Source organism: Flavobacterium sp. FG19 (assembly GCF_057809475.1).
Genome location: NZ_JBMDKA010000037.1, coordinates 1 through 53113 on the forward strand (window position 1 = coordinate 1; position 53113 = coordinate 53113).

General features: G+C 37.4%; 52 protein-coding genes and 1 riboswitch. Of the genes, 30 read left to right on the plus strand and 22 right to left on the minus strand.

The window, feature by feature from the left end; genetic code table 11:
* The coding region (locus tag ACODST_RS24870) for a Crp/Fnr family transcriptional regulator (protein ID WP_488934844.1) at nucleotides 1-640 on the minus strand (640 nt) is incomplete at its 3' end.
* Between the two features lie 473 nt (nucleotides 641-1113).
* Between ACODST_RS24870 and ACODST_RS24875 the strand changes: the two genes are divergently transcribed.
* From ACODST_RS24875 to ACODST_RS24935, 13 genes are all read left to right on the plus strand, one after another.
* Nucleotides 1114-1425, plus strand: coding sequence for a rhodanese-like domain-containing protein (locus ACODST_RS24875; protein WP_071634709.1), 312 nt, complete (start codon nucleotides 1114-1116; stop codon nucleotides 1423-1425).
* Between the two features lie 74 nt (nucleotides 1426-1499).
* Entirely contained in the window at nucleotides 1500-3080 is a 1581-nt protein-coding gene (locus tag ACODST_RS24880; RefSeq protein WP_488934795.1) for an NADP-dependent glyceraldehyde-3-phosphate dehydrogenase, read from the plus strand.
* Between the two features lie 222 nt (nucleotides 3081-3302).
* Complete coding sequence (locus ACODST_RS24885; RefSeq protein WP_488934796.1) at nucleotides 3303-5174, plus strand: M1 family metallopeptidase; 1872 nt, start codon at nucleotides 3303-3305, stop codon at nucleotides 5172-5174.
* Between the two features lie 20 nt (nucleotides 5175-5194).
* The gene (locus tag ACODST_RS24890) at nucleotides 5195-5587 is read left to right on the plus strand and encodes an ACT domain-containing protein (RefSeq protein ID WP_488934797.1); all 393 of its coding nucleotides are present in this window, start codon (nucleotides 5195-5197) and stop codon (nucleotides 5585-5587) included.
* A gap of 102 nt (nucleotides 5588-5689) precedes the next feature.
* On the plus strand, nucleotides 5690-6094 hold the full coding sequence (locus tag ACODST_RS24895; RefSeq protein WP_488934798.1) for a GNAT family N-acetyltransferase: 405 nt from the start codon (nucleotides 5690-5692) through the stop codon (nucleotides 6092-6094).
* Between the two features lie 190 nt (nucleotides 6095-6284).
* Nucleotides 6285-6659, plus strand: a complete 375-nt coding sequence (locus ACODST_RS24900; protein ID WP_488934799.1) for a hypothetical protein — start codon at nucleotides 6285-6287, stop codon at nucleotides 6657-6659.
* A 174-nt stretch (nucleotides 6660-6833) separates the two neighbouring features.
* Nucleotides 6834-7916 (plus strand): efflux RND transporter periplasmic adaptor subunit, encoded by a 1083-nt coding sequence (locus tag ACODST_RS24905; RefSeq protein ID WP_488934800.1) that lies wholly within the window; start codon nucleotides 6834-6836, stop codon nucleotides 7914-7916.
* 112 nt (nucleotides 7917-8028) lie between these two features.
* Nucleotides 8029-11196: an efflux RND transporter permease subunit gene (locus ACODST_RS24910; protein WP_488934801.1), complete on the plus strand. Its 3168-nt coding sequence runs from the start codon at nucleotides 8029-8031 to the stop codon at nucleotides 11194-11196.
* A complete protein-coding gene (locus ACODST_RS24915; protein WP_488934802.1) occupies nucleotides 11189-12628 on the plus strand; it encodes a TolC family protein in 1440 nt (479 codons plus the stop codon). The genes ACODST_RS24910 and ACODST_RS24915 overlap by 8 nt, the downstream gene beginning before the upstream one ends.
* A 140-nt stretch (nucleotides 12629-12768) precedes the next feature.
* Nucleotides 12769-13134, plus strand: coding sequence for a hypothetical protein (locus ACODST_RS24920; RefSeq protein WP_488934803.1), 366 nt, complete (start codon nucleotides 12769-12771; stop codon nucleotides 13132-13134).
* Nucleotides 13135-13292: 158 nt separating this feature from the next.
* The gene (locus tag ACODST_RS24925; RefSeq protein WP_488934804.1) at nucleotides 13293-13457 is read left to right on the plus strand and encodes a hypothetical protein; all 165 of its coding nucleotides are present in this window, start codon (nucleotides 13293-13295) and stop codon (nucleotides 13455-13457) included.
* On the plus strand, nucleotides 13457-13702 hold the full coding sequence (locus ACODST_RS24930) for a hypothetical protein (protein ID WP_488934805.1): 246 nt from the start codon (nucleotides 13457-13459) through the stop codon (nucleotides 13700-13702). The genes ACODST_RS24925 and ACODST_RS24930 overlap by 1 nt, the downstream gene beginning before the upstream one ends.
* On the plus strand, nucleotides 13695-14024 hold the full coding sequence (locus ACODST_RS24935; protein ID WP_488934806.1) for a GNAT family N-acetyltransferase: 330 nt from the start codon (nucleotides 13695-13697) through the stop codon (nucleotides 14022-14024). Before ACODST_RS24930 ends, ACODST_RS24935 begins: the two co-directional genes overlap by 8 nt.
* Before the next feature lie 82 nt (nucleotides 14025-14106).
* Here ACODST_RS24935 and ACODST_RS24940 read toward each other — a convergent pair whose 3' ends face one another.
* Entirely contained in the window at nucleotides 14107-14856 is a 750-nt protein-coding gene (locus tag ACODST_RS24940; RefSeq protein WP_488934807.1) for a DeoR/GlpR family DNA-binding transcription regulator, read from the minus strand.
* An 88-nt stretch (nucleotides 14857-14944) separates the two neighbouring features.
* Between ACODST_RS24940 and ACODST_RS24945 the strand changes: the two genes are divergently transcribed.
* Nucleotides 14945-15478 carry a 5' nucleotidase, NT5C type gene (locus ACODST_RS24945; RefSeq protein ID WP_488934808.1) on the plus strand — a complete coding sequence of 178 codons (534 nt, stop codon included), beginning with the start codon at nucleotides 14945-14947 and terminating at the stop codon, nucleotides 15476-15478.
* A gap of 89 nt (nucleotides 15479-15567) precedes the next feature.
* Here ACODST_RS24945 and ACODST_RS24950 read toward each other — a convergent pair whose 3' ends face one another.
* The 14 genes from ACODST_RS24950 to ACODST_RS25015 all read right to left on the minus strand — a co-directional run bounded on the left by ACODST_RS24950 (nucleotide 15568) and on the right by ACODST_RS25015 (nucleotide 24694).
* Nucleotides 15568-16920, minus strand: a complete 1353-nt coding sequence (locus tag ACODST_RS24950; protein ID WP_488934809.1) for a GH1 family beta-glucosidase — start codon at nucleotides 16918-16920, stop codon at nucleotides 15568-15570.
* Between the two features lie 209 nt (nucleotides 16921-17129).
* Nucleotides 17130-17339, minus strand: a complete 210-nt coding sequence (locus ACODST_RS24955; RefSeq protein WP_488934810.1) for a hypothetical protein — start codon at nucleotides 17337-17339, stop codon at nucleotides 17130-17132.
* Between the two features lie 11 nt (nucleotides 17340-17350).
* Nucleotides 17351-17770, minus strand: a complete 420-nt coding sequence (locus ACODST_RS24960) for a hypothetical protein (RefSeq protein ID WP_488934811.1) — start codon at nucleotides 17768-17770, stop codon at nucleotides 17351-17353.
* Between the two features lie 89 nt (nucleotides 17771-17859).
* The gene (gene yidD, locus ACODST_RS24965) at nucleotides 17860-18141 is read right to left on the minus strand and encodes a membrane protein insertion efficiency factor YidD (protein WP_488934812.1); all 282 of its coding nucleotides are present in this window, start codon (nucleotides 18139-18141) and stop codon (nucleotides 17860-17862) included.
* Nucleotides 18138-18371, minus strand: coding sequence for a hypothetical protein (locus ACODST_RS24970; protein WP_488934813.1), 234 nt, complete (start codon nucleotides 18369-18371; stop codon nucleotides 18138-18140). The genes yidD and ACODST_RS24970 overlap by 4 nt, the downstream gene beginning before the upstream one ends.
* Nucleotides 18372-18536: 165 nt before the next feature.
* Nucleotides 18537-19436: a hypothetical protein gene (locus ACODST_RS24975; protein WP_488934814.1), complete on the minus strand. Its 900-nt coding sequence runs from the start codon at nucleotides 19434-19436 to the stop codon at nucleotides 18537-18539.
* Between the two features lie 4 nt (nucleotides 19437-19440).
* A complete protein-coding gene (locus tag ACODST_RS24980; protein WP_488934815.1) occupies nucleotides 19441-20709 on the minus strand; it encodes an ABC transporter permease in 1269 nt (422 codons plus the stop codon).
* Between the two features lie 3 nt (nucleotides 20710-20712).
* A complete protein-coding gene (locus ACODST_RS24985) occupies nucleotides 20713-21108 on the minus strand; it encodes a hypothetical protein (RefSeq protein ID WP_488934816.1) in 396 nt (131 codons plus the stop codon).
* Nucleotides 21109-21119: 11 nt separating this feature from the next.
* Nucleotides 21120-21443: an excalibur calcium-binding domain-containing protein gene (locus ACODST_RS24990; protein ID WP_488934817.1), complete on the minus strand. Its 324-nt coding sequence runs from the start codon at nucleotides 21441-21443 to the stop codon at nucleotides 21120-21122.
* Between the two features lie 5 nt (nucleotides 21444-21448).
* Nucleotides 21449-21676, minus strand: coding sequence for a DUF4236 domain-containing protein (locus ACODST_RS24995; RefSeq protein WP_488934818.1), 228 nt, complete (start codon nucleotides 21674-21676; stop codon nucleotides 21449-21451).
* Between the two features lie 88 nt (nucleotides 21677-21764).
* Nucleotides 21765-21923 carry a hypothetical protein gene (locus ACODST_RS25000; protein WP_488934819.1) on the minus strand — a complete coding sequence of 53 codons (159 nt, stop codon included), beginning with the start codon at nucleotides 21921-21923 and terminating at the stop codon, nucleotides 21765-21767.
* A 142-nt stretch (nucleotides 21924-22065) separates the two neighbouring features.
* Nucleotides 22066-22734, minus strand: coding sequence for a response regulator (locus ACODST_RS25005; protein WP_488934820.1), 669 nt, complete (start codon nucleotides 22732-22734; stop codon nucleotides 22066-22068).
* 6 nt (nucleotides 22735-22740) lie between these two features.
* A complete protein-coding gene (locus ACODST_RS25010) occupies nucleotides 22741-24444 on the minus strand; it encodes a tetratricopeptide repeat-containing sensor histidine kinase (protein ID WP_488934821.1) in 1704 nt (567 codons plus the stop codon).
* 55 nt (nucleotides 24445-24499) lie between these two features.
* A complete protein-coding gene (locus ACODST_RS25015; RefSeq protein WP_488934822.1) occupies nucleotides 24500-24694 on the minus strand; it encodes a hypothetical protein in 195 nt (64 codons plus the stop codon).
* A gap of 343 nt (nucleotides 24695-25037) precedes the next feature.
* On the opposite strand from ACODST_RS25015, the gene ACODST_RS25020 reads away from it, so the two are divergent.
* Both ACODST_RS25020 and ACODST_RS25025 read left to right on the plus strand, forming a co-directional pair.
* Nucleotides 25038-25922, plus strand: coding sequence for a hypothetical protein (locus ACODST_RS25020; protein ID WP_488934823.1), 885 nt, complete (start codon nucleotides 25038-25040; stop codon nucleotides 25920-25922).
* Between the two features lie 106 nt (nucleotides 25923-26028).
* On the plus strand, nucleotides 26029-26451 hold the full coding sequence (locus tag ACODST_RS25025) for a lipocalin family protein (RefSeq protein WP_488934824.1): 423 nt from the start codon (nucleotides 26029-26031) through the stop codon (nucleotides 26449-26451).
* A gap of 99 nt (nucleotides 26452-26550) precedes the next feature.
* Here the strand turns inward: ACODST_RS25025 and ACODST_RS25030 are convergent, their stop codons facing one another.
* A complete protein-coding gene (locus tag ACODST_RS25030; protein ID WP_488934825.1) occupies nucleotides 26551-30573 on the minus strand; it encodes a PAS domain S-box protein in 4023 nt (1340 codons plus the stop codon).
* A 10-nt stretch (nucleotides 30574-30583) separates the two neighbouring features.
* Nucleotides 30584-31033: a response regulator gene (locus ACODST_RS25035; protein ID WP_488934826.1), complete on the minus strand. Its 450-nt coding sequence runs from the start codon at nucleotides 31031-31033 to the stop codon at nucleotides 30584-30586.
* 543 nt (nucleotides 31034-31576) lie between these two features.
* Here ACODST_RS25035 and ACODST_RS25040 point away from each other — a divergent pair.
* Entirely contained in the window at nucleotides 31577-33016 is a 1440-nt protein-coding gene (locus ACODST_RS25040) for a glycosyltransferase family 2 protein (RefSeq protein WP_488934827.1), read from the plus strand.
* Between the two features lie 53 nt (nucleotides 33017-33069).
* Here the strand turns inward: ACODST_RS25040 and ACODST_RS25045 are convergent, their stop codons facing one another.
* From ACODST_RS25045 to ACODST_RS25055, 3 genes are all read right to left on the minus strand, one after another.
* Complete coding sequence (locus tag ACODST_RS25045) at nucleotides 33070-33459, minus strand: DUF5367 family protein (protein ID WP_488934828.1); 390 nt, start codon at nucleotides 33457-33459, stop codon at nucleotides 33070-33072.
* A 5-nt stretch (nucleotides 33460-33464) separates the two neighbouring features.
* On the minus strand, nucleotides 33465-34295 hold the full coding sequence (locus ACODST_RS25050) for an NAD(P)H-binding protein (protein WP_488934829.1): 831 nt from the start codon (nucleotides 34293-34295) through the stop codon (nucleotides 33465-33467).
* A gap of 72 nt (nucleotides 34296-34367) precedes the next feature.
* On the minus strand, nucleotides 34368-35246 hold the full coding sequence (locus ACODST_RS25055; RefSeq protein WP_488934830.1) for a helix-turn-helix domain-containing protein: 879 nt from the start codon (nucleotides 35244-35246) through the stop codon (nucleotides 34368-34370).
* A gap of 173 nt (nucleotides 35247-35419) precedes the next feature.
* Nucleotides 35420-35626: riboswitch (cobalamin riboswitch) on the plus strand.
* 116 nt (nucleotides 35627-35742) lie between these two features.
* On the opposite strand from ACODST_RS25055, the gene ACODST_RS25060 reads away from it, so the two are divergent.
* The 8 genes from ACODST_RS25060 (at nucleotide 35743) to ACODST_RS25095 (ending at nucleotide 46862) form a co-directional block, all read left to right on the plus strand.
* Nucleotides 35743-37788, plus strand: coding sequence for a TonB-dependent receptor (locus ACODST_RS25060; protein ID WP_488934845.1), 2046 nt, complete (start codon nucleotides 35743-35745; stop codon nucleotides 37786-37788).
* Entirely contained in the window at nucleotides 37785-38930 is a 1146-nt protein-coding gene (locus tag ACODST_RS25065; RefSeq protein ID WP_488934831.1) for a YncE family protein, read from the plus strand. Before ACODST_RS25060 ends, ACODST_RS25065 begins: the two co-directional genes overlap by 4 nt.
* An 11-nt stretch (nucleotides 38931-38941) precedes the next feature.
* Nucleotides 38942-40225, plus strand: a complete 1284-nt coding sequence (locus tag ACODST_RS25070; RefSeq protein WP_488934832.1) for a PKD domain-containing protein — start codon at nucleotides 38942-38944, stop codon at nucleotides 40223-40225.
* A gap of 43 nt (nucleotides 40226-40268) precedes the next feature.
* Entirely contained in the window at nucleotides 40269-41510 is a 1242-nt protein-coding gene (locus tag ACODST_RS25075; protein ID WP_488934833.1) for a hypothetical protein, read from the plus strand.
* Between the two features lie 4 nt (nucleotides 41511-41514).
* The gene (locus tag ACODST_RS25080; protein ID WP_488934834.1) at nucleotides 41515-42741 is read left to right on the plus strand and encodes a hypothetical protein; all 1227 of its coding nucleotides are present in this window, start codon (nucleotides 41515-41517) and stop codon (nucleotides 42739-42741) included.
* 56 nt (nucleotides 42742-42797) lie between these two features.
* Complete coding sequence (locus tag ACODST_RS25085) at nucleotides 42798-43742, plus strand: DUF4465 domain-containing protein (RefSeq protein WP_488934835.1); 945 nt, start codon at nucleotides 42798-42800, stop codon at nucleotides 43740-43742.
* Between the two features lie 557 nt (nucleotides 43743-44299).
* Nucleotides 44300-46165 carry a T9SS type A sorting domain-containing protein gene (locus ACODST_RS25090; RefSeq protein WP_488934836.1) on the plus strand — a complete coding sequence of 622 codons (1866 nt, stop codon included), beginning with the start codon at nucleotides 44300-44302 and terminating at the stop codon, nucleotides 46163-46165.
* A 61-nt stretch (nucleotides 46166-46226) separates the two neighbouring features.
* Nucleotides 46227-46862 (plus strand): sugar-binding protein, encoded by a 636-nt coding sequence (locus ACODST_RS25095; RefSeq protein ID WP_488934837.1) that lies wholly within the window; start codon nucleotides 46227-46229, stop codon nucleotides 46860-46862.
* On the opposite strand, the gene ACODST_RS25100 is transcribed toward ACODST_RS25095, so the two are convergent.
* Entirely contained in the window at nucleotides 46863-47903 is a 1041-nt protein-coding gene (locus ACODST_RS25100; protein ID WP_488934838.1) for a LacI family DNA-binding transcriptional regulator, read from the minus strand.
* A 321-nt stretch (nucleotides 47904-48224) separates the two neighbouring features.
* Between ACODST_RS25100 and ACODST_RS25105 the strand changes: the two genes are divergently transcribed.
* The 5 genes from ACODST_RS25105 to ACODST_RS25125 all read left to right on the plus strand — a co-directional run.
* Nucleotides 48225-49133: a sugar phosphate nucleotidyltransferase gene (locus ACODST_RS25105; protein ID WP_488934839.1), complete on the plus strand. Its 909-nt coding sequence runs from the start codon at nucleotides 48225-48227 to the stop codon at nucleotides 49131-49133.
* Between the two features lies 1 nt (nucleotide 49134).
* Nucleotides 49135-50238: a phosphotransferase enzyme family protein gene (locus ACODST_RS25110; RefSeq protein WP_488934840.1), complete on the plus strand. Its 1104-nt coding sequence runs from the start codon at nucleotides 49135-49137 to the stop codon at nucleotides 50236-50238.
* A gap of 5 nt (nucleotides 50239-50243) precedes the next feature.
* Nucleotides 50244-51170 carry an NAD-dependent epimerase/dehydratase family protein gene (locus ACODST_RS25115; protein ID WP_488934841.1) on the plus strand — a complete coding sequence of 309 codons (927 nt, stop codon included), beginning with the start codon at nucleotides 50244-50246 and terminating at the stop codon, nucleotides 51168-51170.
* Nucleotides 51171-51202: 32 nt separating this feature from the next.
* Nucleotides 51203-52576 carry a sugar MFS transporter gene (locus ACODST_RS25120; protein WP_488934842.1) on the plus strand — a complete coding sequence of 458 codons (1374 nt, stop codon included), beginning with the start codon at nucleotides 51203-51205 and terminating at the stop codon, nucleotides 52574-52576.
* Nucleotides 52577-52737: 161 nt separating this feature from the next.
* The coding region (locus tag ACODST_RS25125) for a 6-phosphogluconolactonase (RefSeq protein ID WP_488934843.1) at nucleotides 52738-53113 on the plus strand (376 nt) is incomplete at its 3' end.

The following is a 53113-nucleotide window of genomic DNA, read 5'->3' on the forward strand; positions in this document are numbered from 1 at the left end:
AATTATTGAAATTGGTGTTTAACAATTCAATCTGGTTTCGGTTGAGTTTTACCAGTCCGCGCTGTTCCATTTTTTTTAGTAAACGCGAAACTACTTCTCTCGATGTATTTAATTCAGTGGCAATTTCCTGATGCGAAAGGTTTACCTCAGAACAGCCGCAGGCATCAGAATGTCTTTTTAGATAAAATTCCAGACGTTCGTCCATAGAACGAAAGGCAATATTGTCTACTACTTCCAATACCTCTTCAAAACGGCTTCGGTACGTTTCGATTACAAATTCATACCAGGAACGGTGTTCCATCATCCATTTGTCCATCATTTGCAGCGGAATCATCATAACCGAAACATCTTCGACTACTTTGGCCATAATCTGGCTCTTCTCACTTTTGGCCGTGCAGATCATCGAAATAGCACAGGCTTGTCCGGGCTGCAGGTAATACATTAAAAATTCGCCTCCGTCTTCGCCTTCACGGTAAATCTTGATTTTTCCTTTGGTAATCAAAACCGTGTTTTTAATGTACTGTCCGGTACGCATTAAAATAGTTCCGGCCTTAAACTCCTGATGGCTTCCATTTTCTTCAATGGTTGCAATAAGTTCATTGGAGAAATTAGGAAAGATGGTTTTTAATGAATTTTGCATGTATTGTTTTTTTTCTGCCGCTAATTTCACAAATTTTCCCGAATTGATTCCGGTATTAATTTTGAATTTGATGGCGAACATTTTTTCTTAAATAGCAATTGTCTGCTGTATTTTTTAAATTACTTTTTTAATCGCCGCAGCGCTGATTTCTGCTGTTTTCTTTTCGGAAATCTGTAAAACCGGCAACGGAATATTTTATCAAAAAGAAATTAAAAATTGTAATTTTTTGTAAAGATAACAGATTGAAATGGGATTAATTGTCAGAAAATCATATTTAGGATGAATTTTATGTAAATGAAAAAATCCTATTTTCTATCGGTTTTGCAGACTATATTTTTAAAAATAGTAAGTAAATTTGTAAATCACTGATTATAATACTTTCTCTAAAACGTTTTCTGAGAATAATAATCGAAATCGCATTTGGCACGTTTTTAATAACTAGAAACGTCGTAATTTTACAAAAAACACATACTATGAATTTATCACAAGAAGATTGGGTTAATCAGCTGGCTGCTGACGAGAATGCAGTTATACTGGACGTAAGAACTGAGGACGAATTTAATGATGGCTATATTGAAAATGCTCTAAACATTGATATCAATAAAGGTCAGGGTTTTATTTATGAAATAGAAGAACTGGATAAAAATAAAAACTATTACGTGTACTGCCGTTCCGGAGCCAGAAGCGCCAAAGCATGTCAGATCATGAACGAGCTGGGTATAGAAAATGCCTACAATCTGCTTGGTGGTATACTGGACTGGGAAGGCGAAACCGTACAACCATAAAAAGAAGAAGAGGCAAAAAAAGCCTCTTTTTTCATTAAAAAACTATTAATAACCAAACTAAAAATTGCCAGATTATGAGTTTAATACCCGAAGAATTTGAAATTAAAACCCTTATAAATCAGGATACTTATCTTGTAAACGGGGAGTTGAAACAATGGACAGGACAGACCACACCTGTGTTTTCAACGATTTCGTCTACAGAAAAATATACGCCTACATTATTAGGATCGATTCCGTTCATGGCCGAAGCAGAAGCGGCAGAAGTTGTTGAAGCGGCAAACGCTGCTTATGATAAAGGCCAGGGTTTATGGCCTACAATGAAAGTGGCTGACCGTATTAAATGCATGGAGAATTTCGTTAAACAAATGAAAGAAACCCGTGAGGAAGTGGTGAAACTTTTAATGTGGGAAATTGGAAAAAACCTTGGCGATTCGCAAAAAGAATTCGACAGAACGGTTGAATATATCTATGATACAATTGCCAGCTATAAAGAATTAAACGGACGCAGTTCGCATTTTGAAAAAGTGCAGGGGGTAAACGCTATGATCCGCCGTGGACCTCTTGGTGTTGTTTTGTGTCTTGGGCCTTATAATTATCCGTTAAACGAAACTTTTTCATTATTAATTCCGGCTTTGATTATGGGGAATACCGTGATCTTTAAACCTGCGAAACACGGTGTTTTATGTATTTCTCCATTATTGGAAGCATTTAGAAGCAGTTTTCCAAAAGGCGTTATCAATATCGTGTACGGAAGAGGACGTGAAGTAGCTTCGCCAATTATGAAATCAGGAAAAATCGATGTACTGGCTTTAATTGGAAACAGTAAATCGGCGATTGCCTTACAGGATCAGCATCCAAATAAAAACCGACTTCGTTTAATTTTAGGTTTGGAAGCTAAAAACCCGGCCATTATTTTACCGGATGCCGATTTAGATCTGGCTATTCAGGAATGTATCACGGGAACTTTGTCTTTTAACGGACAGCGTTGTACGGCTTTAAAAGTATTGTACGTTCATGAATCTATCAGAGAAGAATTTAATAAAAGGTTTTCTGAAAAAGTAGATGCACTTAAATTTGGTAATCCTTGGGATCAGGGCGTTTCTCTGACACCGCTTCCGGAAACCGAAAAACCAAATTATATTCAGGGATTAATTGACGATGCTGTAAGCAAAGGCGCAGAAATCCTGAATGAAAAAGGAGGAAAACATACCGATAATTATATTTTTCCGGCCGTTTTATATCCGGTAAACAGCAAAATGCGCGTGTACCACGAAGAACAATTTGGTCCTGTAGTTCCAATTATTTCTTTCAAAGATATTCAGGAACCTTTAGAAGATATGGCCGAGTCTAATTACGGGCAGCAGGTAAGTTTATTCGGGAAAGATATAAAAACCCTGGCACCGCTTATCGATGCTCTGGTAAACTTAGTATGCCGCGTAAACCTGAACAGTTCCTGCCAGAGAGGACCGGATGCGTTTCCATTTACAGGACGTAAAGATTCAGCTGTAGGAACCTTAAGTATTCCGGATGCTTTACGTTCTTTCTCAATTCGTACGTTTGTCGCTTCAAAAGATATCGCTTATAATAATGAAATCCTGCAGGAACTGCTTAACAGCAAAGAATCCAATTTCATTAATACCGATTATATTTTGTAGTATCAGGGTTATATATTAATTGTAGATGCCGTCTTTTTCTGTTTGGATTAAGGCGGTTTTTCTTTATAAGAAATATAGTTTGCTGCGGATACGAGTTGAAAATGAGTAAGATAGTGTTTATTTTTCTAACTTTTTAATAGTATTTTTACAAAAAATGTAACTTTATTTTAAAATCCCGGTCTTATAACTATCATTTTAAATTATCAAACCAAAAAATTACCTATGAAAAAAAGACTATCTCAGCTTGTTCTTATGGCGGTTTTGTTTTTGGTGCAGTCAGGCTTTGCACAAGAGCTTTATATGCCCAGAAATATTAAAGAAGCGTATGCCAAAGGAACCCGTTCAATGGACGGAAAACCCGGAAAAAATTATTGGCAGAACCATGGTAAATATACTATGGACATTACCGTAGATGCCAAAACCAAAATAGTAACCGGAACCGAAACGATCGTTTACGAAAACAACAGTAATGACAGTTTACGAAATCTGGTCATACGATTTGTAAACAACCTTCATAAACCTTCGGCACCCCGAAGCGGCAATGTAAGCGACGATTTTTTAAGTAACGGATTAACGATTACGTCTTTAAAAGTAGCCAATGAAGTCTATAAAGAAGATGCCAGAAGCTGGGGAACAGTGGGGAATGTGAAATTGAAAAAAGCCATTGCACCGCATTCTAAAATAACAATTAATATTGACTGGAATTATCCTTTGTCTAAAGAAAGCGGAAGAGAAGGGCAGATTGACGAATCAACTTTCTTTGTTGCCTACAGTTATCCGCGAGTATCTGTTTTTGATGATTATAATGGCTGGGACAGATTACCGCATACAGATCGTCAGGAGTTTTATAATGATTTTAATGATTATGTGTATTCTGTAAAAGCACCTAAAAATTTTGTGGTATACGCTACAGGCGATTTATTAAATCCGGATGAGGTGTTACAGCCGGAATTTGCAGCTCGTCTGAAAAAATCCTATATAACAAATGAAATCCTGCATATTGCTAACGAGCAGGAAATGAAAAACGGAGTGGTGACCCAGCAGAACGAATGGAATACCTGGAAATTTGAAGCCAAAAACATATCAGATGTCTGCTTTGGTTTAAGCGATCATTATTTATGGGATGCCAGCAGCGTTGTGGTAGATAAAAAAACAAACCGTCGTGCCAGCGTACAGGCGGCTTATAATGTAAAAGGAACTGATTTTGTCCATTCGGTTAAAAACAATCTGTTTGCTTTGGACTGGTTTTCTAATAACTGGCCGGGAGTTCCGTATCCGTTTTCAAAAATGACTGCTTTTCAGGGTTTTGCCGATATGGAATATCCTATGATGTGTAACGATTCGCAAATGGATGACCCAAAATTTGCACAGTTGGTACAGGATCATGAAGTGGCTCATACTTATTTCCCGTTTTATATGGGAATCAACGAAACCCGTTATGCGTACATGGACGAAGGCTGGGCAACGACTTTTGAATATCTGATTGGAATTGCAGAACATGGAAAAGAAGCAGCAGATAAATTCTATAAAGAATTCAGGGTTGAGCAGTATATTAACGACAAATCGACAGAAGAAGATCAGCCCATAATTTCAATGTCAACTCAGGTTTCGGCGCAGGGTTACGGAAATAACTCTTACGGAAAAGCCTCACTTTCTTATCTGGCTTTAAAGGATCTGCTTGGAGATGATTTGTTCAAAAAAACACTTCATCATTATATGGATACCTGGAACGGGAAACATCCAATTCCATGGGATTATTTTAACTCGATGAATACCGGATCAGGGAAAAATTTAAACTGGTTTTTTAACAACTGGTTCTTTACCAACAACTATATTGACCTTGCGGTGAAAAATGTATCAAAAAATACCCTTTCGATAGAAAACAAAGGAGGTTTTGCGATTCCGTTTGATGTGGTGATCGTATACGATGATAATTCAACAGAAACCATTCACCAGACTCCAGCCGTATGGGAGAAAAATCAAAAAACGGCATCGGTAAGTTTTAGTGCCAAAAAACTGCCTAAAAAAATTACGCTTGACGGAGGTATTTTCATGGATGCAACGCCGGAAAATAATTCATGGAACAGTAAATAAAAATAATAATTACAGCAAAAATGTCGGGAGAAAAAGATTTGCAGAAATTACTAAAAAGCATGAAACCGGTGCACAAACCGGGCGATTATGTTTTTTGTAAAACAGAAGATCTGAACGGATTAGATTTAGACGAGATCGATATGATTTTTAGGGAAGAAGAAGCTCTAACCTTGATTCTTAAAGAAGAAACAGCCCAAAAGTTAAATCTGGATTACAGTGTTGTAATGTCCTGGATTACGCTTACGGTTCATTCGTCTCTGGAAGCGGTTGGTTTAACTGCCGCTTTTTCAAAAGCACTTTCGGAGCATGAAATCAGCTGTAATGTGGTGGCGGCCTATTATCATGATCATATTTTTGTAAATAAAAAAGACCTGGCAAAGGCAATGACCGTTTTACATTCCTTTTCAGATTAAATAAAACGACCTGCAAAATATTTTATAAAACCGCCTCTTTAATCAGGGGCGGTTTTTATATTTACAGAGACAGAAAGTGAAAACTATTTTAAAGCAGATAAAATGGAAATAAAAGAAATACAGGCATCAGAAACCTGGCAGATCAGACATGAAGTTATGTGGCCGGATCAGCCTTTTGAATTTGTACAGTTAGAAGAAGACAATTCAGGATTTCATTTTGGGGTTTTTGAAGATGATGTATTAGTTTCTATAGTTTCCTGTTTTATAGAAGAACAGGAAATGCAGTTTCGAAAACTGGCTACTTTAGAAAAACATCAGGGAAAAGGGATCGCGTCGCAGCTTTTAAAACACATTTTACAATTTGCCAAAAACAGGAATTTACAGAAAGTCTGGTGCAATGCCAGAAGCAGTAAAAAGTCTTTCTACGAAAAATTCGGCATGAAAGAGACTCCTCATACCTTTATAAAAGCCGGTCAGGAATTTACTATAATGGAAGTACTGCTATAGAAAAAACTTTTGTATCAGGGTTAAGGTTTTGATTATTAGTTATTTGTGTTGTTTTTGGTTTTTGAGTGAATCCTTTTTCACCTAAATTTTAAAATAACAAAACACTGAAAACGATTTCGTTTTGCCAAACTGTTAAACCTTGTTAAAAATTCTTTTTTTGTTTTGATTCTTTTACTACTTTCGCACCCAAATGAGAAAGTTAATAGTATTTTTAGTATTCATGAATATGCTTCTGTTCGGCGGAGGCCAATATCTTAATGCGAATACTTTTTCTCATCATCACAGTCTTGAACAGAAACACAGAGTGAAATTCACTAATCAGGATCGGGGTACTTCTATTATCGAAGATGCTGATATTGATCTTGAAGAAGATCTTCTGGGAAATGATGATGCTAATTTACTTACGAACAAGCTTTTTGCTGCTTCGTACAGTTTAGTAGATGCTTTGTATCTGGCACTTTCAGATCAGTCTGCTGGAAATGGTTCCAGTCTTTTTAAAATTTCTACGCCTGTCTTCGGGCATTCAAATCCTATCTACATTACTCAGCGAGTATTAAGAATTTGATTAAAAAGTATACATCGGTTACCTGAGTTGTGATCCTGCATATCTTGCTGCTGTATATTTTTCTGCTTCCGCATATATGAAAATTAAGATCTGACCTGAGGCTTACCGATGCATTTTAACATCCAAAGGAATTTTAATTCCAAGCATTCAATCGCTTAATTTCCAAACTAAATCATGAAAAAAATTATTGTGTTCACTGGCTTGATTGCCATGGTGTGCCTGACTAGTTGTACATCTAAAAAAGAAGAAAAAGAAGAAGTAGAAAAATTTACGGTTACCAACCCGGTTAAAATCGATACTTCGTTTACCAAAGAATACGTTTCACAAATAAAATCGGTTCGAAATATCGAGCTTCGTGCCCAGGAAAAAGGGTTTTTACAAAATATTTATGTTGATGAAGGACAATTTGTAAAAGCTGGACAATTGTTGTTCAGAATTATGCCTAATATGTACCAGGCAGAACTCCTGAAAGCACAGGCAGAACAAAAATCATCAGAAATTGAACTGCAGAATGCTAAATTACTGGCCGATAAAAATATCGTTTCTAAAAACGAACTAAGTGTTGCCCAGGCTAAATTACAATCGGCAAAAGCTGAAGTAGCACTGGCAAAACTTCATTTATCCTTTACCGAAATCAGAGCTCCTTTTGACGGAACAATTGACCGTATCCCTTTAAAACTGGGAAGTTTAATTGACGAAGGTGAATTATTAACCAGCCTTTCTGATAACAGCCAGATGTTTGCTTACTTCAATGTTTCTGAGCCTGAATACCTTCAGTATGAAACCAATATTAAAGACCGTGCCGATAATAAAGTGGCTTTGGTTTTAGCCAATGGAGATGTTTTTAAAGAAAAAGGAAAGGTGGAAGTTATTGAAAGTGAATTCAATAATGAAACCGGAAACATTGCTTTCAGAGCCCGATTCCCAAATTCAGGAAAATTATTAAGAAACGGTGAAACCGGACAGGTTCAGATGAATGTACCTCTTAAAAATGCAATTATAATCCCGCAGAAAGCTACTTACGAAATCCAGGATAAAAAATATGTTTTTGTGGTGGATAAAAACAGTAAAGTAAGTTCAAGAGAAATTACAATTACAGGTGAAATCCCTGACTTATATGTAATCAAAAGCGGAATTACGGAAGGTGATAAAATCCTGCTGGAAGGAGTACAGAAAGTAAAAGAAAACGACAAAATTAAATATGATTACGAATCTCCTAAAGAGGTAATGAATCATTTACGCTTAAAAGCAGAATAAAGTAAAGTGCTCAGTATGCCGTTTTTTGGTACTTAGTTAGAGCTGTGTTACGAAAAACGGTGCTGAAAGCGTATTGATTTCCTTTTAGTTTAATCATTTAAAAAAGATAAAAATGTTTAATAAATTTATTCAAAGACCAGTTCTGTCGATAGTGATATCGCTCATAATTGTCTTTTTAGGAGTATTGTCGGTATTAAACTTACCTATTACACAATTCCCTACTATTTCGCCTCCTATGGTGAATGTTACTGCAGATTATCCGGGATCTAACGGTGAATTGATGATCAAAGCGGTTATTATTCCTCTGGAAAGAGCCTTAAACGGGGTTCCGGGAATGAAATACATGGCTTCTGATGCCGGAAACGACGGTGAAGCTACAATTAAAGTAGTATTTAATTTAGGAACCGATCCTAACCAGGCAGCGGTAAATGTGCAGAACCGTGTGGCTTCTGTTACCAACAAACTTCCTCCGCTGGTAATTAGAGAAGGTATTAAAATTACCCGTGAAGTACCAAGTATGCTGATGTACGTGAACCTTTACAGTACAGATAAAAATACAGATATGAAATTCCTGTATAACTATGCTGATATCAACGTACTTTCAGAATTAAAAAGGGTAAACGGTATTGGTTCCGGAGATATCTTAGGAACACGTGAATATGCAATGCGTATCTGGCTGAAACCGGACCGTATGCTGGCGTATAAAATTTCTGCCGATGAGATAATGGAAGCTTTATCAAGTCAGAGTCTGGAAGCTTCTCCGGGAAAAACAGGAGAAAGTTCCGGTAAACGTTCTCAGGCGTTCGAATATGTATTAAAATATTCAGGACGTTTTACCACGAAAGAACAATATGAAAACATTGTTGTAAAAGCCAATCCAAACGGAGAGCTATTGAGACTGAAAGATGTTGCCAAAGTCGAATTTGGAAGCTCGATGTATGATATCTATTCCAATTTGAACGGAAGACCGTCTGCGGCTATTGTATTGAAACAGTCTTTTGGAAGTAATGCCAATCAGGTTATTGAAGAAGTAAAAGCGAAACTGGAAAAAATCAAACAAAAGTTTCCAAAAGGAATGGATTATGAAATTTCGTATGACGTTTCTAAATTCCTGGACGCCTCTATCGAAAAAGTAATTCACACCCTTGTTGAAGCTTTTATTCTGGTAGGTTTGGTAGTATTCCTTTTCTTAGGAGACTGGCGTTCAACGGTTATTCCGGCTATTGCGGTACCGGTATCGCTGGTAGGAACCTTCGTATTTATGACTTTCTTCGACATTTCGCTGAACTTAATTACATTGTTTGCACTGGTTCTGGCCATTGGGGTCGTCGTCGATGACGCGATCGTGGTTATTGAAGCCGTCCATGCCAAGATGGAAGAAGAGCATCTGTCGCCATTTAAGGCAACTAAAAAAGCAATGCACGAAATTGCGGGGGCAATTATTGCGATTACGTTCCTGATGGCGGCAGTATTTATACCAGTGGCGTTTATGTCCGGACCGGTAGGGGTGTTCTACAGACAGTTCTCGGTTACGATGGCGACTGCTATTATACTTTCGGGTATTGTGGCTCTGACATTAACACCGGCACTTTGTGCGATGATGTTAAAAAATAATCATGGTGTACCTAAAAAGAAAACACCGGCAAACCGATTCATTGATGCTTTTAATGAAAAATTCAATTTAGCACAGGGTAAATATCAAAACCTGCTGGCCAAAATTATTGACAGAAGAGTAGTTACTGTAGTAGCACTTCTTGGTTTCTGTGCCGGAACCTGGCTGATAAGCAGTACGGTTCCTTCAGGGTTTATCCCGAATGAGGATCAGGGAATGTTTTATGCCGTTATTCAGACTCCTCCGGGATCTTCATTAGAAAGAACCAATAATATTGCAGAAAGAGTTCAGAAAATTGCAGAAGGAATCGATGGTGTAAAATCGGTTTCCTCATTAGCAGGTTATGAAATCCTGTCTGAAGGTACGGGAGCGAACTCCGGAACCTGTCTGGTAAACCTTAAAGACTGGAGTGACAGAAAAGAATCTGTTTTGGAGATCATGAAAGAAATGGAGGAAAAATGTAAAGATATTGCAGGAGCAAATATCGAATTTTTCCAGCCGCCTGCTGTACCGGGTTATGGTGCTGCCGGAGGATTTGAGCTTCGTTTATTAGATAAAACAGGTTCAGGTGATTATAAAAGAATGGAGCAGGTAAACAATGATTTTGTGGCCGAACTGAACAAACAGCCTGAATTGTCCAATGTATTCAGTTTTTACAGTTCGAGTTTTCCTCAGTATATGATGAAAGTGGATAATGATCTGGCACAGCAAAAAGGAGTTTCTATCGAAAATGCCATGAATACCTTGTCAACCCTTGTGGGAAGTAACTACGAAATCAGCTTTATTAAATTCGGAATTAACTATAAAGTTATTGTTCAGGCTTCTCCGGAATACCGTGCACAGCCGGATGATATCTTAAAATTGTATGTTAAAAATGACCGTGACGAAATGGTGCCTTTTTCTGCTTTTATGAGGTTGGAAAAAGTATACGGACTTTCAGAAATTACCCGACATAATATGTACACTTCTACACAGATAAGCGGTTCTGCTGCTCCGGGTTACAGTTCCGGTACAGCTATTAAAGTAATCCAGGAAGTGGCAGCTAAAAAGTTACCGAGAGGTTATGACATTGACTGGGCCGGTATTTCTGCCGATGAGGTGGCTCAGGGGAATCAGGCGATCTGGGTATTCCTGATCTGTTTAGGATTTGTGTATCTGGTATTAGCGGCACAGTACGAAAGTTTTGTACTTCCTCTGTCTGTAATTCTTTCTTTACCGGCCGGTATTTTCGGAGCTTTCCTTCTGTTGAAATTAACAGGATTAGAAAATAATATTTATGCTCAGGTGGCGATGGTAATGCTTATAGGTTTATTGGGTAAAAATGCGGTACTGATTGTAGAATTTGCTATTCAGAGACATGCTGCAGGGAAATCTGTTTTAGAAGCTGCTATGGAAGGAGCAAAAGCACGTTTCCGTCCAATTTTGATGACTTCGTTTGCTTTTATTGCAGGTTTATTACCGCTGGCTTTTGCAACCGGACCGGGTAAAATTGGTAACCGAACTATTGGTACTGCAGCTGCCGGAGGTATGCTCGTAGGAACCATCTGCGGGGTATTTGTGATTCCGGGCTTGTATTTCATATTTGCTAAAATAGCCGAACGATACAAACTGGTAAAACATGAAGAAGAAAATCCATTAACAGAAGAAATTGATAACAATCATGTATAAAATCAAATTATATCCATACAGTATCGCACTGGGTTTATGTCTTGCCGTAGCAGCATGTAAAGCCCCTGCAGCTGAAACAGCAAGTACAAGTGCTCCGGTTCCTGAAGCATTTGGAAACGCAAAATCTCAGGACACGGCCAATATGTCAGCCTTAAAATGGAAAGATTTCTTTAAGGATCAAAACCTGGTTGAACTGATCGATATTGCTTTAAAAAACAATCAGGAACTGAACATGACTTTGCAGGAAATTGAAATTGCAAAGAATGATATCAGGGTTCGTAAAGGTGCTTTACTGCCTTCTGTGGGCGTTCGTGCAGGAGCAGGAATTGAAAAAGTTGGCCGTTATACCAGTCAGGGAGCGGGTGATGCTACAACCGAAATTAAACCGGGCGTTGAAACACCGGATCCGTTACCGGACTATACCATTGCGGCTTATGCTAACTGGGAAGTAGATATCTGGAAAAAACTGCGCAATTCTAAAAAAGCAGCCGTAAATCGCTATTTAGCCACAGTGGAAGGGAAAAACTTTGTGATTACCAACCTGATTGCTGAAATAGCCGATTCGTATTATGAATTACTGGCTTTAGACAGTCAGCTGGATATCGTAAAACAAACCATTGCATTACAGACTAATGCATTTGAAATTGTAAAAGTACAAAAACAGGCTGCGAGAGCGACTGAGTTGGGAGTTCAGAAGTTTCAGGCTGAGGTTTTAACTTCAAAAAGTCTGGAATTTGATATTCTGCAGAAAATTAAAGAAAACGAGAACAAAATCAACTTTTTGCTAGGACGTTATCCGCAGGATATTAAGAGAGACAAAACGAACTTTACAGATCTGCTTCCGGCAGCTGTAAACTCAGGAATTCCGTCTCAGTTGTTAACCAATCGTCCGGATGTTAAACAGGCCGAATTGGAATTGGTGGCGGCTAAACTGGATGTAAAAGTGGCCCGTGCCGAGTTTTATCCTTCACTGGATATTTCAGCTGCCTTTGGGGTTCAGGCTTTTAAACCTTCTTATTTGTTTACATTCCCTGAATCTATTTTATATTCCCTGGCAGGTGATATTGCGGCGCCATTGATCAACAGAAATGCGATTAAAGCTGAATTTTCAAGTGCCAATGCAAGACAGCTTCAGGCCTTGTACAATTACGATCGTACTGTCTTGAATGCTTATCTCGAAGTTTCGACCCAGCTTTCTAAAATCGAAAACCTTCAAAAAGGTTACGATTTAAAATCACAGCAGGTAGAAGCTTTAAACAAATCAATTGATGTTTCAAACGACTTGTTTAAATCGGCCAGAGTTGACTATTTTGAAGTTTTAATGACTCAGAGAGATGCACTGGAAGCTAAATTAGAGCTGATAGATACTAAAAAAGAACAATTAAATGCTGCTGTTCATGTTTACAGAGACCTGGGCGGCGGATGGAAATAATTTTGCCAGTTAATTTGTAGAGAAAAAGCCTTTCGGAAGTAAAGTTCTGAAAGGCTTTTTTGTATTTAGTATTATTGCTGATGAGAAAATAAGAAATAAACCGAAAAATATTTATATTTATAAAATAATAAAAAGCTGCTATGAAAAAGTTTCTGTTTTTATTGCTTATTCTTTGCGCTGCGGCGTGCAAAAAAATGGTGGTTTCATTTGAACAGCCTACCGACAGGAAGTTAGATAATCTGAAAATGGAAATACTTCTGGACCAAAAAAAAGTTCAGGAAATTAACTTAAAAGCAGCAAACGGAATGCCTTCTTATGAAACGGTTTCCTTATCAGTTTCAGATGTGGGAAAACACGAGCTTCAGATAAAAGTAAAAGATACCCTGTTTAAGTATGAAATACGTTATCCCGAAGAAAAATATGTACTGGTAACTTCTCACTTAAAAAGTAATGGTAAAATCCACGTCGGGATTTTAAAACAGGCATACAAATACAGATTTCGTTGATTGATAAAATACCATCAAAAAAAAACCTTTTTAAATTAAATTTTTGAAAGGCTTTTGATTTTTATATAAGATTATTTTTACTTTTTATCTCTCAATTATTGTGTATATACTTTTTGTTTGTATTTTAGAAACCTGCAAATTAGTATATAAAAGAGTGAATGATGGCAAAACCAATTAAAAATACGCCTGTTGTGAAAGGGAAAGAAGCAGTTGACTTTTATAAAACGATCGATTTGAACCGGGATAAAAAAGTGAGTACAGAATCATTGAAAGAGATTCAAAAGGATGCTAATAATTTAAAAGAACTTTTAAAAGTTAATTAATGCCTTTTACCGGATTTTCATTTTTCAAATTAAACTCCAGAACACAGATCAAGCCTTTTGAGTGTGGCGATACTGACCTGAATAGCTTTTTAAACGACAAAGCCGTACCTTATAAAAAAGATTTATTAGCAACAACCTATATTCTGGAAAACGAAAATAAAACGATTGCTTATTTAAGTATAATGATGCCTTGGCTGTTCAGGAAAATCAATTTGCTTCTAAAACTGCTTTTAAAAGATGGATAAAAGAGATTATCGAGCATCGAAAAGGCATCTGAGACAATTCCCGGCTATAAAAATAGGCAGACTGGCAGTCTGTGAAACTACAAAAAAAGAAAGAAAAGGAATTGGCAGAGCTTTAGTTAATTTTGTTATTGATCTTGCATTAGAGCAAAATAGTAAATGTGCCTGCCAATTGATAACAGTTGATGCCTATGAAAAATCACTTGGGTTTTATGAAAAACTGGGTTTTAGATTTCTTTCTGAACAAGATAATGGAGAAGATACAAGACAGATGTTTTATGATCTGAGACCACTAATGAATACCTTAAATGAAGTTTCTGATTAAAGATAGCTTTCATTTTGTTTTTTGCCTTTCTTAGAAGGTAAAATATCAAATGGATGATAAGATAACAGCTAATTTTTGAAAATTATAAAATAGTCAATCCGGAATTTTGATACACTTTTAAAATTTCTTCTTCCGGTGAAACATTGGTTACCAAAACATTGATGTCTTTTATGGGACAGACAAAATAAGATTCGGCTGTTTCTATTTTTTCAATAGAACTCAAAGCAATCACGAAATTAGAATTCTGAACCATATTCTTTTTCAGCATCGAATCATCATACAAAATACCGGTAATACCGCGTTCGTGATGAATACTGCAGATCCCTAAAATGCAGACATCGGCCCTGAAGTTTCTAAAAAAATCCATGGTTTCGATACTGGAAGTGGTAAAGGACGTTTTGCACATTTTTCCTCCGGCAAAAATTAAATCAATATTAGGCAGGTCTTCTGCTAAGGCCGCTACCGGAAAACTGTTGGTAATAACCGTTAATTTTAAATCATAAGGAAAACTGGCTACTAATGCCAAAGAAGTTGTTCCGCCATCTATAAATACAACCTGACCGTCTTTTAAGTATGAGATTGCTTTTTGCGCAATAATTTTTTTGTTCTCAATATCGTGTTTTTCTCTTTTTCGATAATGCAGCGGAATAGGAGAAGGAGCAACCGCACCGCCGCGGACAGCTTTTAAAAGTCCCTGATCTGAAAGCTCTTTTAAGTCACGTCTTATCGTATCTTCTGAAACACTCAGATATTCGCTTAATTCTATGGAGCTAACACGGTGTTCTTTAGATAAATATTCTAATATCGCTTTTTGACGTTCTTCCTTTTTCATTTTATCTGCGGTTTTATATTGCAAAAATAAGTTAAAAACTGCAATGTTTTGCAATTTTTGCATAATTTTACCGCAAAATAAAATTACAATGAAAAAGAAAACTATTGCAATTGATATGGATGGTGTACTGGCCGATTTTGAATCTCAGTTACTAGATCATTATAATTCAGCATACGGAACCAGTTTAACAAAGGAAAGTATTCAGGGCCTAAGTGAAGAAGAAGCTTTTAAGGAAAGAGACTTATTAGTTAAGGTTTTAAATAAAGATAATTTTTTCAGATCGCTTCCTGTAATGCCGGATGCTGTGGAAAGTGTACGTGAATTACAGAAAAATTTTGAAATTTTTATTGTCTCTGCTGCAACCGAATTTCCCATTTCATTAGCCGAAAAAGTAGCCTGGCTGGGCGAGCATTTTCCTTTTATTAAATGGGAAAACATCATTTTGTGCGGCAGTAAAAGAATCATTAATACAGACTATATGATTGATGATCATTGTAAAAATCTGGATTACTGTATGGGTAAGCCTATAATGTTTACCGCATTTCATAATGTAAACCACACGCATCACTTAAGAGTGAACAACTGGAAAGAGGCGGTAGCGGTTTTAAAGGAAACACTATAAACTTATAAAAGGTTATAATAGTTGTTTTTTGAAGAAAAAGCCTTTCGGGAATTCCTGAAAGGCTTTTGTTTTATATCAAAAAAAGATTCTTAGGACAAAAAGTCTTTAAACCATAATCCGGAATTTTTAATGGTCCGTTTCTGGGTCTCAAAATCAACATGAATTAATCCAAACCGGGCATTGTAACCTTCGGCCCATTCAAAGTTATCGGTCAGGCTCCATACAAAATACCCTTCTACGTTTAAGCCGTCATTTTTAGCTTTTAAGATTTGTTCTAAATGATCCTGTATGTAATGGGTTCGTTTGATGTCGAATACTTTACCGTTGGTTACCGTATCAGGAAAAGCAGCGCCATTTTCGGTAATGATAATTTTTTTGATTCCTTCGTATTCATTAAACTTTTTCAGCACATGATACAGCGCAGGCGGATACACTTCCCAGCCCATTTCGGTCGAAATTACATTTCGTTTCTCAGCGCTGACCAATTCGGCACCAATATAAGGAATGAGCATGGATGATTTTACCACTTCGCGCGTATAACACTGCAGACCGATAAAATCAAAGTCAAAATCGAGATTATTTAAATCATCGTCCAGAATATAATTATTGAGTTTTTTTAGTACCGGAAGATCTTTCTGTGGATAACCTAAACCTAAGATAGGCTCAATAAATGTACGGTTTAAAAGTGTATCGACCCGTTTAGCAGCTTCGATATCTTTAGCGTTGTCGGTTGCCGGTTCAATATGGGTACAGGAAAATGTGGTGCCTATATTGGCCTGTGGAATCTGGTTCCGAATAATTTTAGCTCCTGCAGCGGTGGCCAGCGTAACATGGTGCATGGCTTTTAGGTAATTGGTTATCCCTTTTTTACCGGGAGCATGAATTCCTAAAAAGTAGCCCGCTCCGGTAAATACCGAAGGTTCATTGATTACCATCCAGTTTTTAACACGATCGCCAAAATGACGGGTACAGACTTCCACATATTCAGAAAACCAGGTCACGGATTCACGGCTGGTCCAGCCGCCTTTTAATTCGAGTTCGTGCGGCAGGTCCCAATGATAAAGCGTAATCCACGGTTCAATTCCGGAAGCCAGCAGCGTGTCGATAATTTTGTTGTAATAAGCAATTCCGGCCTGATTTACGGGATGAGTTCCTGAAGGCATAATTCTGGGCCAGCTTATGGAGAACCTGAAATTTGGAATGTTTAATTCCCGGATCAGATTAATATCATCTTCATAAGAATTATAGAAATCACAGGCGGTAAGGGCATGATGGCCGTTTTTTATTTTTCCTTTCTGAGAGGTAAAAACATCCCAGATCGAAGAACCTTTTCCGTCAGAATCATGTGCCCCTTCAATTTGGAAAGCAGCGGTAGAAACACCCCACAAGAAATCCTCACCAAATTGGTTTTTGTTCAGAAATGAGTTTTCAATTTTATTCATTCAATAGTACTTTCCTTTATTTTAAACGGTTTATTAATGAAGGAAAGAAGATTGCATGGCTCTTAAAAAAAGCCATTCTTTGAATGATACCAGAAAATTTAGATTAAATAATTTCATAATGATTAGTTTTATATCAAATTAAAAAAACTAATGTGAAATTATTGTAAACTCATTATTATCAAATGATTAAATAATGAAAATGGGAAGACTTAATCTTCCCATCCGCAAATTGTCAACCCCTGCCCCTGAGCCTGTTTAAGTGATGTTTTTACAATTTCCTGCTTACAGGAGGATAAACCCCGGCAGGTTTCTTTAAGATGGTATTTTTTGGCTCCTGCCGAACCGCAGATATACACTTTGGTTTCGGGCGGTCTGAAAGAAGTCAAAAATAAGGTTAGTATGATTAAGGTATATTTCATGATATGTTTTTTTATTTTACCACAAGCTGGTATTCATTTCCCTTTTTATCAAGAGCTTTAAGTTTTCCGTGGGAAACCCATTCCGTATTAATTTCAATTTCCGGAACAGTGTCTGTGACTAAAATTCCGGCACCGTATTTCCCCTCGGTATTAATGTTTCCAAAAACGGAATCGCCTTTGCTGTTTATTCCTTTTACATCATAATTGTATTTATAATGCCCCGGATTTCCGGTTCTGTATTCATATTTATAAGTGGTATTAACATGATAGGTTTTGGCCTCTTCCGGCGTAATTGTTTTACGGTCATCGGCTGTTATTACCGGTTTATAAAATGAATTGATCTGCGAAGCGGGAGGAGGGGCATCTGTTCTTCTGCAGGAAAACAGGACAGGGAGTAAAAATGAAAGTAGGAGTAAGTATTTTTTAGGCATAGGCACTTGTGGTATTTAGTTAGCTGCGATAAATCTAATTAGAATTATGTTCTTTAAAATGAGTACTTATACGGGAATTCGAGGTTTTTTTATTGAATTAATCTTTCAGCAATTTCTTCCCTGCTAATAATTATTTGAGAAGGAAGAAGTATCTGTATATTATTATTTATTGGATTTCGAAAAATTTCAAAGCTTCCACGGCAGTTTTTGTATCGAAACAAGAATGCTTTTAATCCCTTTATAAAACCTTTTTTTTGAGTTATTTCAAAAACATAATTGGAACAGGATTTTTTAAAAATACATTCTCTCCTTTTAGATGGAGGAATCGTCTTCCAATATATTCGGATAACAAACAGGATTAAATATTTCATTTTCTTTGAAAAACGGCCATTTGTCTATTGGTTGTAAATCCAGGCTGAGCCCCAATTCCAAAACAGCCGGTTTGCGCATGAACGTAAGTCGAGACTACTTCTAAACGAATATACTCCCAGCCCTGATTGGCGAAATGTTTTATTAAACTTTCCAGCTGTTCAGCAACATGTTCAGAAGTTCCCTTTTTAGGATCGATTGAGGCCACGAATGGCACTACTTTGTATTCCATGATTTTTTGATTTGATTATTACTAAATGATTTCATAATTCAAAAGTAAAGCCAATCAAAATCAGTATGGTATGGAAATCCGTAATAGAGTTTTTTTTTAGAAGTTTTTAAACAGAAAAAAGAGGATATTTAAAATTCCTCTTTTAAAACTTTACGGGAAGCAGTTTTATTTTTTTGCCAGAATAAAATTTCTGATAATAGTATCCATATTAGAAGGCAGATCGGCATTTTTAATTTCAAAATGTTTTACTTTCATCTCTTTCAGCCATTTGCTCCAATAGGCTTTGATTACCTTTTCTTCGTAAGGATTGTTTTTAACCGGATTTATTCCCAGTACCAGTACTTCAAGATTTGATAGATCGTGACCAACGTTAATAAAACCAAAATTTCCGGTATCAAATTTCTTCTGCCAGTCGTTGGTATTCAGATTATTTTGTTTGATTAACTGAGGAGTTAGATAACTTGATAAATTTCCGTTTTTTATTTGTTTTCCTTCGTAAAACATATATCCGTCAGTTAGTATAACCAGAATATTTCGATATTCACTTTCTATGCATTGATCCTGAACTTTATTGTCGAAAAAGTCCCAGATATCAGATCCTATATAGTTATTATCTTGAATGGCGGCTTGATATATTTTGGAAGTTTTTGAAGCATAAGTTGAACTTACAGAGTTAAGCAATTCACGAGAAGCATTATTTTTGTCTACTGTAATCCTCAATTCTTTTGCAATGGAGTTAATCTCAGGATTTTTAGGTTCGGGATTAAAGAACAACTGCATTTTATCCTCGATTTGTCTTATTCTTTTCGATTTTAAATGCTGGGCAAAAGCTTCAGATACTGATTTGATATATCCTAAATCTCTTTGATAGATTTCCATTGCTGGATTTGAATTTTTGCGGAGACTTATACGGTCTGATAAATCAACTAAAATACTAATGTTGTAGTTTTCAGAGACAGTATTTTTTACAGCTGATTCTTTTTTCTCATTTTTAGGTTCTTCTCTGCATGAAAAAAAGGCAATCAATAATAACGATGCTGAGACTTTTAGTAAAGTATGTTTCATGAGCTTAGTTTTTAGAATATACCAAATGTTGAAAATCAGGATCTACTAAATTGAGTTTGCTTAAATGCTCTTCTGAGTAAAGTTCGCAGCTTTGCAAAAGCTCTTCTTTCTCTTTATAGGGTAAAGCCAATTCAGTACCAATTGCCTGAAACCAGCCTTCTTTGTATTGATGGTGATAATGCAGATATTCTTTTACAGGAAAAACGAAACCGTCTATTTTGGATTGAAGTTCAGATATTTTTCCGTTTATTATAACGATCTGCTGCTTAAAATCATTGATTTTGTTAGCATATTCGGTCTTTAATTTTTCAAGATTAAGTAAGTTTTCTTTTTTGCCTCTTATAAATGCCCGAATTTTATCAATATTCTCAAATTCTTTCATAACAAAATCAAATACAAGTCCCCAAATAATATAGACAACAAAACCTGCGAATATGATCATCCAGAATTCTGGTTCTCCCAAAGCAATGTTTAGATTGTACGGAGCAGAATCAGTTGTCTTATTGAATTCATATATTTTTTTCTCAATGATATAGGCCAAAAGTGAATCAAAGAGAAAAGTAATGGTAAAGAGAGCAGCCAGCCTAAGAATATTTTTGATTCCTTTTCCTTTTTGAACCATATGTATAACATACCCTAATCCCATAAAAACAAATGGAATGGTTATTACCAAAACTCCTTCAAGCCAGCTGGCTTGAAAAGCATTTGTAAAAGCATCGGCATCAAAAATGGCAGCTGTTAAACTGTCATTGGAAAATTCTTTGAAAAAGGCAGAATAAGAAGCAGAAATATAAAATACAAGAACATAAAGCGTGATGGGAAGTAATAGAATAAGTCCGATGTAAAATTGAGCTTTGAGCCCTTTTCCTTCCTCGATTCCATATTTGTCCGGATTACGTTTTACTTCGATAATTTCGTTTTTGATCTGATCCATGTTTTCATTGAGATCCTGCTCTTTTTTTTCATAAATACCAATTGCAGCTTCAGATTTTTTAAGTTCAGTTCTGTTTTTTTCCTGTTCCTCACGATAAGGCTGTTTTAAACGATCCTGTTCCATTTTTTGTTTTCGGCACTGATCTTCAAAACTCATATACAGGTTTTGCAGGCAGGCTTTTAGTACAATGGGTTTTCCAGTAGCTTTTATCGAAGCTGCAAAACCGCTTTGATAATAGGTAATCCGGATCTGTTCTCTGTCTTCTTCATTTCCCTCATAAGTTTTAGAGAGAGAATCTTCGACTTTTTTTAAACTAAATAATTGTGAAAGTGGTTTCATAGTTTAAGCGTTTAGTTGACTAATAATTTCTTCTTTTCCAATATTATTCTGAACACAATCAATAAGATAATCAGATAAGTCATTGATGTTTTCTTCTAAAAAATCAAATTTTCGGCAGTACTTTTTCAGCATGTTCAGTTCGTCATCTGTAACTTTTCCGTCGGCCCAAATGATTCGGGTCAGATCGTACAGATATTCAATTTTAGTGTTGAGTGCTTCCGGAACTACAAAATCTGAATTAACCGGATTTAGAAAAAGTTTATCCAGCTCCTCTTTAGGAATCCCTCTTTCGTCGGCAAAGTGATATAACATTTGGAGTTCTAATACATCAAACTGATCGTCTGATAATGCCATTTGGTATAGTCTCAAAAAATGGCTTTTAAGTTCTAGTGTTATCATAATTATATTCTTTATTTTAAAGATTCGCAAACAATTCCATCTCCATCTGCATCCAGATTTTTGTAACAGCTTTTGTTGCTGTTATAGGCAGCCTGTGCCTGTGCTCTGGTCGCAAAATCGCCACAGGTTTTTGTTGGACAGTTTGAACCTGAATTTGTAGTGTCGTTTGTAGAATCAGATGATTCTGAGCAAGAAATCATCGAACTAAAGACAATAGCAAATAAAATTAGTAATAGACATCCGTTGTTTTTGTTGGAGAATTTGGATCTGTGACTGGTAAAATGACCCTGAACATAAGTTCCATCTTTTCTGTAATATCCTTTTCTATATCCCATAGTTATTAAAGTTTAAGTGTATATATTAAAAATGCAAGAAATCCTGTGAAGGCAAATAACACAAGACATCCGCTGTTTTGATATCGGACGCCGGGTATGCCTGTTTTTGTTGAGTAGCCATTTTTACTAAATGTGCCCATTTTGGTTCGTAAACTTGGAGAAATTCCGGATTTACTAATGTTTAATCCAAGTCCTCCTCCAAGTTTTACTCTTTTTTGAAATCGAAAGCCCATGTTTTTTAGTTTTAGTTTATAAAAGTTTTTCTTAATTAAGAAACTTCGATTAACATTTCCCTTTTCATGTCTATTGAAGTCAAAAAGGTTATTTTCGTTTTTTGTAATGGTTATGTGTACTGGAGTTTTTGTACTTTCCTCCTTTATGAGAACTGCCTTTTCCGCCTTTGTAATGGCCATTTTGAGCCTCAATACTGTTTCCTAATACAAGGAAGAACAGACTGAATAGAATAACTAGTTTTTTCATGATTTTAAATTAAATTGATTAATAACCCAAAAGTAAAACCAATCAAAACCAGTATTTTACGGAAAACCATAATCCGGAAATTTAATTTCGGGAAATAAAAAAAGCTCCCGAAGGAGCTTTGAAAAAGTAGAATTGATAATGTTTAGATAATTCCCATATCTTTTGTAATAGAGACTAAATGAACTGTATTGTTGGCTTTAAAGAAGTCTTTTAGTTTTGCCAGTCTTTTTTCCATGGCACTTTTGCTGTTGGGTTTTGTTTCTGTGTTTTTAAAGATTTCTATAATTTCGTCCTGCGAGGTTCCGGCTGCCAGATATTTCAGGATTTTGATATCGACATCGTCTATTTCGAAATTGCTTTTTTGCTGCAGGGCGGATGAAACGTCCTGTGAAATAAAAATCTCATCTGAAGTCGAAATAGTATGAATTGCTTTTTTCAGGTCTGTGATGCTGTTGCGTCCTTTTAGTACAAAAGCGTCAATTTCGGCATTTTCAAAAAGAGATTTGATACGAAGGTTTTTATCTTCGACAGAATAGGCAATGATTTTGATATCGGGCTGCAGTTCACGGACTTTTTGAATCAGCTCGTCGCCGCTGGCGATTTTTACTTCACGATGGTCTTTTTTAAACGAAAGATCGCTAATTAACAAATCATAAGGCTCGTTATCCTGAATAGCCTTTCTGATTTTCAGAAAAGCATCGTCACAATATTTGGCATGTTGAAAATCGACAATGTTGAGGTCTTTTAAAGTTTGTTCGACTGCTAAATTGAATTCTTCAAAATCTTCGGCTATAATTACTTTTTTAAACATAAACGCTTATTTAGACATTGTTATTTTTACTTTAAAACCTTTACCGGGTTCTGTGTCAAAAGTAATGCTTCCATTATTTGACGAAATACGGTTTTCCATATTTCGTAAACCATTTTTAATAATTTTTGTTTTTTCGCAGCCTTTTCCATTATCGCTGTAATCTATGAATAAAGTATTGGAGCTGCTTTCAAATTTTAAAACCACAACAGAAGCAGCACTGTGTTTTTTCATATTGACCATCAGTTCATGTAATACCCGATGAATAGCAATCTTTTTTAAATCTTCAACAGTGTCCCAGTTTATTTTTTCGATCCTGTTAATACTAATATTGGTCAGGCTGCTGTTATAAGCAGAAAGCATTTCTTTTAAGTTGTGAGGGTAAGCAGGACCAGTATCAATATCATTGTTTTCACGGGAAATGCCACGAACACGTGAGTAGATATCGTCAAGTTTCTGTAGTAGGTTTTCTTTGTTGTTTTCGTTGGTTAAAGGCTGGGTCTGCGTGTAGGTAATGGCATGAAAAACATCATTTGCCAGTCCGTCGTGAATATCTTTAGCAATTCGGGTTTCGGTGTCATAAACGGTTTTAATTTGTTCAAGACGGTTTTTGTGCTTGTAACGTTTTCTTAAATAAACACCTAAAGATCCAATGATAATTAGAGTAGCAAATAATATGATTTTATCTTTTTCGGCTTCTTTAAGCGCTACTAAATTTTCGGCTTTTTCTAATTTCAGTTTTTGATTTTCGTCTTTTTCTTTTTTAGAATCGTATTTTATTTTGGCGAACTTGTTTTTAAAATTGTTTCTGACTTTTATAATACTGTCGTTTATTACCATATATTTTTGAGCATATTTTGTTCCCGCATCATTGGCAATTAATAGCGATAATGCTCTTAAACGTTCATCAACACTATTAAAATTAGTGGCTGTTTCATAAGCTTTTTTAGCGTTTTCATTTGATTTGGAAATATTGGTTTCCGAATAAAATTCGGCCAGGTGAAGGTAACTTTCGATGCTTCCGTAGGGGTCGTCATTTTCTTTTCTAATCTTTAGACCTTCTGTCATGTAGGCAAGAGCCTTGTCATTATTGCCTTGATTTTTAAAATAAACATAGCCTAAATTATCTGTAATCCGGGCTTTATTCATTAAGGGAACTTTTCCTTCGAATACTTTTTTGTCAAGAATAGATTCCAGAATTCTTATGGCTTTATTGTATTTTTTTTGCTGAATATAAACAACGGCAATATTATTTAAGGGTGATTGCCTGGAGAGAAAATCGGTACAGTCTTTTAGAGCCTCGTTATAATAGTAAACAGCTTCATCGTAAATAGCCAGTTCCTTGTAAGCAATTCCAAAAAAGTTATTGATCGCAGCGCTGTAAATATCTTTTTTCCTGATGTAAGGCAGTGCTTCCGTCAGTGTTTCGGTACTTCCGTAATAATCTCCGTTTATTTGCTGAATTGAAGCCATCTGTATTAAGCAGTAAACGATGTTTTCACTGTCTTTTGCTTTTTCATATGAAGATTTTGCTTTGTTAAAATGGTAAAAAGAACTATTGAATTTTTTTTCCTGAAATTCAGACATTCCTTTTTCTCTCCAGACTAAGCCCGTATTTTGATAAGTTTCGTAGTCGATAGGAATGATCGTTTTTTCTTTACAGGAAAAGAAAAAAAATAAAATAAAGGAATAAAAAAACGGGGAACGAAGCATAACACTTACTTTCCCCGAAAATACTAATTAATACTCTATTATGTAGTATTATCCGTTATTTTTTTGGTGGCGGAACCACAATTGGTGAATCACCAGGACCGTCGTCATCAATATTGGCCTGTCCGTCTGCCGGAATTACTTCTTTTTTTATTTCAGTGTTTTTTGCAGCTGTTTCGAATTCATCAGCAGTGCAGGAAAATAATGTTGTTGACAAAAGGATACACGCTCCCCATACATATAAAGTTTTCATTTTTTTAAGGATTAAAAATTAGACAATGGGTATTGCTGTCCGGAACTTTTCCGGTTTTTTGGTTAGGTGCAATACCTGATTTTGTTTGGGAAGTGAAATGCGTCGAACAGTAAGATTTTCATCTATACTTCCCGGATAAAATCCGCCTTACGGTTTTCCGCATTTGTTAATAGAACTAGTTTTGTACATTTGTTCTAATCGCGAAGTAGAACGATAACTGATTCATTTACAAGGCAAAGTAACGTCGCTTATTCGTGGTTTTTTATAAGGAATTCCCGGAATTCCCGCAATGTTTAACCTTTCCTGAAAATGTTCAGGAATTCCTAAAAATTACCGAAGGCCTATGTACAACTATACTATTGAAGATTATAAAAAAGCGATAAAAGCGAAATATGAAATTGAAAGACAAAAAGTGAATTTTGCTTATTTGGAGAACCCTTCTCAGGGAAAACTTCGGGACTTATGCTGGGAGAAATTTGCTGGAGAAGCTCATCAGGATGATCTAAAAGTTTTTAGCGATTTTTTTGGATTTCAGTTTGATCCGGCCAAAAAGAATTTCTTTAAGGAGCAAAAAGATAAGTTTAGACCCTTAGTGTCTTTTTTTAAAGGAAGAACGGATCCTGCTAATATTGAAGCGGTGGATCTTGCTGCTATTTTGGTAGATTTTCATAACAGACCTTTTAATAAGTACAGAATAAAAGGCAGAAGCGAAGAAATGGTTCTAGGCGATTTGAAAGATGTTATGCCTGATAATTTTATACGAGATACAGAAAAACCTAAGTATTTAAATGATTTTCCGGATCAGCAGATAAAACCACTTACGGGTACTATTGCTATTAAAACGAAATCTAATGCTTTAAAATATTTAGGAGCGGTAACGGTCGTCTGCCTTTTAGGTTTAATAGTTTATTTAGCTCTGCCGAAAAAGCAATGCATGCAATGGTCTGATGATCACTATGAGAGAGTGTACTGTGATTCGGAAATTAGTGGTATTGGCAGTTTTACTACTATTGAACGTTTAGATAAAACCATTCTTGATCTTCATAAGATAAAGGTTACTGATACTACTGTATTCTTTGATAAAAATGGTCAGGCGATAATTTGGTATGCGAAGACATCTAACGGAATTGATTTTTTTAATGGTCACGGAAGACACCCTGAAACGGGAACTTCTCTAAAACCAGTGACACGTTATATATTAAACAAATATGTGAAAGGTAAAATTTAAGTTAAAATGCGATTTATGTAAAATATTCGTAAAATCATGGAATTTTTTGTAAGTATATACTTTTAATTTAGCATTATTAAATTAAATCAATAAAAAACAAATCGACATGAGAAGTAAAAACATAGTATACGTATTAGCCTTGAGCTTGGGAATGTTTGCTGCGTCGTGCAGCAGCGATGATAACGAAGGAGAAACAATAGTTCCGTTAGCAGGAAAATATAATTTAAGTAAAACAGGGACAATTGTAGATGGGAAGGAAGTATTAGTGGATGCTCCAGAAAATCAGGAAGGATGTACCAGTAATAGAGATTATTTAGAATTAAAATTAAGTAATACAGCTGTTATAGGGGATTACAGCGGTTCAGATTGTGCTTTAGTAGAAACAACAGGAACTTACGTAAGATCTCACAATGATTTAACGATCACGATTGGTAATGTCAGTTCAACCAGTGATATCATGAATTTAACTAATAAAGAGTTGAAAATCAAAGATAAAACTACCGGTGTAATTACGGTTTATACCCGATAAAAGGAAACGTAAAGTACTTCTGATTCAATAGAATCAGAAACAAAAACGGAAATGATTTAGTAAAGTCATTTCCGTTTTTTTATGATTGTATTTTAGATATTATTCCATTGGAATGTAAATATTAAAAACGGCTCCTTTGTTTTGTTCGCCTTCAGCAGTGATAATTCCGTTATGGTTTTCTACAATTTTTTTTACAATGGCGAGACCAATTCCGGTTCCGTTATATTGATCTCTTCCGTGCAGGCGCTGGAAAACATCAAAGATTTTTTTGCTGTATTGCGGTTCAAAACCAATTCCGTTGTCCGAAACCCTGATATGACAATATAACGTTTCATTTACCAGAAGTTCAGCATTAAAATCAGAACCTTTACCAATTTTACTTTCAATTTTGATAAGAGGCGGAACATCGGGTTTTGAAAACTTCAGGGAATTGCTGACCAGATTGTAAAGCAGCTGTCTGAATTGAAACGGAATGATATTAACAGCCTCCGTTTCGTTGCTTTCTATCACGGCATTTTTTTGTTCCAGTTCTTCCCGCAGATCTTCTTTTACTTCGGTAATGATTGTGGAAAGTTTTGTTTTTTCGAATTTTCTTTCCTGAATATTGGTTCTCGAATACGAAAGCAGATCGTTAATTAAAGTCTGCATTCGCCGGGCTGCATTTTGCATTCTTTTAAATTTATCTTTTCCTAAATCAGATAAATTTCCGAATTCTTTATCGAGAATCTGGGAGGCGAAAGTTTGTATTTTTCGAAGCGGCTCCTGTAAATCATGACTTGAAATATAAGCAAAGGACTGAAGTTCCTTGTTCATATGTTCCAGTTCGGCATTTTTTTGTTCCAGTTCTAAGGCATTCTGCGTGATTTTATCGTCGGCCTTTTTCTTTTCAGTCAGGTCATGGGTTACTTTCGAAAAACCTATAATCTCATTGTTTTTATTATGAATGGCAGTTATCACGACGCTTGCCCAGAACCAACTGCCGTTTTTGCGCACACGCCAGCCCTGCTGAACAACTCTTCCTTTTTCTCTGGCCAGTTCGAGTAAGGTATCAGGAATATTGTTTTTTTGATCTTCGGCAGTATAAAACACAGCGATGTGTTTTCCGGTTATTTCCTGTGCCTTATAGCCTTTGATTTTCTCGGCTCCCACGTTCCAGTTTTCTACGATTCCGTCCCTGTTAAGGTATATAATAGAATAATCTTGTATTTCTTCGACCATTAAATGGTAACGCTCTTCACTTTTTTTGAGAGATTCGTACATCTGGCTTAGTTCTCTTGTTCTTGCCGTTACCTGTTGTTCGAGTTCGTGTGTAAAAGCTTTTTCGGTATGGATATCGGTAAAAGCACCAACCCATTTGATAATTTTATTTTCGGCATCCAGAACCGGTTCGCCAATCACGGCATGCCATCTGTAACTTCCGTCTTTTCTTAAAATCCTCACATCCGATCGGAAAACCTGACCCGTGTGGAGACAGTGGTTCCATATTTTTATGTTTTCATTAAAATCGTCGGGATGCACCATAGACTGCCATTCAAAATCGCTGGTAGGTCTTATTCCGGTATATTCTACCCATTTTCCAGAGGCAAAAAGGCCAATTCCTTTTATATCGGTTTCCCAGATTAACTGCGGAATACTTTCGGTAAGAGAACGGAAACGTTTTTCACTTTCGGCAATTTTGTTGCGGGCTTCTACTTTTTCGGTTACATCGACAATGGTGGCCCTGATACCTGAAATGTTGTTTTCGGCATCATACATCGGGGCATATTCAAAATCGATATAAAACAGCGTTTCGCCCTGATCTCCTTTTATGATTATAGGTGATTCTATTTCAGAATGTACTTTGCCGGATGTATAGACTTCGGTAAGCAAAGCACCGTATTTCTGATCCAGAAGTTCAGGAAAAATATCAAATAATCTTTGGCCCTGAACATCACTTTCTTTTTTCTTCCAGATGTTTTTTAAAAGTGCAGCATTGGCAATTTCAATCACCATATCGCTTCCTTTTAAAATAGTTTTAGGAATAGGGGACTGCATAACAAGGTTTCGGAATCTTTTTTCACTTTGTTCGAGTTCCTGCTGATGTTTTTTTTCACTGGTAATATCCCGAACGGTACCAATTAATTTGTCAGGATTGTTGTTTTCGTCATAAAATACTTTTCCTTTGCCTTCAATCCAGTGTACTGATTTATCCGGCCAGATGGTGCGGGCTTCGTAGTGCAGGTTTCCTGATGCGACGGCTTCTTTAAAGGCTCTGTTGCGAATGTTCATGTCATCAGGATGCAGGTGCTGCAGGAGTTGTTCATGCGAAAGTACGACATTTTCTTTATATCCGCCCACGATTTCGAGATAACGCTGTGAATAGCGGGGTTCACGGGTTTTTACATTGAGTTCCCACGTCCCCAGTTCACTGGCATCTACGATAATGTTGAGGAAATCTTCGTTTTGCTCGATCTTTTTTCGGACTTCTACTTTTTCGCTTACTTCTGTTACGGTTACAATAATTCCGGTTATTTCCCCATTTTCTTCCCTTAACGGGTGGTACAGAAAATCAAAGTACCAGATTCCATGTTTTCCATACCTCTTTAAAGGAATAGGCATTTCGTTACCATGATAAGGAATACCGGTTTTTAGAACATTTTCTAAAAGCGAATTAACGGTTTCTTTAACTTCCGGCAGTGAATCAAACAGCGGTCTGCCCACAAAATCTGCTTCTTCTCTGTCTACGAGTTTTAAGTAGGCTTCATTGGCGGTTTCTACAATATAATCCGGGCCTCTTAAAATGGTTATACCCAATGGGGCTTGTTTGACAGTATTCCGGAATCGCTTATCTGCAATTTCAATTTTTTTGGAGGCGAGATGTAAATCGGTAACTTCGGCGGCGGTATTCATAACGGCATATACTTTTCCATTGGCATCAAATAAAGGGGTAAAGCTGTAATTAAAATAAAAGCTTTCGAGTTTATTGTTAATGGTAATATCGATTTGTGCATTTTTGTTATGGAAGGATTTTCCGGTATCAAAAACACTTTCAACCTGCTCAAAAACAGATTGATTGTGGAGCTCAGGCAGGATTTCTTTATAGGTTTTTCCAATAACATCCGGGCCTTTTCCCCAGACTTTTATAATAGATTCATTAGCGAGTTCGATACGCATTTCTCTGCCGGTATAAACGGCAATAGGAAATGGGGCATTTTCAACCAGCTGTCTTATTTTTTGTTCACTTTCCTCCAGTTTTGTACGGGCCGCCACCTGATCAGTTACTTCGATGGCCATGGCTACAACGCCTGAGATATTGCCTTCAAAGTCCGTTAGGGCTTCGTATATAAAATTGACATAGGTATTTTCTGTTTTTCCGTCCCGGGAAAGTTCGACCAGTCGTTCGTTGGCGATAAATTTTTTTCCGGTACTATACACATTCTGAATGAGTTCTTCGAGTCCCTGGTCTTTTATTTCAGGCAGTACATCAAAAATAGATTTGTAGAGTATTTTTTCAGAAGTGGTTCCCCATAACTGAATCATTTTTTCGTTGGCAATTTCTACAATATGACTTTTTCCCCTAAAAATACACATGGCCAGCGGTGCCTGCATCATGTTGCTTTTGAGCTGTTCGTTTTTTTCTCTTAAAGTATCGGCTGCCTTTTTTTTGGCCGTAGTTTCAATAACCGTTACCAGAATGCCGCCAACCTGGCCGTTTTCTATTTTTATGGGAGAGTACGAAAAATCAAAATAGCAGGTCTCTATTGTACCGTTACGGTTTAAAGGCACTACAAAATCCGGAAAAGAGATTGATTTTCCCTGCATTACTTCTTCAAACAGAGGACCGGTAAAAGACCAGATTTCAGAAAAAGTTTCTTTTGGACTGGTTCCTAAAGCATCCGGATGTTTATCAGGACCAATAATTTTACGAAAGCCGTCGTTATAAAGCTGTGTAAATTCTTTTCCCCAGGCAATGTACATTCCAAAAGGATTGTTAAGCATTACCGAAGTCATGGTACAAAGGCTCTGCGGCCAGTTTTCAGGATCGCCTAAAGGGGTTTTGCTCCAGTCTTTAGAACGTATTAATTCTCCCATTTCGCCGCCATCGGCCAGAAAATAATGTTCCTTATGTACACGGCTTGCCATTAAAAAGATTTTAGGGTTGAATTATAAAATTCGTTCTCTCGGGCTGCTTAAAATTATTTTGCGAAGCAGCCGTCAGGGCATTGGCAATAACCGTTTTTAATTTTGAAAAATCACCGGGTTTTCGAATATAGAAGGTTGCCCCTTTCTGATACATTACATCAACAATTTCAGTATCTAAAGAAGTAGAAAAAATAATAATCGGAAAATCTTTAAGACTTTCAATCTGTCTGATCTCTACAAGACATTCAGAACCATTTTTTCTGGGCATATTTAAATCAAGAAATAAAACATCCGGGAGACTGTTTGCAGAGGTTTGGGCTAAAAAATCCATTAACTGAACGCCGTCATTCACTGTTACAAGAGTTGTTGCCTGCGATAGTTCATCAAGGGCCTCTTCAAAGAAAGAGCAGTCATCAGCGTCGTCGTCAGCAAGTAAAATATTGTAAATCTCGTTGTTCATAGGGTAATAATCAGTTTTTTGGAATTAAATAATAAAAACAAAAAAGAACGGTTTCCTGTTTGGGGAAAAATTATTTTTTGTGGTATGATGAAATAAATACCTATAAAAATAACGTATTTAAATGAAAATTAATAGACCTCATGGGATTTAATGGGTGAAATAAGTTATTTTGTAAGTTTAAATTTATGTTTTAGAGTTTGGCGCTGAAAGGGACTGATCCAAAAAATGCCATACAATTTTGCAGCGGAACTTTCGTTATTTATATCAGACTGCAGTTCTTCGCAGATTTAAAAATCCCTTATTTTACGGCTGTTTACACACTAAAAGTTGTATAAACATTCTACAAAGTGTAAAAATATTATACACATCGTCCGGCTGTGTTTTTTCGTAAACCTCTAAAATTCAGTTAAAAACCTAAATGGCACACCGCTTGCAAATTGGGTACATGTCATCTTTTAACATTGGATATAATTTCCAGTATCAAATCCAAAAGAAGACCTTTTGATAAAAGCCATTTTAGAGAATTAATAAACAAAAAAGGACATGGAAAGCGAAACAATTATCTCAAAACAATTTTACGCAGGCAGCAATATCAGCAGCGATGTACAAATAAACCCTTCGATTTTTAAAATCAATACTAACACTACTCAAAAACATATTGAAAGACCTAAAAGCCTTTTTGGATTTATGATCCTGGCCGGGACTTTTTTATTACTGCTTACGGGAGCTTTTTTTGTTTTTCAGTTTCAGCCTGATTTTGATCAGCTTCAGCTGGAGAGATTAAATTCTACCGGAGGCCTTATTTTTCTGGGTATTACTGCAGCGCTTTTCCTTTTTAAAGGCGGTATGTTTTTATACAACTTATATCTGTATTTCAAATACAAACCCATAGAATCTGTTTCAGATGAATTACTTCCTACCTGTACAGTGATTGTACCGGCTTACAATGAAGGTAAACTGGTATACGAAACTTTAATGAGTCTGGCCGAAAGTGATTTCCCGGAGCATAAACTGGAGCTGCTGGCTATCGATGACGGAAGTAAAGACGATACCTGGTACTGGATTCAGCAGGCAAAACTGAAATTAGGCGACCGTGTTTCTATTTTTCAGCAGCCGCAGAATAAAGGGAAACGTCACGCGCTGTACCGTGGATTTAATTTAGGTAAAGGGGAAATCTTTGTAACAGTAGACAGTGATTCTATCGTGAAAAAAGATACTTTGAGAAATTTGGTGAGCCCGTTTGTGGTAGATGAAAAATGTGGTGCTGTGGCAGGAAATGTTCAGGTATTGAACAATGAAAAAGCAATTCTGCCAAAAATGCTGAATGTGAGTTTTGTAATGAGTTTTGAGTTTATGCGTTCTGCCGAAAGTTCATTAGGTTCTGTACTTTGTACACCGGGCGCTTTGGCTGCATACAGAAGAAATGCTGTTTTTGCCTGTCTGCCGGAATGGATTGACCAGACGTTTATGGGACAGCCTTCTGATATTGGTGAAGACCGCGCCATGACCAATATGATTTTGAAGCAGGGACACCACGTATTGTTTCAAAGAAATGCTTATGTATTGACTAATGTTCCGGAAAACTATAAGGGACTGTACAAAATGTTCATCAGATGGGGAAGAAGTAATGTTCGTGAAAACATCATGATGGCGAAATATGTCTGGAAGGATTTTAGAAAAGAATCTAAACTGGGATCCAGATTATTGTTTACAGAACAGTCAATCAGAATTATAATGACGTATCCGTTTTTTATTTTTATGTTTTATTTTATAGCAACGCATCCGTTATTATTTGTTAGTTCAGCTCTTTTAGGAATATTGCTGGTATCCAGTTTCTCGGTTTTCTTTTATGCTAAAAGATACTCATTGTCCGAATCATTCTGGGCCTATTCCTACAGCGTTTTTTATACGTTTGCATTATTCTGGATTGCACCGTATTCTATCATTACCGCTCATAAAAGAGGCTGGCTGACCCGAGGTTAAGAAATTTCCACAACTACTATTTTATATTTTAATCCTGAAAAACTCCTGTTCCACTAAGCAGGAGTTTTTTTTTGGTTTTGTCCGGACCAGAGAAAAACAGAAAAAGCATTTAAAAAAGCCAGTATCCATAAAACAGGACTAGTGAAAAAGCTTTCATAACTTCTTCCGTTTGGGATTTCTACAAAAGGAACTGTAATGATGACATCCAGAAATAAAGCCGTAAGTGACATTATAATACCAAGATGCAGGCCGTTCAGGTTATCATTTTTGAGATAATAGATCTTTGCAGCACCAATCGCAAAAAATACAATGGAAAAGGACACCATTACAGACTGCCAGAAAAAAGATTCTTTTAAAATGGGAATCAGCCCCAGAATATAAAAGGATAAACTAACGGCCAGCCAGACCAAAATACCGGAGAATACAGCTCTGAGATACAACATAACATTTAATTTTCAGGATTCCAGATTCCGGTTTTGGCTGTTTCTTCTGCGTAAGCCTTAAAATCTTTTGCTTTTCGGCCTAAAACTTTTTCAATATCCGAGGTTGTATAGGAATTTCTTCCGTCCAGTACCTGTTCAAAAAGATAATTGGCCAGCCAGATATGATCTTCAGGAACCTGGTATTCTCTGAGCATTTGTGTATATTCGTCTAAAGTGAGCGCCTGAAAAGTGATGTTCCGCTGGCAGGCATTGGCAATTTCGTTAAAGGCTTCTTTAAAAGTCAGCAGCCTTGGCCCTGTTAGTTCGTAGGTTTTGCCGTTGTGTTTTTCGTCCAGTAAAACGGCAGTTACGACATCGGCAATATCGTCGGCATCTGTAAAAGGTTCCAGTGCTTCGGCTCTCGGCAGTGCGGCAATTCCCGCCAGTATTGGTTCCAGAAAAATACTTTCGTTAAAATTCTGGCTGAACCAGCTCGCCTGAACAATGGTCCAGTTCAGTGCATTTTTCTTTACGATTTCTTCACAGACCTGAGCTTCTTTTTCGCCTCTTCCGGAAAGTAACACTATTTTTTGTATTCCCAGTTTTGTCGCTAGCTGTGTGAAGTTTTCAATGGCTTCTGCAGCAAAAGGCACCGCCAGATCAGGCTGAAAAGTAAGGTAAACAATATCCATTCCCTGCAGTACTTTTTCCCAGGTTTCCGGTTTTTCCCAATCAAAAGGAGCCGTTTCGTTCCGGGATCCTAAACGAAGTGCAACATTGGGGTTACGTTCTAATCTGGCGGCTACTCTGCGTCCCGTTTTTCCACGGGCACCCAGAATTAAAATTTTCTTTTTCATATCAATATCTTTTTAAAAGATTACTAATACAAAGTTGACGCGATTACAGGACAATAATTTGTCGTAAAAGAATTATGATTTGTTTGAAAGGAACTGCTGTTTTACTTCATTGGGACGCATCCCGAATTTTTTATGAAAGGCATTCGAAAAGGAGCTTAAACTTTCGTAACCCACTTCCCAGGCCGCTTCCTGTACCGTTTTTTCGCTTTCACGAAGCAGTTCATAAGCCTTATTTAACCGTTCTTCCTGTACATATTTAAAGACCGGAATTCCAAATAACTCTTTAAAATTCTTTTTTAGTTTGCTGCTGTTAAGTCCTACCATTTTAGATAATTGGGTGATCGATGGCGGTGCAGTATAATGGGTGGTTACAATTTCTTTGGCCTGAAAAAGTTTGTTTTTGTCAGCTTCAGACAAATCCGGTTTTTTATCAGAAGTTAAAAGGGCAAAAAAATGCGCCAGAAGCTCATTGACCTGACTTTTTAAAAACAACAAACGGGTGTTTCCGGTATAGGGCGTATTAAATATTTTTTGTACGGCCAGCTGCATTTCGAGCGTCATATAAAAAGAGGGACCCTTTACAAAATGCTCTTTGGGCTTTAACAGCTGCGGCAGATGGTTTTCAAAAATTTCTTTTTCGGCCTGCGGCAGTGCGTTGAGGTTTTTGAGTTTGGTAAAAATACTGATAGACTGCAGCGGTTTATCCGGTTCAATCTTATGTGAGAATTCGACTTTCTGATTGCCAAAAAAACAAATCGCGAGTCCGGTAGTATTGACCAGATATTTAGTCTGTTTATTATGTTTGATTTCCAGCTCCACATTGCCCGAACCATAAAAAGCAAAACCCACGGCATCACCGTCAATTTCGCATTTCTGGACTATTGTTTTAGCGGTATTGGATTGTTCAATTAAAACAATAAAATCATTTAATTCTATAATATCTGTTGTCATACTATGAGCAGGAGTTGAAATGTAAAAGTATAAAAAAGTAAGAGGAGTTTTACTGCAGTGTCTTTCTTAAAATCAGGATTGGGGCTCATAAAACAGATTTATTAGTTTTTTAGCTTTCTTGTTATAATTGTAATTAAATACGGTTAAAATTATTTTTTTATAAAGAGAATCTTATATTTGTACCTGATTTTGGTCTGTTTTTTTAGAATTTTGTAAAAAAACGGTTAAAAGGGAATCAGGTGTAAATCCTGAACAGGCCCGCTACTGTAAGTTCTGTAAAGTCTTTAAACGTTACTTATGCCATTGTTCGCTGCTGCGGATGAGAAGGCTGTTTTAAAGATGGAACAAGTCAGGAGACCTGCCAAGATCACATAGTTTAAGACTTTCGTGGTACAAAGTTGAAGAGCAAGAACAGACCTGTTATTCTGATAACGGGACTTTTTCCGTTTGGTTTCTTTAGAATACATCACAGAAAGTTTAAGTAATTAAATGAGTGATGTATAAAGCCCGAAAACTACTTTTATTCTTTTTTGCCATAGTTCCTTTTGTACTTCATTCGCAGGTATCTCAGGATAGTTTACGAATTTTAAAAGAGGTCGTATTAAAAGCAAAACCTTTTCAGGAGGTGATTCCCGTACAGACTCTTTCGGGTAAAACCCTTGAAAATCTGGCAAGTCATAATGTGGCCGATGCGCTTCGTTATTTTGCCGGAACCCAGATTAAAGATTATGGCGGACTGGGCGGACTAAAAACGGTCGATGTACGAAATATGGGAACCCACCATGTTGGGGTTTTTTATGACGGAATCCAGCTGGGGAATGCCCAGAACGGAGTAACCGATTTAGGGAAATATTCGCTCGACGATATGGAATCCCTGACGCTTTACAATGGACAGAAAAGCGAAATATTTCAGTCTGCCAAAGATTTCTCAGCCGCTTCCACTATTTATCTGCGAACCAAACGCCCGGTTTTTACCGGAAGCAAAAAAACGAATCTGCTTTTTCGTTATAAAACCATGTCGATTAATTACAATGATCCTTCTTTTCGCTGGGAACAAAAGCTTAGTGATAAAGTAAGCTTAAGTGTCAGTTCTGAATACATAAAATCCAACGGGCAGTATACTTTTCGATACAAAAGAAAAAATCAGGATGGTACAGTGGCTTATGATACCACAGCTACAAGATGGAACAGCGATATTGAAGCCCTGCGTTTTGAATCCGGTCTTTACGGGAAAATAAACAAAGGTTCGTGGGATGCCAAAGTGTATTACTACGATTCTCAAAGGGGAGCGCCAGGTGCCATAGTCGAAAACAAATTCTCAGACGGATTCAGGCAGTACGATAAGAACTTTTTTGCCCAGTCCTTTTTGGTAAAAGAGTTTTCTGAAAAATATAAATTTCAGGCCAGGGCCAAATATGCCTACGATTATACGCATTACGTGGCCAGAGATACCACCAGTGTTTTGGGTGAAACCGTGACCGAAGGAGCGCAGTCAGACGATAGCTACTATCAGCAGGAAGTTTATTTTTCGGCAGTCAATATGTACAGTATTTTAGCAAACTGGGATATTTCACTTTCAACCGATTTTCAGTACAATAAATTGAATGCGACCCGAAGAGGAATCCAAACCCAGTTTTCTTTTCCGCAGCGTTATACGGCCTTGTTTTCTCTGGCAACTTCCTACAGACTGGGCGGCTTAAAAGTGTTAGGAAATGTAATAGGGACTTATGTGCAGGAAGAAGTACGCTATAATGCCAAAGCTCCTGACAAAACAGAATATACTCCGGCTTTGTTTCTGGGGTATACTCCCTTTAAAAAATACGATTTCAGCTTAAGGGCTTTTGCCAAACGTATTTTCAGGATGCCCACTTTTAATGATTTGTATTATACGATGGTTGGATCCAGTACGCTGCGGCCGGAATATATGAATCAGTATGATGTTGGGTTTACCTATCATTTTCCTCAAAAGGAAGGTTTTTTTGATGAGTTTTCTTTTCAGGCAGATGCTTATTATACCGATACCAAAGATAAAATCGTAGCCGCTCCAACGGGCAATTTATTCCGCTGGATGATGACCAATATGGGAAAGGTGAGAGGAAAAGGAATCGAAACGGTGCTTACAGCAGGAACTCATTTTGATAAAGTATTCTTAAATGCGAATGTAACCTACACCTATTCTGAAAGCCGCGATTTTACCAGATTCGTTGGCCTGGAAATGTCTTCTTATGGCGATCAGATTCCGTATACTCCGTGGCACAGCGGCTCCGGAATCCTGAATGCGGCCTATGAATCCTGGAATTTTAATTACAGTTTTATTTATGTAGGGAAACGCTATAACGGAAACGTAAACAATATTCCGGTCAACGAAGTACAGCCCTGGTACACACACGATGCCTCGGTAAAAAAATCATTTGCTGTTAAGGGCTATAAATGTAACGCTGCCATAGAAGTGAATAACGCTTTTAATCAGCAGTATGAGGTAATTTATAATTATCCAATGCCCGGACGAACGTTTAAGTTTATAATCAGTATCGCACTATGAAAAAGGTCGTTATAAAAATACTAACCGGTTTATTTATTGCCATTTCTCTGGTTTCCTGCCGGGAAGATGAAACCATTTTTCTGTCGGCAGATAAAACAGTAGCCGAACCCAGAAATGACGGAAAAATTGAAGGTTTTTACCTGCTCAATGAAGGTAATATGGGAATGAACCGTGCCAGTATCGATATCTTTAATTACAGAACCGGAACTTATACCACAGATGTGTATTCAGAACGAAATCCGGCTGTGGTTAAAGAACTTGGAGATGTGGGTAACGACATAAAAATTTACGGAAATAAAGTATATGCCGTCATTAACTGCTCCAATAAAGTAGAGATTCTGGAAAAATGGACGGCAAAACGCATCAAAAAAATAGACATTCCCAACTGCCGTTATGTTGCTTTTTATAAAGACAAAGCTTATGTCAGTTCCTATTCCGGTCCCGTGGCGATTGATCCTAATGCCGAAATAGGTTTTGTAGCCGAGATTGATACGACTTCGCTGGAAATAAAACGAAAAGTAACCGTGGGTTATCAGCCCGAACAGATGGTCGTGCATAACGGAAAATTGTATGTAGCCAATTCAGGAGGCTATCGTGTACCTAATTACGACCGGACTGTTTCTGTAATTGATCTGGAAACTTTTACTGAAATCAAAAAAATAGATGTAGGCATCAATTTGTACAGCATGCAGATTGACAGCAGGGGCGATATTTATGTCAGTTCAAGAGGCGATTATTATAACACTCCTTCTAATTTATTTGTAATTGATACGCATACCGACGAGAAAAAACAACAGCTCGATCTTCCCGTTCTGGGCATGTGCCTTGTTGACGATCTGCTCTATTTCTACAGTGTACAATGGAGCTATCTGACCAATAGCAATAAAATTACCTACGGTATATTGGATACCAGAACCAAAAAAGTAATCAGTGATAAAATCATTACAGATGGTACTGATAAAAAAATCATGATTCCGTACGGACTTCAGGTTAATCCCGAAACCAAAGAAATTTATATCACCGACGCCCAGAACTATGTAGTCACCGGATATATCTACTGTTTTACCCCTGACGGAAGGTTAAAATGGAAAACCACAGCCGGGAATATTCCGGCGCATATTGCTTTTATAACTAAAAATTAAAAACCGAAAATATGTATCACCAATTTTTTAGACCTTTTCAGTTGGTACTGCTTTTATTTTCAGCAGTAATGCTGGTCAATTGTTCCGGAGGCGACGACGGCAGCTCAGAACCGGAAGGCGGGAGCGAAAGTAACGAATATAAAATACAGCGTTTTGCCATAGCAGCCATAAGTCCAAAAGCGGCGGCCAGTGCAGATGCAGTGTATAACTGGACGGTCAGCAGCAGTTCTTCAGAACAATATGCCCTGGCAAACACGACTTCGAGGGAAGCTTTGTTTGCTGCGGCAGAAGCCGGAACGTATGCCTTTAAAGTCAGTATTAGAGACAATGGAAAAACGACCACTCAGAGTGTAACGGTTCAGGTAAGTACCGAAACCAAAGAACTGAAAAGTTTTATCGCTAAAGTTTTTGAGTTTCATCCGGCACCGGGACAGTTTATAAACGATTTACCGGCAGCCAATGACGGCGATACCCCGGAGCGGGTTTTAACAAGAGCCAATTCGTATCTGGCCAAGAAAAACGGCGATTTGGTTTCGCTGGGCGCTTTTGGTGGTTACATTGTTTTTGGGTTTGACCATAGTATTGTAAACCTAAAAGGCAGAAGGGATTTCAGGGTTTTAGGAAATGCTTTCTGGGCAGAAGCCAATCCAAACCCCAATGCCGAAATGCGCGGAGGAAGCAGCGAAGCCGGAGTTATCATGGTTTCTTACGATAAAAATAAAAACGGACTTCCGGATGATGAATGGTTTGAAATAGAAGGTGCCGGACATAAAATGGAAAAAACAATTTCCAATTATGAAATTACCTATTACAGACCCGATCCTGATAAAATACCTGTGCCGGGCGGCGGAACCGGAACGGTGCTTTTTACCGATTTAGAATATATATACTGGAAAGACAATCAGGGGAAAGACGGTTATCTGGCGCAGAACAATGCGTACAACCATTCGCTGGATTACTGGCCTAAATGGATGAAAGACAAAGAATCAGTGACTTTTAAAGGAACAAGACTGCCGGACAATGCCGTGGATGAAAGCGGCAACGGAAGTTATTTTGTTCAGTATGCTTTTTTATATGGTTATGCAGATAATGCCCCGAATAACGACAACGATTCGGCTATTGATATTGACTGGGCTGTAGATAAAAACGGAAACAAAGTACATCTTCCGGCCATAGATTTTGTAAAAGTGTACAACGGTCTGAACCAGCAGGCAGGCTGGCTTGGTGAGACTTCAACTGAAATTATGGGAGCTTCAGACCTGCACCTGCTGGGCGAGAATATCCCAACCCGATAAACCTTTCCTTAATAAGTTCAATTAAATAATTATATCCAAAACCATGAAAAAGAACGTTATCCGTTTATTATTAGCTGTCTGGGCATTTTTAGCCATAGGATGCAGCAGTGATAATGACAAACCTGAAGAGACGACACAGATCGAAATTACCCTTCAGGAAAAGTATGAAACCAGTACTTTTAGTGTTTTAGACATAACGGCTTCTGCCAAAAGCAGTAATCCGGATTACCAATGGGTACTGACCAAAAATCCGGTTGACCAAAAGACGGATTCCATTGTTGGAACTGCTAAGGATCTGCAGTTTATAGCCGTTTATCCGGGAACGTATGAGCTGACTTTACATGTTTCTGAAGCCGATAAAAAGTCGACTAAAACTACCGTGATCAATGTCGTAAATGAAACCGTTAATTACAACCCGTACATCACCCGTATTTTCGATTTTGATCCGGCACCGGGCATGTTTGCCAATGATTTGTTTAAAACAGATTTTACCAAAGAAGAAGTAATGCAGACCGCATTAGGAAGAATTAACGAAACCAGTGTGGGATATCCGTTAGATTTAGGAGGTTTTGGCGGTTCTATTGTGATAGGATTTGACCATACTGTGGTGAATGTTCCGGGAATAAGCGACTTTAGAGTATACGGAGGTGATGTATCCAATCCGTCGACTGCCAAAGCCAATCCGCCGGCACCGGGATTGATTTATGTGGCTTATGATAAAAATAAAAACGGAAAACCGGATGCTGACGAATGGTTTGAAATAATAGGAAGCCAGCATACCAAAGAAAACACCATTAAGGATTTTAAAATTACCTATCATAAAAAAGCAGAAGGAGAGCCGTTAGTGACTTCAAGCGCGCTTTTTCTGGATTATGAACATGTTTACTGCGAAAACAATCAGGGAGAAACTTTTTATCTGGCAAGACCAAAAGGGAAAAAAGAATTTTATCCGTTATGGGCTTCGCAGGCTGAAGTGACTTACGAAGGAATGAAACTCGATGTTAATTTTGAACCGGCGCGTCCAAACCAAACCACCTTATGGTATTCGACACCTCCGGAATGGGGCTATGTAAATGCCATAAATCCGGATATCGACATTGACTGGGCAGTCGATAAAAACGGAAACAAAGCCCATCTTCCCGGAATCGATTTTATAAAAGTAGTAAACTGTGTAAGCGAACCTATGGGATTATGCCAGCAGCAGTCTTCAATGGCTGCCGTATTTGCAGGAGCAGGAGATCTTCATATTTTAAAAAAATACAATCTAAAAAAAGTTAATAAATAAGAAAATGAAAAAATATATCCAATATGGACTTTGTCTGTTAACTGTCGGTATTTTTTATGGCTGCAGCAGCGATGATACCAAAGACGGACAGGTGATTGAAGAGCCTGTTAAAGATCCGGTACTTACGGTAAAATTAACAGCAGATTTTGCCGCAGATCAGTATGATGTTGTAGCAATAGAGCCCGAAGTAACGATTGAAAACAATAACGGGAAAGAAGCTGTTTACCAATGGTCTGTTAAAGTTACCGGAACAGACGGATCAGTAAAAGATTCCATTATAGGTGACACTAAAACACTGCTTTTTATAGCATCCAGACCAAATGAGTATGATATAGATCTTACTGTAACTTTAGATAAACTGACTCAAAAAGCATCTACTAAAGCAGTTGTTTACGGAACCGGTAAAACGTATACTTCAAAAGCAGTAACGCTGATTGATTATGTTCCGGCTCCGGGTTATAACGCAGATGATTATCCATTTGAAACCAAAGTAGAGGCGATGGCTCAGGCACAGCAGGATCTTAATGATGAGGCAGCTGTTCATCTGGGTACTTTTGGAGGTTATATCGTAACTGCCTTTGATCATACGGTGATCAATGCTTACGGAAAACGTGATTTTTCTATTCAGATGGTTACAAACAGCGGTTCTTTAAAATATTCTCCCGTAAGTGTGTATGTGGCTTACGATACCAATAAAAACGGAAAAGCGGATACCGACGAATGGTACGAAATTGCCGGAAGCGAATACCATAAATCCTCTACGGTTAAAAATTATGAAATAACCTATCATAAACCGGATCCGGATAAAACGGCTGTAACCGGAACCTTAGACTGGCAGTTTGATCAGGAATACCTGAAATGGACGGATAATCAGAATACTTCGGGATTTATAACCAGAACCAAAAAATGGAGACGCTATAATTATTATCCGCAATGGCTGGGGAATTCTTATACGGTTAAAGGCACCAAAATAGCCATTCCGGTCAAAGATGTAAGTGATGGCGAAGGCACAGCTTTTAATGTAGGTACGTTTGACTGGGGATATGGCGGTATAAAAGATCCTTCTATTGATATCAGCTGGGCGGTAGACGCTAATGGTAATAAAGTGCATTTACCGGGAATCGATTTTGTAAAAGTATATGTTCCCACTTTTGTTTCCCTGGGAGCAGCAGATGTACTAACGAGTTCTTTTAATAATGCACAGGATTTACATTTTCAGGAAGCAGAATAATTGCCAAACCCTTTTCCTGACCACCCAAAAAGTAGTAACCCTAAATTTTATAAATCATGAAAAAAGTAGTTTATTTTTTGACCTTCGGTCTGATTTTAGGATTGTCTTCCTGTAACAGCGATGATGATCTTTTACTTGATAACAGTGCAGGATCTGCTGCCGGCAGTAAAAGCCTGACTGCTAAAACAGCCGTTACTGATCCGGCCATTGGAACCACCACAACGCTTAACCTGGCCAGTTCACTATTAACGAGCGGTACTACCACAACAGGCGGTAAATACTGGCAGAATACGTATGTGTCCGGTACAAATTTAACCTCAGACATTTTTACCTTTTCCCATACTGCAACTTCTGCAGGCTACAATTACTGGGATGGTTTTATTGTATCCAACGTAAACGATATTACCAATTATGGTTCTGCAGGTTCAGGTGGATCTGCGGGCTGGGTGGCTCACCAGTGGGGGACTATGGCAGGAAGCGGTTTTGATACTGCCGCAACCATAACGCCGGGAACTCCGGGAACTACAGGAAGCCCTTTTATTGTAGCCTACTGGTCAAGTTATCTGGATCCGAAGAATCCGGAAGGGACTACTTTTAGCGAAAGCAGTTTCTCTAACTGGATTAAAATCGGAGATACCGGATTGTATGAAGTTCAGGGATTAAAAATCAATATGCACCCGTGGCCTTATTACGGCTGTTTATACGGAGACGGTTTCGCGAGAGCCTTTACTTCGGGAGACCATTTTGATCTGTTAATTTATGGTGTGGAAGAAGACGGAACCATTACCGAACCAATTGTACATACACTGGCCAATCATACAGGTTCTTCATTAGTAATGCCAACGGGCTGGGTAAATGTTAATACAACCAAACTGAAAGGTTTAGGAGATATAAAATACCTGATCTTCCAGATGGACTCATCAGATTCGGATCCGGTTTACGGAATCAATACTGCCGCTTACTTTTGTTTAGATAAACTGTCAGTAAAACGAGTTGATTAATACCTTCAAAGAGCCATCAAGATAGATGGCTCTTTTTTTTGAAAATCCTGAAACACCAAAAGATTATTAAAAAAAGGAGAATGCCGTATCTGATTTATAAAGAAAAATAAGAGTCCGTTTTTACAGAGAATTATAAATAAAAAAGTGTCTTTAAAACAAAGGTTTTAAGGGCACTTTTTTTATGAGTAAGACTGAAAATCAAAACAAGATTATATAAGGCAGTAATTCTAATTTGTAGTATAATATTTATTTGTGCTCAAACACATTTGTTGTTTCGCAAAAACAGGTGTAAAAACATGTAGTATAAAACTTTCAAAAACATTAAATTTTGTGTACGAACACATTTTTTATCATTTATTTCTTGCGAATTAAGATACATTAGTTACTTTAGTCAGAAATAAGTTCTTTTTGAGCTGTTTAGGAGAGAAAAAACAGCACCGAAATCACCATGCATTTTTGTGTGATGACAGAAAAGAAAGACTGATTTTAAAATAGAAAAATATTGCAATATTCTATCTATCATTTTTTTTAGTTGTTAACCCCAAAATATCAAAATTATGAAAATCAAGAAAATTACATTTTTTATTTTATTTTGCTTTATACAAGGTTTTTCACAAACCTATGTAGCTACAACAGGAGATGACACTACCGGTACCGGTACCGCTGCACTGCCTTATAAAACTATTGTAAAAGGAGTTCAGGCGGCACCTTCGGGAGGAACGGTTTTGGTACTTCCGGGAACTTATCCGGCAACAGGGCCTATTTATGTGGGAAAACCATTAACGATCCAAAAAAGCGGGTCGGGATCTGTAGTAATTAATGCTTCGGGCTGGACGAGCACTGATACTTATGTTTTAGGAATCGTAAATACCAGTAATGTTACCATAGACGGTTTAACGATTTCCAATAAAATTGGTAACGGAAGTAAAGGAATCTGGATTTTAGCCAATTCCGGTGCCACAGCCAATTTAAACAATATTACCATTAAAAACTGTATCGTTAGAAATATCGGATGGATTAGTAACAACCTTTCTTCGATTCCGGCCAACAGCGGAATTGTAGCGAATGCTATTAAGGTTGACGGCGGCAGCGGTACCTATGCGATTACCAATGTAAAAATCGATAATAACGAAGTAAACAACTGCGCCACCGGCTGGGGTGAAGCCGTAACGGTTACCGGAAACGTAAACGGATTTTCGGTTTCAGGAAATACCGTGTATGACATTGCCAATATCGGAATCGTGGCTGCAGGAAATTATTTGTCAACCGGGGCAGCTGCAAACAATCAGGCCCGAAATGGTGTGATTGCTTCCAACGAAGTTTTTGACTGTATGAGTGCCGTAGCCAATAGTGCAGGTATTTATATTGACGGGGCGTTAAACTGTACCGTTGAACGTAATGAAGTGTACAACTGCGGAGTTGGACTTGCGGTTGGGGCTGAACAGAATACGTCGACCGGAAACGGTGGTGTTTCAACCGGGCATCTTATTCACAACAATTCTGTGTACAACAATGTCGTGACGGGAGCTATTTTTGGCGGCGTTATTGGCAGTGGTTATACGACCAGTGTTCAGAATACAAAGATTTTTAACAATACCTTCTATAAAAACAGAACCGGAGCCGTAATTAACGGAGTGACTACTATTAACGGAGTGGCAGTAGGGACCATTGCCGATATTTACGGCGGGGAAGTGCATTTTCAGAACAGCTCGGGAATTACTTTCAAAAACAATATCATGTATGCAACCACTGGTAAAAAAGCACTTTTGGCTTCCTACGGATATTCTATTTCCAGTTTTGTTTCCAATTACAATTTGTTTTACAGAGAAGGAAATACCGATTTTATTATCGACTTAACCGGAACCAGTTTTAACGGAAGTTCCACAACCGGATCGTATAATCCGGCACAATTTGCCACAACAACCGGACAGGATGTAAATTCGGTAGTGGGACTGCCGGGATTTGTAAACGCTTCTATTTTTGATTTCACACTAACTTCCGGTGCTTTTGCTGCAGACAAAGGAGATCCTGTTTACAATAGTACCTATTCCGGAACCCTGGATTTTGATGATGATATCCGAAAAAGAAACGGACGTGTCGATATTGGATGTTCGGAACTGCAGACAGGATCGACGGCTAAAAAAGCAGCGGTAGAAACAGCAGCAGTAGAAGAACCAGCTCCGGTATTTGCTGTTTTCCCAAATCCGGCTTCAGATGTAATCAATATCAGTTTCGGAAAGAGTGTTAGCGCCGCCAGTATTTCAGTATTGGATTTAAACGGAAGAGAACTTTTAAAACAGGATTTTAGTACGGTCGATGCTGTAAATATTAATATTTCCAATTTGAAAGTCAGTTCGCAGCTAGTCATCCTTCAGATTAATGCCGACGGTGAAATAACCCACAATAAAATTTATTTAAAATAGTACCTTTGGGGAGCAGAAACTTTTTTTCTGCTCCCTTTTTTATACTATAAGCCTTTTAAAAATGAAAAAATACCACGTAAACAGAATCGAAAAAAATACGTTGCAGATTAATGGTTCAGGAGATCATGAGCTTTGGCAGAAAGCAGAATTACTAACTGATTTTACTTCTCCCTGGGATACCGCCATTCCAAAAAAGATAGAATTACGAGCGTTATGGGATACTGAACAGCTCTTTTTTTTGTTTAAAGTGTATGATGAAAATGTGTATACAGACAAAAGCGGTGATACAAAAGCGCATATAGCTAATTCGGATCGTGTTGAAATTTTCATGAGAAAAGATGCATCTTTAAATCCGTATTACTGTCTGGAAATTGATCCGGGACCCCGAGTAATGGATTTTATTGCTTATCCGGGCAGAAAGTTTGATTATGACTGGAACTGGTCTGAAGGTCAATTGAACGTAAAATCGAATATCGCTCAGGCTTATTTTACGGTCGAAATTGCCATCAGTATTTCTTCTTTAAAAGATTTTGAGCTGATTAAGGACAATGTTATCGAAGCCGGACTTTTCAGGGCAAAATACAGCCAGAATGCCCGTTTGGTTTATGAACCAGTGTGGATTACCTGGGTTGATCCCCATACAAAAACACCTGATTTTCATATTCAGAGTGCTTTCGGAGCCCTTGTTTTAAGCTGATTACAGAGAATAATCTTTAGCGTTTTCAGTATTGACAATATCAATCGGAAGCAGTTTTTCAGGACTGATTTCCTTTTCGAAAATAAAATGTTCGATCAGGCTGGCAGCGCCCAGATACGCCTGTCTTTTTGGGTTTTGATGAATTAAAAAGTCAATCGTTTTATTGTGGAGGTATTCCAGATTGTTTTCTAATAAATCATAGCCTACAAGTGCAATTTTCTTTTCAGGTTTTTTGGCCAGGATTTTAGCAACCTGATAAGCTTTGGAAGTTGTTACAAAAAGACCTTCAATATCAGGGTTGGCTTCTAAAAACTCTTTAAGTGTACTTTTAAACTGAGGATGTTTGACCTTGAAAGTTTTAATTTCAAAAACAGCTTTTTCAAGATTTGTAAAATAATCCCTGAAACCTCTTTCTTTTTCCTGCATGTGAATGGCATTTTCGTAATCTTCGTCAATATGAACGATAGCGATGGTGCCTTTTTTGATAAGGAGATCTAATAGTCTTGCCGCAATTCTGCCGCTTTGGAACAAATCCTGTCCCACAAAACTTTTGATCGCATTTGATTTAAGCTGGTTGTTGAATATACTAGAAATAATACCTTTAGAATTATAATGTTCTATAGCTTCAATAGCTTCCTTATGAAATAAAGGAACCAGTAAAACAGCATCAGGCGAACTGTCCAGTACTTTTTGGTTAGTTGTTACAAATGACGAAGTGCTGGTTGGGTCAAAAAGAAAGATCTCGACCTTTACATTAAAAGATTTAAATTCTTTTTTAGCTTCGTTGATCCCCTCAATACAAGGCTGCCAGTACGGATCGCCGGCCGAATCAGGAAGCAGGACACAGATAGAGTAGATCTGGGTTTTCTTTAAACTTCGCGCCATCAGATTAGGCTGATAGTCAATTTTATCCAAAACCTCATTTACCTTTTTTAAGGCATCTTCAGATACTTTTCCCCTCTTATGCAAAACACGGTCTACAGTGCCTTTTGAGACTCCTGCCAGTTCTGCAATATCCTTAATCGTATAAATCTTTTCCATATAAAAACAAATATATATAAAAATCAAATATCTCAAAATATTAAATTACATGTGTTCGAAAACATTTTTTATTGTGTTCGAGCACATTTTAACACAATTTCCTTTTTTTATAGAATATTAATCTATACTTTAGCCGAATATTAATGAGATAGTCTAGTATATTAACTTAAAAATTGTCAGATTAATATTTATTTTTCGATTTAATAAAGAAGTTTTTAAAAACTGCTAATTGAGAATTTGCCTTTGATTTCAGCTGATAGAAAAAAGAGTAAGAAGACAAAAAAAAATTAAAAATAATAACCAATTAATACTACTAATTAGATGAGCAGCAATAAACCTACTCTCGTGATTTTGGCGGCAGGTATCGGAAGCCGGTATGGAGGATTGAAACAGTTAGATACATTTACGCCCGAAGGAGATACAATTATGGATTTTTCGATATATGATGCATTACAGGCAGGTTTTGGAAAATTTGTATTTATTATAAGTAAAAATATTGAAGAAGAGTGCCGGGAGATTTTTGATAAAAAACTGAAAGGAAAAGCCGAAACAGGTTATGTTTTTCAGGAAATAGAAAATGTACCGCCTCAATACCTGAATCCGGAAAGAAAAAAACCATGGGGAACCGGCCACGCTTTATTAATGGCAAAAGATGAGGTAACCGAAAATTTTGCCATAATTAATGCCGATGATTTTTACGGAAAAGAAGCCTTCGAAATCATGGCCAAAGCCCTGACCGAAATGGATAAAGAATCCTATAATTTCAATATGATGGCTTATTTGCTTAAAAATACCGTTTCAGATCACGGTTTTGTATCCAGAGGAGAATGTCAGGTAGACGAAAATAATTTCCTGACAGACGTAACAGAACGTACCCATATCGAAAAAATAGACGGCAGACTGATGCGTAAAGATGATAACGGTGAGTTTATCCCAATTGATGAAAACACTATTGTATCTATGAATTTCTGGGGTTTTACACCTAAATGTTTCGAATTTGGAGGTGCCCTTTTTGAACAGTTCCTTAAAGAAAATGATCAGGATTTAAAAGCAGAATTCTTTATTACCTCTGTTGTAAGTGAAATTTTAAAATCAGACAACGCCTCAGTTGAAGTACTTCAGTCTAATGCGAAATGGTTTGGGGTAACCTATAAAGAAGATAAGGAAATCGTAAAAAAAGAAATTGAAAAGTTAAGAGCTCAAAAAGTGTATCCCGCAAATCTTTGGTAATATGACAGCCGATCAGTTAAAATTTATATTCAAACAGTTTGACCATACAGAGGTTTTTAAAACCTTTGAAGAACTGTCTTCCGGTCATATCAATGATACCTATCTCGTTACAGTCGATACTGGTAAACAGTTTATCCTGCAGCGCATTAACGAAGGAGTTTTTAAAGATGTTCCGGGGCTTATTGCCAATAAAGTCAGTGTGAGTAAACATTTGCAGAAAAAACTCAGACATTTACCGGAGGCAGAACTTAAACGCAGGGTCTTAACTTTTATAGGTACTAAAAAAGGGATTTTTTATTATCTGGATCAGAATGGCAGTTTCTGGAATGTAATGGTTTATATAGAAGGAAGTCTGACTTTTGAAACCGTTAAGAGCGAAGAAATTGCCTATGAAGGCGGAAAATTGTTTGGCGAATTCTTAAACCTGACCAGCGATTTTGATGCCCGTAAATTAATTGAAGTCATCCCGAATTTCCATAATATGGCTTTTCGTTACAGTCAGTTTGACGCCGCTTTAAAAGAAGCTTCCGGGCAGAGAATGGAGCAGGCGAAAGCTTTAATAAAAAAGGTTCAGGATTTAAAAGAAGAAATGCATATTCTTCAAAATCTGAAAGACAGTAAAAAAATAAAACTAAGGGTGACCCATAACGATACCAAAATTTCCAATGCACTTTTTGATACCAACAAAAAAGGACTTTGTGTTATTGATACCGATACCGTTATGCCGGGAATTATCCATTATGATTTTGGCGATGCCATAAGGACGATTTGTAATACGGCTGCCGAAGACGAAAAAAATCTGGAGCTCGTACATTTCAATCTGGAGTTTTACAAAGCCTATGTGAAAGGTTTTCTGGAAAAAACAAACGCATCCCTTTCAACACTTGAAATAAAATACCTGCCGCTTGGAGCCAAAACCATGGTATTTATAATGGCACTTCGTTTTTTAACTGATTTTCTAAATGACGATGTGTATTATAAAACCGAATATCCGGAACACAATCTGGATCGTTCCAAAAACCAGTTTAAGCTTATTGAAAGCCTTTCCCGACAATTCAGGGAAATGGAAGAATACAATCTGAATTTCATAGGATCATTAAAATAAAAAAGATGAAAAAATATGTCATTACCGGAGGTGCCGGTTTTATAGGAAGCCATATTGCCGAATATTTAGCAGGCGAAGGACACCAGGTTTTAGCACTTGATAGTCTTAGAACGGGGTTCGAACATAACCTGAACGGAATAAAGGCGGAACTGGTAAAAGGAGATATCCGATATGAAGCTGTAGTACAGGAAGTTATCAGCGGGGCAGATGCTGTTTTTCATCTGGCTGCTTTGGTAAGTGTTCCGGAATCTTTATTAAAAATAAAAGAATGTATAGAAATCAATACTATCGGAACGATTAATATACTGGAAGCGGCCAGACAAAATGCAGGCTGTAAAGTAGTGCTGTCAACATCGGCGGCTAATTACGGGAACAATCCCGTGCTGCCCAAAGTAGAAACCATGTTTCCGGAACCTATGACCCCTTATGCAATAACCAAACTGGACGGGGAGTATTATTTAAAAATGTATCTTGACCAGTATAAAGTGCCAACCGCTTCTCTGCGTTATTTTAATGTATTTGGCCCGCGTCAGAACCCGCAGTCGGCTTATGCAGCGGCAGTACCTATTTTTATTAATAAAGCCCTGCAGAACGAACCCATAACAATTTATGGTGACGGTTCGCAGACAAGGGATTTTATTTATGTAAAAGATGTGGTCAGAGCCAATATTCTGGCTTCCCAAAAAGGAGACGAAACTTATAATGTTGCTTTAGGACACAGTACATCGGTTTTGGAACTGGCCGAAAAAATTATAAGTATTACCAATTCAAAGTCTTCCATTAAATTTTTAGAAGAAAGACCGGGAGACATCAAACATTCCAGAGCCAATCCTGAAAAGTTTAATCAGTTAGGTTTTAAACCGAAGTATACCCTTGATCAGGCCTTAGAAGAAACCATCCTTTTTTATCATCAGGAACTAGTCAGTAAATAAATTCAGAATAATAACTAAAACCAATCCAGAATATGTCACAAATAGATGTTGCCCTAAAAAAAGATCAAAACAGTACTTTGATTCCCATGGTTATTTTAACCTCCCTGTTTTTTATTTTTGGATTCGTAACCTGGCTTAACGGGCCGCTGATCCCCTTTTTTAAATTAGCCTGTGAGTTAACCGAATCTCAGTCGTATTTTGTGACCTTTGCTTTTTACATTGCTTACTTTGTTATGGCGGTACCCTCTTCGTTTTTAATCGAAAAAGTAGGGTATAAAAATGGTATTTCATTAGGACTGTTCGTTATTGCCATTGGCGCTTTGCTGTTTTATCCGGCGGCAGAAGCGCGCACTTTTGCCCTGTTTTTAGTGGCTTTATTTGTTATGGGAACAGGTTTGGCAGTTTTACAGACGGCGGCAAATCCTTATGTCGTGGTAATTGGTCCCCGTGAAAGCGCGGCAGCCCGTATCAGTGTATTGGGAATTGCTAATAAATTAGCCGGTTTTCTTGCTCCGCTGCTTTTAACATCGCTTGTTTTATCTAATATAGGAGATTATTCAGCCGATAAAATTGCCGTGATGACGCAGGTTCAGAAAGAAACAGCCCTGGATCAGCTGGCTTTGCAATTACAAACGCCTTATATTTATATGGCTTTTATCATGCTGGCACTGGCGGTTTTAGTCAAATATTCCCCGCTTCCTGAAATTAATTTAGATGATGAAGGTCAGGTAGAACATATGAGTATTTTAAAGCAGATTAAAGAAGCGTTTAAACATCCGCAGCTTGTCTTTGGAGTTATTACCCTAATGGTGTATATCGCGGCTGAAGTTCTGGCCGGAGATTCTATTGGCGGATTCGGAAAACAGTTAGGCGTATACGGCGAAAGCGGCTCTTTTTATTTAAAACTCACTTCGTTTACGATGACTTTTATGGTGCTGGGGTATATACTCGGGATTACTTTAATTCCAAAATACGTATCGCAGGTATTTGCATTAAAAGTATCCGGATTTCTGGGGATTATTCTGGTTTTTCTAATTGTAATGTTATCCCCGAAAATGATGATTCAGCTGCCGGGAATTCCGGAACTGCCTGTTATCATTATTCTGGTGGCTTTATTAGGTTTGGCCAATGCCTTGTGCTGGCCGGCGATCTGGCCTATGGCACTTCAGGATTTAGGCGGATACACCAAAATTGGCGGTGCCATACTAATTATGGGAATTATTGGCGGAGCCGTATTTCCGTTACTTTACGGTCTGCTGGCAGATACGATTAATGCTTCTAATGAAGCGGCGGGAATGGCCGAAACAGCAAAAAGCGGTAATCAGATCGCTTATTTGATACTACTGCCAGCCTATCTGATGATTGTATTTTTTGCTTTTCAGGGACATAAATACAGGAAATGGTAAATCCCTGAAATACTCTCAGGACACAAAACATACAACATTTATAAAGTATTGTAATTAAGCACTTAAATCTTGTATTTGAAAGTGTTTCAGCCCAACTTATGCCTTTTTTTAAACTAACAGGCGCTTTAATTTTAAATCAAAACATACTAAAAATAACAACAATGTTAAAAAGTAAAATCGACAAGGCAACCGGTTTTGAAAAGCGTTTTGAAAACATCAATACGGTTGTTTTTGAAAATTCGGGAGCAGCTTCCAAAGAAGTAGCTCAGGAAATAGCGGCTTTGATCCGGTCAAAACAAAAAGAAAACAAATCCTGTGTTCTGGGTCTGGCAACAGGATCTTCTCCAAAAGGACTGTATGCAGAACTAGTAAGACTTCATAAAGAAGAAGGACTGAGTTTTAAAAACGTAATCAGTTTTAATCTGGATGAATACTACCCAATGGAACCCAACTCCATCAACAGTTATGTTCGTTTTATGAAAGAACTGCTGTTTGATCATGTGGATATTTTACCTGAAAATGCCCATGTTCCCGACG

Bases quoted from the DNA above. Each gene is read 5' to 3' on its own strand.
- ACODST_RS25120 (WP_488934842.1), top strand. From the start codon at position 51,203: ATGTCACAAATAGATGTTGCCCTAAAAAAAGATCAAAACAGTACTTTG.
- ACODST_RS24975 (WP_488934814.1), bottom strand. From the start codon at position 19,436: ATGAAACATACTTTACTAAAAGTCTCAGCATCGTTATTATTGATTGCC.
- ACODST_RS25060 (WP_488934845.1), top strand. From the start codon at position 35,743: ATGTATAAAGCCCGAAAACTACTTTTATTCTTTTTTGCCATAGTTCCT.
- ACODST_RS24950 (WP_488934809.1), bottom strand. From the start codon at position 16,920: ATGAATAAAATTGAAAACTCATTTCTGAACAAAAACCAATTTGGTGAG.
- ACODST_RS24900 (WP_488934799.1), top strand. From the start codon at position 6,285: ATGAGAAAGTTAATAGTATTTTTAGTATTCATGAATATGCTTCTGTTC.
- ACODST_RS24925 (WP_488934804.1), top strand. From the start codon at position 13,293: ATGATGGCAAAACCAATTAAAAATACGCCTGTTGTGAAAGGGAAAGAA.
- ACODST_RS25090 (WP_488934836.1), top strand. From the start codon at position 44,300: ATGAAAATCAAGAAAATTACATTTTTTATTTTATTTTGCTTTATACAA.
- ACODST_RS25030 (WP_488934825.1), bottom strand. From the start codon at position 30,573: ATGGCAAGCCGTGTACATAAGGAACATTATTTTCTGGCCGATGGCGGC.
- ACODST_RS25035 (WP_488934826.1), bottom strand. From the start codon at position 31,033: ATGAACAACGAGATTTACAATATTTTACTTGCTGACGACGACGCTGAT.
- ACODST_RS24915 (WP_488934802.1), top strand. From the start codon at position 11,189: ATGTATAAAATCAAATTATATCCATACAGTATCGCACTGGGTTTATGT.
- ACODST_RS24905 (WP_488934800.1), top strand. From the start codon at position 6,834: ATGAAAAAAATTATTGTGTTCACTGGCTTGATTGCCATGGTGTGCCTG.
- ACODST_RS25010 (WP_488934821.1), bottom strand. From the start codon at position 24,444: ATGCTTCGTTCCCCGTTTTTTTATTCCTTTATTTTATTTTTTTTCTTT.
- ACODST_RS24885 (WP_488934796.1), top strand. From the start codon at position 3,303: ATGAAAAAAAGACTATCTCAGCTTGTTCTTATGGCGGTTTTGTTTTTG.
- ACODST_RS24980 (WP_488934815.1), bottom strand. From the start codon at position 20,709: ATGAAACCACTTTCACAATTATTTAGTTTAAAAAAAGTCGAAGATTCT.
- ACODST_RS24960 (WP_488934811.1), bottom strand. From the start codon at position 17,770: ATGCCTAAAAAATACTTACTCCTACTTTCATTTTTACTCCCTGTCCTG.
- ACODST_RS25065 (WP_488934831.1), top strand. From the start codon at position 37,785: ATGAAAAAGGTCGTTATAAAAATACTAACCGGTTTATTTATTGCCATT.
- ACODST_RS25025 (WP_488934824.1), top strand. From the start codon at position 26,029: ATGAGAAGTAAAAACATAGTATACGTATTAGCCTTGAGCTTGGGAATG.
- ACODST_RS25015 (WP_488934822.1), bottom strand. From the start codon at position 24,694: ATGAAAACTTTATATGTATGGGGAGCGTGTATCCTTTTGTCAACAACA.
- ACODST_RS25110 (WP_488934840.1), top strand. From the start codon at position 49,135: ATGACAGCCGATCAGTTAAAATTTATATTCAAACAGTTTGACCATACA.
- ACODST_RS24945 (WP_488934808.1), top strand. From the start codon at position 14,945: ATGAAAAAGAAAACTATTGCAATTGATATGGATGGTGTACTGGCCGAT.
- ACODST_RS25040 (WP_488934827.1), top strand. From the start codon at position 31,577: ATGGAAAGCGAAACAATTATCTCAAAACAATTTTACGCAGGCAGCAAT.
- ACODST_RS25095 (WP_488934837.1), top strand. From the start codon at position 46,227: ATGAAAAAATACCACGTAAACAGAATCGAAAAAAATACGTTGCAGATT.
- ACODST_RS24985 (WP_488934816.1), bottom strand. From the start codon at position 21,108: ATGATAACACTAGAACTTAAAAGCCATTTTTTGAGACTATACCAAATG.
- ACODST_RS25005 (WP_488934820.1), bottom strand. From the start codon at position 22,734: ATGTTTAAAAAAGTAATTATAGCCGAAGATTTTGAAGAATTCAATTTA.
- ACODST_RS25045 (WP_488934828.1), bottom strand. From the start codon at position 33,459: ATGTTGTATCTCAGAGCTGTATTCTCCGGTATTTTGGTCTGGCTGGCC.
- ACODST_RS25115 (WP_488934841.1), top strand. From the start codon at position 50,244: ATGAAAAAATATGTCATTACCGGAGGTGCCGGTTTTATAGGAAGCCAT.
- ACODST_RS25100 (WP_488934838.1), bottom strand. From the start codon at position 47,903: ATGGAAAAGATTTATACGATTAAGGATATTGCAGAACTGGCAGGAGTC.
- yidD (WP_488934812.1), bottom strand. From the start codon at position 18,141: ATGAAATATTTAATCCTGTTTGTTATCCGAATATATTGGAAGACGATT.
- ACODST_RS25070 (WP_488934832.1), top strand. From the start codon at position 38,942: ATGTATCACCAATTTTTTAGACCTTTTCAGTTGGTACTGCTTTTATTT.
- ACODST_RS24970 (WP_488934813.1), bottom strand. From the start codon at position 18,371: ATGGAATACAAAGTAGTGCCATTCGTGGCCTCAATCGATCCTAAAAAG.
- ACODST_RS24955 (WP_488934810.1), bottom strand. From the start codon at position 17,339: ATGAAATATACCTTAATCATACTAACCTTATTTTTGACTTCTTTCAGA.
- ACODST_RS25085 (WP_488934835.1), top strand. From the start codon at position 42,798: ATGAAAAAAGTAGTTTATTTTTTGACCTTCGGTCTGATTTTAGGATTG.
- ACODST_RS24875 (WP_071634709.1), top strand. From the start codon at position 1,114: ATGAATTTATCACAAGAAGATTGGGTTAATCAGCTGGCTGCTGACGAG.
- ACODST_RS24920 (WP_488934803.1), top strand. From the start codon at position 12,769: ATGAAAAAGTTTCTGTTTTTATTGCTTATTCTTTGCGCTGCGGCGTGC.
- ACODST_RS25000 (WP_488934819.1), bottom strand. From the start codon at position 21,923: ATGAAAAAACTAGTTATTCTATTCAGTCTGTTCTTCCTTGTATTAGGA.
- ACODST_RS24990 (WP_488934817.1), bottom strand. From the start codon at position 21,443: ATGGGATATAGAAAAGGATATTACAGAAAAGATGGAACTTATGTTCAG.
- ACODST_RS24935 (WP_488934806.1), top strand. From the start codon at position 13,695: ATGGATAAAAGAGATTATCGAGCATCGAAAAGGCATCTGAGACAATTC.
- ACODST_RS24910 (WP_488934801.1), top strand. From the start codon at position 8,029: ATGTTTAATAAATTTATTCAAAGACCAGTTCTGTCGATAGTGATATCG.
- ACODST_RS24895 (WP_488934798.1), top strand. From the start codon at position 5,690: ATGGAAATAAAAGAAATACAGGCATCAGAAACCTGGCAGATCAGACAT.
- ACODST_RS25080 (WP_488934834.1), top strand. From the start codon at position 41,515: ATGAAAAAATATATCCAATATGGACTTTGTCTGTTAACTGTCGGTATT.
- ACODST_RS24930 (WP_488934805.1), top strand. From the start codon at position 13,457: ATGCCTTTTACCGGATTTTCATTTTTCAAATTAAACTCCAGAACACAG.
- ACODST_RS24880 (WP_488934795.1), top strand. From the start codon at position 1,500: ATGAGTTTAATACCCGAAGAATTTGAAATTAAAACCCTTATAAATCAG.
- ACODST_RS24995 (WP_488934818.1), bottom strand. From the start codon at position 21,676: ATGGGCTTTCGATTTCAAAAAAGAGTAAAACTTGGAGGAGGACTTGGA.
- ACODST_RS25105 (WP_488934839.1), top strand. From the start codon at position 48,225: ATGAGCAGCAATAAACCTACTCTCGTGATTTTGGCGGCAGGTATCGGA.
- ACODST_RS25020 (WP_488934823.1), top strand. From the start codon at position 25,038: ATGTACAACTATACTATTGAAGATTATAAAAAAGCGATAAAAGCGAAA.
- ACODST_RS24890 (WP_488934797.1), top strand. From the start codon at position 5,195: ATGTCGGGAGAAAAAGATTTGCAGAAATTACTAAAAAGCATGAAACCG.
- ACODST_RS25050 (WP_488934829.1), bottom strand. From the start codon at position 34,295: ATGAAAAAGAAAATTTTAATTCTGGGTGCCCGTGGAAAAACGGGACGC.
- ACODST_RS25075 (WP_488934833.1), top strand. From the start codon at position 40,269: ATGAAAAAGAACGTTATCCGTTTATTATTAGCTGTCTGGGCATTTTTA.
- ACODST_RS24940 (WP_488934807.1), bottom strand. From the start codon at position 14,856: ATGAAAAAGGAAGAACGTCAAAAAGCGATATTAGAATATTTATCTAAA.
- ACODST_RS25055 (WP_488934830.1), bottom strand. From the start codon at position 35,246: ATGACAACAGATATTATAGAATTAAATGATTTTATTGTTTTAATTGAA.